Here is a 54,201-nt window from a genome sequence, read left to right as displayed (position 1 = left end):
CCACGGGGCGGATCTGCTCGTCGAAAGGCGAGAGGTAGCGCAGGCTGTAGTCGTGCTCGTTCTTGGTGCGGTCGGCAGCGGCAATGGCGCGGTCGAAGATGTTGCTGCGACGGGCAATTTCGGCGGCGGCCAGCAGCTCCCGGTCATCCATGCCGCGCAGGGCCCAGCTCCATTCCTTGGTGCCCTCGAAGCGCAGGTTGGTGCGGAACAGGGCCAGGGCGCGGCGGATGGAGAGGTTGTCGCCGACCCGGGCCAGTTCTTCCTTGCTCGGCGGGCGGGCCGTCGGCGGCAGCTTGATGGGGCGGCCCAGCTCCTCTTCCGCCAGGTTGCCGTAGAAATTGGGCTGGCCGGCGATGCGCTCGAACAACGGGTTGGCCAGGTCGGCCCGGCCGGCGGCCTTGTAGGCCCGGCCCAGCCAGTAGGTCCAGCTGGGATCGGCGGCCTGGGTCGGGCTCATGCCTTCCACCGCGTGCTTCACCAGATGCCAGTCCTGGGCCCGCAGGCCGGCCCGCACCTTCCAGGCCTGGGCTTCATCCGACAGGGTGGGCAGGTCGCCGCCGCGGCGGTACCACTCCACCGCCTCGGCGTAATGGCGCTGGGCGCCCTGCCAGCCCACCTGGCCCCAGGCCCAGGCCCGGTCGGCCGGCGGCAGCTGGCCGTCGATCTGGTCGAGGCGCTGGGCGGCCATGGCCGGGTCGTTCTTGGCCACCCGTTGCACGGCCAGCAGGGCCAGTTCCCGGCTCAGGCGCTGGCTGCTCAGGTTGCCGCTGAGCTTGAGCAGGAAAGGCAGGGGCTTGTCCGTCACCTGATCCCACTGCTTGCGTTCGGGGGTCTGGTTCACCGGCAGGTACTGGGCGCTGTTCCAGGCGCTGCCCAGCTTGTTGGCTTCGAACTGGCGGCGGATGCGGCCCCAGACATCGTCGGAATTGACCCGCTGGCCGCTGACCAGGGCGTCCAGCACCGGGCCGCAGGGTTCGGGCACGTCCAGCAGGGTCTTGAAGAGGGGCAGGGCGTCGTCCAGGGCCTTCGCGTCCTTGCGCGCCAGGCGGGCCTGCAGGGCGTAGCAGGCCAGGTCCTGCTCGGGCTGGAGAATCTTCGGGAACTCCGCCTCGAAGTCGCTCCAGCGCTGCTGCTTGGCCAGGATGCGCAGCCAGTCGCCGCGCAGCTTCTCGCCCAGGTAGTAGCGATCCTGACGGGCCAGGAAGTCGGCCAGGGGCGCCTGGATATTGGCTTCGGACTTGTCCTTCTCCAGCTGGGCGCGCAGCTTGAAGTATTCGATGTAGGGCCACAGTTCGTGGTCCTTCAGGTCGGCGGCGAGGCGGTCGAGACGGTTCAGGTCGCCGGCGCGGAAGGCATCCCGGGCGGCGACGAACTGCTCGTCGCTGCCGCTCTGGGCGGCGGCCGGGCCATGCAGGCCAAGGCCGAGCAGGAGGCTGAGGGAAAGGCTGCCGCAAAGGCGGCGGAGGGCAATCAGGGCGGGGCGGCGGGCAGAGGCTGGGGACATTGCAGTGTGATAATCTGGGTCGGCTTCGCCGCCAGGGCAGGCCTGTCGCAGAGGGCTGGTATCGGCGGGCATGGCTGCTGGTTTGGCGGCGGAAGTGTGAAACTCGGGCAGGCAGGATAGGCCGGGCGGGCGCCAAACGCGCTCAACCAGCGCCAGACAAGGCGCCACCGGCCTGCCGAGGATAGCACAGGCCCGGCTGCCGGCCGTGCTGCCGTGGCTGCAGCAGCCTTTTCCTTTTTGATCCTTTCCCACCGCGGTGGCCCTGCACCGTGATTCAGCGCCGCCATTTTATCCCTTCGCCGCCTTCTTGCTCCTGCCATGACCTCCGCCCCTCCTGCTCCCCTCGACCGCCGTGCCCTGCGCCAGCGCCTGCTGGCCGACCGTCTTGCCCTTTCCAGCGAAGCCGTCGGCCTGCTTTCCGAAGCTGTCTGCGGCCATCTGCTGGCCGGCTTTCCCGAACTGGCCGGCAAGGTGGTGGGCTTCTGCTGGCCGGTGCAGAACGAGCCGGATCTGCGGCCGGTGCTGACCCTGTGGCAGGCCCGGGGTGGCCGGGCCGCCCTGCCGGTGGTGACGGTGCCCAACGCGCCCCTGGCCTTCCGCGAGTGGACTCCCGAAACGCCCCTAGCGCCGGACCGCTATGGCATTCCCACGCCCACGGCGGGCAACTGGCTGGTGCCGGAAGTGCTGCTGCTGCCGGTGAACGGGGTGGATCGCCTGGGTTACCGCCTCGGCTACGGCGGCGGTTTTTTCGACCGCACCCTGGCCAGCCTGGACCCCCGGCCCCTGGCCATCGGTGTCGGCTACGAAATTGCCTGGGTGGCGGACATCGGCCCGGAGCCCCACGACGAACCCCTGGACGCCCTGATCACCGAGGCCGGCATCACCCGCTTCCGGCCCTAACCCTCCCGCCGGCCACCGCTCCCGCTGCCTCCTGGCCGACGCGGGCGGGATGGTCCTTTCCCCTATCCGGTCAGCCTGGCCGGGCCTTCTTTCGTCTTGTGCCTCCCCTCCGCTCGGTGGTGGCCTGGGTGCGCTTGGGGGGCGTTTTTCCGTGTGCTTCCCCGGAGAGGCAAGCAGGACGGGCATCGGCAAGGGGGGTGGCTGGCGAAGCGCAGTGGTTCTGCCTCACTGGCAATGGGGGATGGAGAATGGCTTCCTTCCTGCCTCTCCGGGGTGGTTCTGCTTTTCTGCCATTTTTCTGCCCTATCCCCGCCCGGAAGATTCACCGTGGCGGGCGTCGCGTCTCAGCTCGCCTCCGCTAACCTCAACCCACCAACTCCCGGCGCAGGGCGGCCAGATAGCGCAGGCCGGCAATGGCCCGGCTGCCGTACCAGGAGATCATTTCCCCATCCACCGCCAGCACCGGCGTGCCGCCCGTGACCGGGTCGGCGGCCAGTTCCTGGGCGTCCTTGTCGCGGAAGGGGTAGGGCTCGCTGGGCAGGAGAATGCGCCCGGCCTGGCGGGCCAGGTCCAGCGCCACTTCCGGATAGCGGGGTTCCACCGCGTCGGGCAGGCTGTCCCAGCCGGCGGCGGCGAGCATGCGGGCGATGTAGGTGTCCCGGCCGATGCTCATCCAGGGCTTTTTCCAGATCAGGTAGAGCACCGCTTCCCGGGGCAGGGCCGCGGCGGTGTCTGCCAGTTCCCGGCGGGCCGCGGCATAGTCGGCACAGAGGGCGGCGGCGGCTTCCTGGCGGCCGAACAATTCGCCCATCAGGCGGTAGAGGGCCGGGTTGTCGTCCGGCCCCAGGGGATGGGTGACGACGATGTGGGGGACGAAGGCGGCCAGGGCTTCCACTTCCTCCCGCCGGTTTTCATCCACATTGACGATGACGTGGCTGGGGGCCAGGGCGCGGATTTTTTCGGCGTCGAAGCCCTTGGTGCCGCCGACCTTGGGCACCGTTTGCAGGAATTCCCGGGGATGCACGCAAAAGCCGGTGCGGCCCACCAGCCGGTCGCCCAAGCCCAGATCCACCAGCAGCTCGGTGATGGAGGGCACCAGGGAAACGATGCGCAGGGCCGGGTCGTCGCCCTGGCCGGGGGCGCGGGCCGGGTGCGGGGTGCCGAGGGCATCGTGGCAGAGAGCGTTGGGGCTGGCAGTCATGGCGCATCCAGGGGAGGGGAGAGCGGGATGCTAGCGCAAAACCCCGGGGGAAAAACCCCGGGGCGGGCAGGGTGAAGCAGGGGAGGCAGGGTGAAGCAGCGGGTTGAAGTGGGATGGGGCCCTTGGCCGCTGCTTGGGCTGGGCTTCAGGGCGCCCCGGTGTGGCGGCCGATTGCCGCGGCGGACTGCCGCGGCTTACTGCGGCAGCTGGGCAGGCGCCGGCAGCGGTACGCCTTCCAGGCCTTCACCGCCCTTGCGCTGGCGCGGCGGCGGGGCCTCGGCGATGAACTGGCGCAGGCGCTCGGTGATCTCGGCGGCGGGCATGGCGTAGGCGAACTTGGCGATGAAAGCGCCATCCGGCCCCAGCAGGTACATGCCGGCGGAGTGGTCCATCCAGTATTGCTCGGAGCCGGGCTCCCGCACCTTCTCGAAGCGCACCTTGAAGTTTTCCGCCACCCGCTGCACCAGGGGCTGGGAACCGGTCAGGCCCTGGATGCGGGGGTGGAAGAAGGCAACGTAGTTGCCCAGCACCTTGGGCGTATCCCGCTCCGGGTCCACCGTGATGAACAGGGGTTGCAGCCGTTTGCCGGCGTCCCCCAGCTGCTCCAGGATGGCCGCCATTTCCGCCAGGGTGGTGGGGCAGACGTCGGGGCAGGAGGTGTAGCCGAAGGTGATGAGCTGGAACTGGTCCGGGAAATCCTGGTTGGTGATCACCGCGCCGTACTGGTTCTGCAGCAGGTAGCGGGGCTGCACGCCCACCTCGATGGTGTCGCCGTTGTCGGCGAGGTGCCGGTTATGCACCTGGGGCTTGGCGGTGGTATTGGCGTTGGTGGCCTGGGCCTGAACCAGGGGCGGCATGGCCAGGGTCAGGGCGCTGCCGAGCAGCAGCAGGGAGCGGCGCAGGGTCAGCATCAGCGGCCTGCCTGGACGGCGCTGGCCGGCGGCAGTTGCTCGGCCAGGGTTTCGGCTTCCCGCGCCAACTCCGGGCCGGCGGGGCATTGGCCGCCCTGGCGCGAACGGGTGAGGAAGGCTTCCTGGGTGGCGGTCTCGAAGGCCTCGCCGTACTGGCGGGTTTTCGGGGCGCGCTGGATGACCAGGCCTTTGACCCGGGCCACCACGTCCTGCTGGCCGCAGGCCAGGGCTGTGCCGTTGATGCGGCCCAGGGATTGCAGGGTCTGGAGAACGGATTCCGGCGTCAGCCCCGCCGCCTGGGCCGGCAGGGCCGAGAGCAGGATGGGCAGCAACAGGGTGGAGAGCAGGGCAGGGCGCAGGGTGCGAATGGAGGGCATGGCAGCCTCGGTCAATGAGGGCGGAATGAAGGGGCGCAGGATCGGTCGAAACGACAGGATGCAGCGACAAACGATGGGCATGATAGCCCGAGCCAGGGTGCCCCGATTTGATTTAGGCCGTATTTCGTCCCGCCTGCCGGCCAGCGCCAGTGTCTGCCCGCTTCTGGCCGTATCGACCCTTATCCACCCGTATCACCCGCATCGTCCGTATCATTTTCCTGGCCCTCTCCGTTTTTCCTTTGATTCCCTTTCCCTTGCCATGGGTAGCCCGACCCGGGGCTGCCCTGGGGCCGGCCATCCCGGGCCTTGTGGGATAATCCGCCCCATGGTTGCCCTCCCTCCCGCATCGTCGCCGCCCCCTGCCCGTACTGCTGCCGCCTCCGCCGCCCCCGATCCGGGCCTCGCCGCGGCCGTCGCCATTGCCCTCGCCGCCAGGCCGGAGGAGCGCATCCTCCGCCTCCAGCACCAGGGCCAGGCCATCGTCGTCAAGCGGGCCTCCGATCAGACTCGTCCCGCCTGGGTCACCTGGCTGGCCGCCCGCATCGCCGCCAGCCTCTCGCCCCAGCCCCTGCCGCGCCATTCCCTGGCCCTGTCGGACCAGGGCGGGCTGATTCGGGTCGAATCCCGCCGCCTGCGCAGCCTCCACGCCGCCGGCGTCAAGGTGCCCCGGGTGCTGGCCGAAGGCCCTGACTGGCTGGCCCTGGAAGCCGTCGGCAACACCTTGGAAGAGGCCGCCCGTAGCCATGACCGTCCAACCTGGGATGCCCTGCTGCGGCGGGCTGCCGCCGACCTGGCGGCCTTCCACCGGGCGGGCCACTGGCACGGTGGCGCCCAGGTGAAGAACCTCATGCTGTGGCAGGGCGATCTGTACCGCATCGACTTCGAGGAAGACATCGGCGAGCACCTGCCCCTGGCTGTCACCCAGACCCTGGACCTGGTGCTGCTGGTCAATTCCTGCCTGTTGCTCGACGAGCGGGGCGAGGATGCCTGGGCCGCCCTGGGTCTGACCCTCCTGCAGACCTATTTCGCCGCCCACCCGGCACCGGACATGCGCGCCTGCCTGCAACGGGCCATGGTCTGGCTGCGCCTGCTCACCGGGCTGGCCCGGCCCTGGCGCAACCGCCGCGGCCGCAGCCTGCGCCGCGTCTTCCTGCTGCGCCGGGTGCTGGAAACCTTCCTGGCCACGCCCGCCGCCTGAAAGCCGGGGCGAGCGCCCCGGAGCGGTGCGCCGACACCCCGGCTGCGCTCCTAGGCTGCCCCAAGCCGGGGCCGGTTGGCCGCCCGTCCCACCGGGGGCGTGATCTACTTCGTCCGCCTTCTCCCCAATTTTTCTCGATATGCCGGGCTAAATAGCCCTTTCTTCTGGCTCAGGCACGAGCTTTGCTCAGCGTTATATATTCGAAAAATAACGTAGGAAAGCCGCCATGCCTGATGCCATCCATTCACCCGCCCCCCTGTTGCCGGATCAGCGGGATGCCTGCCGTATCCAGCCCTTGTTTCCTCCCCGAGCGGCCGCCATTCCCGGCCCCTTTGCCGTGGCCCCGGGCCATGGCCGCCTGGCCTGGCTGGAGCGGGCCGCGGCCACCGAAGCCCTGGCCGTCGCCGCTGCGGATGCGGCTGAAGCGCGCCGGGCGGCCGACGAACTGAATAACCTGGCCGGCGAACCCCTGGCCGCCTGGGAAGGGGCAGCCGGCGGCATGGACGGTGACCGGAGTGCTCCGCAGGCCCAGGATGCGCCCCGGGAGGGCGGCCTGCTGCGCCTGACGCCCCGGGGACGGCGCCTGGCCATGGTGCTGGTGGCCCTGGCGGAGGAGCGGGCTTTGCTGCGCCAGCGCTGTGGCGGTCACTTCGACGCCGATCTGCAATTGCTGGAGCGGGTGGCGGTGCGCACCAGCGCCCGCAACCAGTTTTTCGGCCGGGTCGCGGTATTGGAGCGAGGGGCGCTGCTCGATAGCGTCTTTCTCGAACTCCCCGGCGGCCACAGCCTGCGGGCCAGTGTCACGCCCGAGAGCAGCTATCGTCTGGGCCTGGCGCCGGGCCAGGAACTGGTGGCGCTGGTCAAGGCTTCCGCCACCCTGGTGCTGGGGAGTGCCGAGGGGCCGGAATACGCCGACTACAACCGCCTGGGCGGAACGGTGCAGCGGGTGGCCAGCAGTGGTGGGCGGCGGGAAATCGTCATCGACCTGGGCCACGGGCTGACCGGCGTGGCCAATGCCGGGCCGGACCTGGCGGAGGTCTTTGCCGCCGGCCAGTCGGCCTGGCTGGCCTTTCGGCCTTCTGCCGTGCTGCTGGGCATTCCTGGTTAGGCGGCAGGTGCCAGGGTTCAGTGCCGGGAGGTAAGCAGGTCCTTCAGCTTGCAGAGGATCAGGGTGGGGTCGAAACGGGTATCGGGCAGCACGTCGCCGGCCAGCACCCGGGCCAGTGCCGCCGCCGGGTCGGTTTCGCCGGTGAGCAGCACCTGGGCGCCGCGCTTGGCCATGTGGCGGATGAAGCCGTCGCCGGCACTGGCGGCGATGACCACGTCCACCCCATCCAGGGGGTGGGGGCTGCGGTCGTCAAAGTGGTGGAGCACCTGCGCCTTCTCCAGTTCGATACGCTCTCCCGTGGGCAGGGCCTGGCCCGGCTGGCAGTCGTAGAGCAGCCATTGGCGGCACTGGCCGGCGTGGCTGGAAACGGCGGCGAAGTCCCTGCTGGCGATGGCGATTTTCATGGTGTCGGATGTCCTACAAAGGGAAGTGGGTGGGCGGTCAGAGCGAATTCCGTACCGCGCCGTCTTCCTTGGCAGGGGTGGCCTGGGCGGCGGCAGGGACGGCCATCCCGGCGATGGCATGCCGGAGAATGGCGTCCCTGTTGCTGTTGCGGGTAGTGCTGTCGCCGGGCCGTCGTTGGGCCGCGGCTATCGGCCTGGCAGCACTCAGGCCAGCAGGGCCACGGCCTTGATCTGGGCCCACACGCGCTTGCCCGGCTGCAATTCCAGCTGATCCCAGGAGCGGCAGGTGATGCGGGCCAGCAAGGGGGTGCCGTCGGCTTCCAGGCGTACCAGCCGGTGGGCCGGGGTGTCGGCGGCGGCCACCGAGGTGATGGTGGCGGCCACCCGGTTGAGGATGGAGCTGTCGTCCCGGGCCGAGAGGGAGAGGCTGACATCCCGGGCGCGTACCTGGAAGCGCAGGCGGGTGCCGGTGGGCGCCGGCCCATGGGCCACCTGTACCTGTCCGCCCGGGAAGTCCACCGCCAGGAGGTGGTAGGTGTCGTCGTGGCCGGCCACGGAACCTTCAATGACCACCCCGGCATCGTCGCCGGCCGCCAGGGGCAGGTCCAGGCGGGCCAGGGTCTCGCCCAGGGGGCCGCTGGCGGCCACCCGGCCGCCGTCCAGCAGCACCAGATGGTCGGCGAGTCGCGCCACCTCGTCGGGGGAGTGGGTGACGTAGAGCACCGGGATGTCCAGCTCCTGCCGCAGGCGGGTGAGGTAGGGCAGGATCTCGGCCTTGCGCTTGCCATCCAGGGCGGCCAGGGGCTCGTCCATGAGCAGCAGCCGGGGCGAGGTGAGCAGGGCCCGGGCGATGGCCACCCGCTGCCGCTCACCGCCGGAGAGCTTGTCCGGCTGGCGGTGCAGGAGAGGGCCGATGCCCAGTAGTTCCACCGCCTGCTCCAGGTTCACCCGCCGTTCGGCGGCGGGGATGCGCTTGAGACCGAAGTTGAGGTTGCGTTCGACGTTCAGGTGGGCGAACAGGCTAGCCTCCTGGAACACGTAGCCCAGGGGGCGCTGGTGGGTGGGCAGGAACTGGTCGCCGTCCTGCCAGACCTCGCCGTTCACTTCCAGGTAGGCGCCGGGGTGGCGCTCCAGGCCGGCAATGGCCCGCAGCAGGGTGGTCTTGCCCGAGCCGGAGTGGCCGAAGAGGGCGGTGACGCCCCGGCCCGGCAGGGTCAGGTCCGCTTCCAGGGAAAATTCCCCATAGGCCACATGGAAGCGGGCACGGAGGGCCGGGGTCTCCTTGTGCATGTCAGAAGCCATGGCGGCTCCTTGCCTTGCTGCCGTAGAGGGCCAGCAGCACCAGGAAGCTGAAGAGCAGCATGCCGCCAGCCAGCCAGTGGGCCTGGGTGTATTCCAGGGCTTCCACGTGGTCGTAGATTTGCACCGACACCACCCGGGTCTTGTCCGGGATGTTGCCGCCGATCATCAGCACCACGCCGAACTCGCCCACAGTGTGGGCGAAGCCGAGGATGGTGGCGGTGATGAAGCCGGGTCGGGCCAGGGGCAGCACCACCGAAAAGAAGGTGTCCCAGGGCGAGGCCCGCAGGGTGGCCGCCACTTCCAGGGGGCGCTCCCCCAGAGTGTCAAAGGCCTGCTGCAGGGGCTGTACGACGAAGGGCATGGAATAGAGCACGGAGGCCAGCACCAGACCGGGAAAGGTAAAGGGCAGGAGGCCCAGGCCGAGGGATTGGGTCAGCTGGCCCACGGGGCCGTTGGGCCCCAGGGTCACCAGCAGGTAGAAGCCCAGTACCGTGGGCGGCAGCACTAGTGGCAGGGCTACCACGGCGCCCACCGGGCCCTTCAACCAGGAGCGGGTGCGCGCCAGCCACCAGGCCAGGGGGGTGCCCAGGAGCAGCAGCAGGCAGGTGGCGGTGGCGGCGAGCTTGAGGGTCAGGCGAATGGCAGACCAGTCATCGGGGCCGAAGGGCATGGGGCTTGGCGTTCAGTGGGCAGTGGGGCGGACGGGAGGAGTATGGCCCATCCGCCGGGGAAGAAAAAAGGGATGGCCGACCTGCCGGAGTCCTGAGGGGAAAGGCTGTCCGGCCACCCAAGGGGGAAACTCACAAGGCGTAGCCGTAGCCCTTGATGACGGCCCGGGCCTTGTCGCCCTGCAGGTATTTGACCAGGGCTTCGGCGGCGGGCTTGGCCTTGCCGCTGGTGGTGCCTTTCTCGAGGATCACCGCATCCTGGCGGATGGGGCTGTAGTACTTGCTCGGCACCAGCCAGACGGAGCCGCCCTTGAGCTGGCCGTGCTCGTCCAGCACCTGGGAGTAGGCGACGAAGCCCAGCAGGGCGTTGCCGGTGGCGACGAAGTTGTAGGCCTGGGCGATGTTCTCGGCCTGCACGAACTTGGGCGCCAGGGCCTCGTAGGCCCCCAGGGCCTTCAAGGTTTCGACAGCGGCCAGGCCGTAGGGCGCCAGCTTGGGATTGGCCAGGGAGAGGTGGTCGAAACCGCCCTGCTTCAGCACTTCGCCCTGGTTGTCCACGATGGCGGGCTTGGCGCTCCACAGCACCAGCTTGCCGATGGCGTAGGTGAAGCGGCTGCCCGGCAGGGTGCCGTTTTCCTTTTCCAGCCGGGCCGGGGTCTCGTCGTCGGCGGCGAGGAAAACCTCGAAGGGGGCGCCGTTCTTGATCTGGGCGTAGAACTTGCCGGTGGCGCCGAAGGAGAGCACCGCCTTGTGGCCCGTGTCCTTCTCGAACTGGGCGGCGATTTTCTGCATGGGGGCGGTGAAGTTGGCGGCTACGGCCACCTGGACTTCATCGGCCTGGGCGGCGGTGGCGGCAAAGGTAGCGAGCAGGGCTGCGGCGAGCGTGCTGACGAGGGGGCGAGGGTGGGGCATGGCGATTCTCCGGAGGTCGTGAAAATACATTCAGGCGGTGGCGGCGAGGATTACGCTGGAGGCCTTGAATACGGCGCAGGCCTTCTTGCCCGGGGCCAGTTCCAGGGTCTCCACACTGCCGTGGGTGACCACGGCAGTGACGGTCTTGCCGCCGGGCAGGGCCAGGGTGACCTCGGCATTCACCGGGCCGTCGTGGATGTGGCTGATCTCGCCCCACAGCTGGTTGCGGGCGGTGATGCGGCCGCTGCCCTCGGTGAGCAGCAGCAGGGAAGAGGCTTTGACCAGGGCGCAGATTTCCTTGCCCAGGGTGAGGCCCAGGTTCTCCACCGATTCCCGGGTGATGATGGCCACCACCTCGGTGTCGGCATCCAGGGCGATGCGCACCTCCATGTCCACCCCACCATCCCGCAGGCCGCTGATCTTGCCAACGAACTGGTTGCGGGCGCTGGTCTTCACCGAGAGACGGCGCAGCAGGGACTGGAACTGGCGCACGTCGCCCTCGCTGACTTCGCCCATGTGGTGGGTCAGGCGGTCCAGGGCGCCCTGGTATTCCTGCTCCACGGCCCGGTAGAGGGCAACGATGCGGCGCCCATAGTCGGTGAGCCGGGTGCCGCCGCCATTGCGGCCGCCGGTGCTGCGCACCACCAGGGCCTCGTCGGCCAGGTTGTTCATGGCGTCCACCGCATCCCAGGCTGCCTTGTAGGAGAGGGGCACGGCCTTGGCCGCCTGGGAAATGGAGCCGTGGGTGTCGATGGCCTCCAGCAGGCGGATGCGGGTATCGCCGAGAAAGGGGCCGAACTCGGTTTCCAGGGCCAGCTTGCCGACCAGCTTCTGTTGATTTTGGGACATCACCGCCTCTTTCTTGTCGCGAAATATACAAAACTACATAGCCATTCTGGTGCATGGGCGGCCATCAATGCACCACCTCGGGGATTTGCAGCGCTATGGTTGAACTTATGCAACGGAACGACCTAGACTGCGTTTCATCACGCAAGAACCATGCGCGATATTATGTAGTAAATAGCGCAATTGAAAATAACCCGAATCAAAAAGGAGTTCAGCATGAAGACCAGCGCCCGTAACGTCTTTTCCGGCAAGGTGAGTGCCATTACCGCCGGTGCCATCAATACCGAGATCGAAATCACTACCGGCGGCGGCGACAAGCTGGTCGCCATCGTCACCCAGGCCAGCGTCAGGGAACTGGGCCTGGCCTTGGGCAAGGAAGCCTTCGCCCTGGTCAAGGCGCCCTGGGTCATCCTCATGGCTGACGACGGCGCGGTGAGGTTCTCCGCCCGCAACCAGTTGCCGGGCACGGTGCAGAAGATCACCCGGGGTGCCATCAATACTGACGTGGTGCTGGCCCTGGCCGGCGGCACCCAGGTGCACGCCGTGGTGACCAACGAGGCGGTGGTCGAACTGGGCCTCCAGGAAGGCAGCCGGGCCACCGCCCTGATCAAGGCCAGCCACGTGGTGCTGGGCGTCCCGGCCTGATCAGGCCGCTCTGGCAAGCTAGGGCTTGCCCCAGGGCAGGGTGGGGATGATGTCTGCGTATAATTCGCGCCATGTCTCACCCCCTGCCCAACTTGCTGCGCTGCTTGTTTCCTCTCCTACTGGGGGCCATCCTGCAGGCGCCGGCTTCGGCGGCCGAGTTGGTGGCCCAGCCGGCGGATGGCGGCATGGCGACGGGCAGTGTTGTCCTGACTGCCGAGGAGCAGGCCTATCTGGAGCGCCATCCCCGGGTGCGTCTGTGCGTTGATCCGGACTGGGCGCCTTTCGAGCGCATCAATGCCCGGGGGGAACACGAGGGTATTGGCGCCGATCTGGTGCAACTGGTGGCCCGGCGGGTGGGGCTGCGCATCGAGCTGCTGCCGGTGGCGTCCTGGGACGAAAGCCTGGCGGCCTCCAAGGCTGGCCGTTGCGAGTTGATGAGCTTCCTCAACCAGACGCCGGCGCGGGATGCCTGGCTGATCTTCACCGACCCCATTTTCAGCGACCCCAATGTCTTCATCACCCGGGAGGAGCACGGCTTCATCGCCGAGCCCCACGCCCTGAGCGGCGAAAGCATCGCCCTGCCGCGGGGCACCATGGTGGAGGAACGCATCCGCCGGGACTTCCCCAACCTGCGGGTGATCCTCACCGGCAGCGAGCCGGAGGCCATCGAACTGGTCGCCTCGCGCCGGGCCGACATGACCATGCGCTCCCTCATCGTCGCCGCCTACACCATCAAGAAGGAAGGCCACTTCAACCTGAAGATCGCCGGGCAGATTCCCGAATACGCCAACGAGCTGCGCATCGGTGTGCTGAAGAGCGAGCCCCTGTTGCGGGACATTCTCGACAAGGGGGTGCGCAGCGTCACCCTGCAGGAGCGGGAGGCGGTTTCCAACCGGCACGTGGCCATCAATGTGCACCAGGGGGTGGCCTACTCCCTTATCTGGAAGGCCCTGGGCGTGGCCGCCCTGATCGCCCTCCTGGCCTTCCTGTGGCATCGCAAGCAGCGGGAGCTGGACCAGGCCCGCACCCTGCTGGCGGAACAGCGCATGACCCAGGCGCAGGCCGCCCGCCGCGAGCAGGGCCGGCTGGTAGCCATGCTCTCTCACGAGATGCGTACGCCCCTGGCGGTGATCGATGCCGCTGCCCAGTCCCTGGCGGTCCTGACGGCAGAGCCGGGGGCGCGGCAAGGCGTGGAAGATGAGCCGGGGATACAGACCCAACGGCGCATTGAGCGCATCCGCGCTGCCGTCGGACACCTCAGCAACCTTACCCTGCAACTGCTGGCCAAGGACCGGCTGGACGATGCGGCTCTGAGCTTGAAGCCCGTATCCCTTGATGCCGCTGCGCTGTGACGCGAGTTGCTGGAGCAGGTGGATGACGAGGGCCGGGTGCGGCTGACGGTTCATGGCGAAACCGCCTTGCAAGGAGATCGGGACCTGCTGCAGGTAGCGTTGCGTAACCTGCTGGTCAATGCCCTGCGTTACTCCCCCTCAGGCACCCCGGTTCGCCTGAGTGTGGCGGGAGGTTCCGAGAGGATGTGCTTCAGTGTCTGCAACGAGGGGGAACCCATCGACCCGGCCACGCGCCCGGCGCTTTTCCAGAGCTATGTGCGAGGCACCAACGCAGCACGTGCACCGGGCACGGGGCTGGGGCTGTATCTGGTCAAGCGGGTGGTGGACCTGCATGGCGGCAGCATCCGCCTGGAGGAAAGTCGCACGGACGGCACCGAGTTCGTGGTCGAATTGCCACGGCAGTTTGCTGCCGCTACGGTGCCATCGCCGGGCTGAGGGTCGGGCACGTTGGAACGGTGGCGTGGCCACCGCTCCACCGGCCAGTTAGCGGAATTACTTGAGGGACAGCACCCAGGTGGCCAGCTTCTTGGCCTCTTCAGGGGTAACGTTGTTGGGAGGCATGGGCACTTCGCCCCAGACGCCCTTGCCGCCGGCCTTGATCTTGGCCGCCAGCTTGTCGGCTGCGCCGGCATCGCCCTTGTACTTGGCGGCCACATCCTTGTAGGCGGGGCCCAGAACCTTTACGGCCACCTGGTGGCAGGACATGCAGTTCTTGGCCTTGGCCAGGGCTTCGTCGGCCTGGGCATTGCCCAGCAGCATCAGGCTGCCGAGGGCGAGCAGGGAGAGCGTGGTACGTTTCATGGGAGTTTTCCTCCTGTGGTTGATGGGAGGCGCCACTCTCCCCCAACCGGTGGTGAAAGCCTTGATGCGCATCAAGCGCCCTCCCCGCGTGCCGTAGCGGCGTCGATCGGGCCTGCCGGGCTTGATGCCGGTCAAGGCCTGCCTATTTGCTCAGGCGCTCGTAGAGCTTCACCGTGGTGTCCACATGGCGCAGCAGGCGCTCTCCTTCGGTGAACACCACCCGGGCGTGGTGGGTACGGCGGGTGCGGCTGAGGTCCGGCGCCAGGGCGGCGAGGAAGGTTCGCCATTGGGCAGCCACTTCGTCCAGTTGCAGGGCCACCTCGGCGATGCCGTGGCTATTGCCTCGCAGGGCATCGAGATTGGCTTCGAACTCGGCCTGGCTATCGTCCATGGTGCGGGCCGCGGTCTGGTCGCAGTCCGGCCAGTCGCTGAACAGGAACAGCTTGCCCATGCGCTGGGAGATCATGCGGTTGCGGCCGGCCAGGTTGACGTAGCGGGCTTCCGGATTGTCGGCGGACTCCACGGCTGTCCGGGTCAGCTGTTCCGTCGCCGCGAGCAGCACCTCGCTGTGCCGCAGGAGGGCCGGGGCCTTGGCAGGGGTAGCGTCCGGGTCGGCCAGCAGGGCCTGGTAGGCTGGCCAGGCATCCTCGACCCCGGCCAATCGTTCGGCCAGGGGCGCCTCAAGAGTTAGGCCCTCCAGGCGTTTCAGGACCCGCTCGAATTCGCTCCCAAGCTGGCGCAGGCGGACCAGATATTTGGCAGGCGGCAGGCCGGTGCAGAGCAGCCCCCAGGCGACGGCTAGACGCTGGGACAGGAACCGCAGGCGGCCACACAGATTGACCAGGGCGCCTGCGGAGAGGCGCTTCCTGGGGCGGATGATTTCAGCCCGGGCGCGTCGGGAAAAACTGATGCGCTGGCCCAGGGTGCCGGGTTCGATGTCGAGCAGGGCGGCGTTCTGGATGTAGAGGGTGCGGCCATCCACCACGATCAGGCCGCAATCCGTCAATTCCCGCAGGCAGCGGGAGAAGGATTCGGGGGTGATGCCGATGCGGGCGGCAATCATCTTCTTGCTGGGTTGCAGCGTCACCGGCGTTTCACCGGCGGATTTCACCGCCTCGCCGGCCTGGCCCAGCAGGTAGTCGAGGACCCGCTGGGTGGCGGAGAGGCCGTAGTGGTAGCTGGTGACGTCGCATTCGGTGGCCCGCAGGCGCTGGGCCAGGAGCTGGATCACCCGGCTGCTGAGGGTCAGATCCTGACGGATGATGGCGCGCAGACGCCAGGTGTCCACCACCAGGACAATGCAGGGGCCCAGGCTTTCGCAATCGGAGAGATAGCGTTCGGCGCCCAGGACCTCGCCCGGTGCCAGCAGTTGGGGGGACTGGATCAGTTCCAGGGTTTTCACCGCTTCGCCGGCCAGCCGGGTGGTGCGCCGCAGGGTGCCCCGGATCAGGATGAAGGCTTCCTTGACCGGCCCGTCGATGTTGAACAGGTACTCATGGGCCTTCAGGCTCACCACGCGGCTGGCGGCCAGTAATTCAGCAATGACGGGCTCGGCCAGCCCGCTGAGCAGGGGAATGTCCGACAGCAGTTCGCGGCTGCAGCGTCTGCTTTCCTTGTATGCGGCCATGGTGTGATCGTTGTGGGGTGGAGCAATAAAAAAACGGGAGAGGGTAGCCCCTCTCCCGTCCCGCTGGGTGTGTGCTTCGGGAGAAGCTAATGCCCCATTAGTACACGTCGTGCTGGGTGTTGTAAACGTTGAACTTGCCGGTGGGCGTTACCAGCTTGGGGTCCTTGATGACGGCCTTCAACTTGCGGGTCTTGTCATCCACCACCACGATGGCGGAGGGCTGGTCCTTGCCGTTCCACACCGAGAACCACACTTCGTCGCCGGCCTTGTTGTACTCGGGCTGGACGATGCGCTTGGGGCCTTCCTTGATGCCGGACCAGTCGCCGATGGGCAGCAGCTCATAACCCTTGTCCAGGTTGTTCACGTCCCACACCGCCACGGACTGGCTGATGTTGGCTTCCGGATTGAGGGTGGTGTCCACCCACAGGTTCTTGGACTTGGGATGGGTCTTGAGGAACAGGGAACCGCCGCCCAGGCCCTTCAGGGTGCGCACCACCTTCCAGGCGTTGTCGCCATGCTTCACCGGGTCGGTGCCGATGAGGGAGATGGAATCGTCGCCCAGGTGGCCGGTGGCCCACACGGGACCGAACTTGGGATCGACGAAGTTGGCGCCCCGGCCCGGGTGGGGCGTTTTGCCCACGTCCACCAGCTTGGCCAGCTTGCCGTCCTTGGTGTCGATGACGGCGATCTTGTTGGAGGCGTTGGCCGCATCCATGAAGTAGCGGTGGGTGGATTCGAAACCGCCGTCATGGAGGAAGGGGGCCGCCTCGATCATCTTGATCTTCAGGTTGCTGAGATCGCGGTAATCCACGGAATAGACCATCCCGGTTTCCTTCACGTTCACGAAGAATTCAGGATTGAAGTGGGAGGAGACGATGGCCGCCACCCGGGGTTCCGGATGGTAGTCCTGGGTGCCTACGCTCATGCCCCGGGTGGAGACGATCTTGCGCGGCTTGAGGGTGTCGCCGTCCATGATGACGAACTGGGGCGGCCAGTAGGTGCCGGCGATGGCGTACTTGTCCTCGAAACCCTTGGCCTTGGAGCTTTCCACCGAGCGGGCTTCCATGCCCACCTTGATCTCGGCCACGGTGTCGGGTTTTTCCATCCACAGGTCGATCAGGTTGATCTTGGCGTCGCGGCCGATGACGAAGAGGTAGCGGCCGGAGGCGGACATGCGGGAGATGTGCACCGCATAGCCGGTGTTGAGGATGCTGACGATCTTCTTGCTGTCGCCGTCGATCAGGGCGATCTCGCCGGCGTCCCGCAGGGTGACGGAGAAGAGGTTGTCCAGGTTGAGGTTGTTGAGCTTCTTCTTCGGCCGCTTTTCCACCGGCACGATCACCTTCCAGCTGGCTTCCATTTCCTTCAGGCCGTACTCGGGCGGAGCGGGGGGCGTCTGCTGAATGTAGCGGGCCATGAGGTCCACCTCGTCGTCGCTGAGGACGCCGGAAGTGCCCCAGTTGGGCATGCCGCCGGCAGAGCCGTACTTGATGAAGACCTTGAGGTATTCCAGGCCCTTGGCGATGGTCAGGTCCGGCGTCAGGGCCTTGCCGGTGGCGCCCTTGCGCAGCACGCCGTGGCAGCCGGCGCAGCGCTCGAAGAAGATGCGCTTGGCCTTCTCGAACTCGGCCTCGGTCATCTTCGGTGCCAGGGGGTTGATGTCCTGGTGCATGGGCACGGTGGCCAGGGGCGAGCCGCCGCCGGCCTGGTAGTCCCGCATGGTGGCGTCGCCGTGGGATTCCGGCGTGCCGGCAAAGGCGAACTGCACGGCAAAGGCCAGGGCCGGAATGGCCGCCAGCCTGAGTAGGTTGAAACGCTTGGTTTTCATGGCTCCCTGTTCCTGAAAAAATTGAGTGAGGAGGCCCCAATTTCTGCGCCATGAAAAAAACCACTTTGATCAGGGTCAATATATTCCGGCAGGCCGCTGGCAGCGGCTTTTCAGCCCATTCCGGACTTGACCGGCGTCAAGTCTCCCCGCCCTGCATGCCCGGTATTGCCCGGACGGACGCCCCGGTGGATGGGGTAAAATCCCGCCCCTGTTAACTGGAGATTCCCATGTCCAACCCGATTGCCTGCCCCCAATGCACCCTGGAAAACACCTACCCGGATGGTGCCAACTTCGTTTGCGCCGACTGCGGCTATGAATGGCCCCAGGCGGCTGCCGCGGTGGAAGAAGAAGCCGATGCGGTGATCAGGGATGCCAACGGCACGGTCCTTAACGACGGCGACGCCGTGGTGCTGATCAAAGACCTCAAGGTGAAGGGTTCCTCCATCGTCCTCAAGCAGGGCTCCAAGGTGAAGAGCATCCGCCTGGTGAGCGGCGGCGACCACGAGGTGGATTGCAAGCTCGACCAGGGCAACTTCATGCTCAAGGCCTGCTTCCTGAAAAAGGTCTGAGCCGGCGGCCGGGGCGCCGTCTTTACCTTTGCTTACCGTCTGCTGCCCCAACTTAACCATTCGCCTGCGTAGAGTGGTCGCCGTCGTCGATTCCGGCAGCGGCCGGCCCTCCTTGCGCCATGGCGATCCTCATCCAGCCCCCGGCTGCCGACCCCCGGGCGGCCGCCGAATCCCTCTTTGCCGAAGGCTGCGCCCGCCAGGCGGCGGGTGACGCCGCAGCGGCAGCCCGGCTTTTCCGCGAAGCCCTCTTCCTGCACCCCACCCTGGCCGAAGCCTGGGCCAACCTGGCCCTGCTGGCGGAGGCCGGCAGTGACTGGCCGGAGGCGGAAGCCTGCCATCACCGGGCTGTCACCTACGCCCCCGAGCTGCACCAGCAATGGCTCAACCTGGGGGCTTTCCTGCTTGACCGGGCCCGCCCCGAGGAAGGGCGGCAAGCCTGCGAGCAAGCGGCGGCCCTGGCCCCCGATGCCCCCGAGGTCTGGCTTAACCTGGGCGTAGCCCACCTTTGCGGCGGCAGCCCGGATGCGGCGGAGCGCTGCCTGCGCCTGGCGCTTGCCCTGCGCCCCGACTACGCCGCCGCCCGTTTCAACCTGGCCTATCTGCTGCTCGGCCAGGGCCGCTGGCAGGAGGGCTGGGCCTGTTATGAGTCCCGTCCCTGGCTGCGCGGCCTGGCGGCCCATTTCGCCCAGCCCCGCTGGCAGGGCGAACCCCTGGCCGGGCGCCATGTGCTGGTGGTGGCGGAAGGTGGGCTGGGAGATGCCATCCATTTCGTCCGCTTTGCTGGCCGCCTGAAAGCGGCGGGCGCCGGGCGGGTCAGCCTGCTCTGCCATCCGCCCCTGCTGCGCCTCTTCCAGGGGCTGCCCAATGTGGATGCCGTGGCCTCCCTGGGGGAGGCCCAGGGGCGTACTGAGGGCCAGCTCTGGGTGCCCCTGATGAGCCTGCCCGGCCTGCTGGACTGCCGCCCCGATCAGGCCCCCTCCCCATTTTCCTATCTATCGGCCGACCCGGTGGCCGGCGACCGCTGGCAGGCCCGCCTGCCCCAGGTCGGTAGGCGGGTGGGCCTGGCCTGGCAAGGTAATCCGGCGTTCGAGAACGACAGCCAGCGCTCCCTGGCCGACCTGGCGGTGCTGGCCCCCTTGGGGGGGTATTCCCGGGCTGACCTGGGTGGGCGTGCAGAAAGGTCCCGGCGCCGATCGACCGGCGCCGCCAGCCCTGGCCCTGACCAATGTGGGGCCCTGGCTGGAAGACATGGCGGAAACGGCGGCCCTGCTCTGTCAACTGGACCTGCTGATCACCGTGGATACCGCCGTGGCCCATCTGGCGGGGGCCCTGGGGCTGCCCTGCTGGCTGCTGCTGCCCCATTACCGCGTGGACTGGCGCTGGGGCGGCGGTAGCGGGGATGGTAATGGCGGGGGTCAGGAAACTTCCTTCTGGTATCCGTCACTGCGCCTGTTTCGCCAGGCCGCTCCCGGTGACTGGCCCGAGGTGGTGGCGCGCCTGGCCCCGGCCCTGGCGGCCTGGGCGGCGGGGAAGGCGCCGCACCACGAAGGGGAGGGAGGCGGCACCGCGGTCATCGGGCCGGCGGCGTAATCGCCCTTTCACCGGCCCGGGCAGGCTACAGCGCAGCCGCCTGGCTGGCCGTTCCCAGGGATCGCAGCGGTTGCCCGGCTTCATCGCCGAAGCATTCGTCCTGATGGGCGCAGACGCCGCAGGAGGGCGCACGGCAGGCGCGGATTTCGGCCTGCTCGCAGAGTTGCAGATAGAAAAATTTCTTCCAGCGCATATTGCCGGTGTTGCGCGCGAAGAGCCGGGGGAAGTGCTCCTGCATCAAGCAGGAAAGCGCCTGCCGGTCGGGCAGACCCAGGTCCTGCCAGAGGTGGTTGTGGCCCAGGCAGCCCTTGGCGACGGCCGCCGCCAGGGGCGCCGCCTCCGGGCTGGCCGCGTGGTCCAGCAGCAGGGTCAGCAGTTCGCCGTGCTCGTCGTCCCGGCATTGGGGAATCCGCGCCAGGTGGCCCAGATCCATGAGCTTCAGGTAGTGGGCGGGCTGCATGGGGCGGCTCCGGCGCTGTCGCTCAGCGGAGGCTCAGGCCTTGGCCGGAGCGTGGCTGATGCATTTCTTGGAACAATTGCGGGCACAGGCCTCACAGCCGACGCAATTTTCGGGATGGGCCACGGTCATGACCTTCTTTTCGTACTCGTCGTCATCGCCGTCGTCGATGGCGATCAGCTCGCCCTCGTCGTCCATGGCCATGAGGGAGAGCACGTCCCGGCCGCAGGTCTTGAAGCAGCGGCCGCAGCCGATGCACTTTTCGTCGTCGATGCTTTGCACGAAATTGGGGATCCACTCCACACCGGAGGGCAGGGTGACGCTGAAGACAGACATGATGGCTCCTTATAGAAAAATGGGTCAGCGCGGCGGGGTGGCGGCCAGGGCGTAGTGGCGCCGTTCCGGGCGGCAGGCGCCGGCGGCGCCGTGTTCCCGGGTGCACACCAGCCAGTTGCCGGAGAGGCGCCAGGCGAAGACCGACTGGCCGTAGCTGCGGGCTTCCTGGAAGGCCCCTTCCTCGTCGTCCGCGATGGGGGCGGGCACTTCATAGAGGTGGTGGTAGAAGCAGTTCTCGCCCCAGCGGTCGAAGCCCATGACCCGCACGCCGCCGGCCTGGAGGTCCGCCTCCCGCTCGAAGCGGATGGGCACCGCGGTGCGCCGCCGATAATCCGCCGGCAGGTAGCGCTGCCATTCGCGGCGCCAGGAGGTCTCGTCCCGGGTCAGGTCGGGCAGGTGTTCCACGATTCCTCCTAGCCCAGTTCGGCCAGGCGCTGCCGCGCCGCGGTGAGGGCGGCGTAGGCGTCGTGGGTCTTCTGGGCCGTCTCCAGGATGGTTTCCCAGTTCACCGGCAGCTCCTCCGAGAGGTCGTGCAGGTTCATCTTCCAGGTCATGGCCTGGGCCGAGAGCTTCTTGATCTGGGCCTTCAGTTCTTCGGGGTTGTCGCTCATGGGGGGATTCCTTAAATCGTGGCCACAGAGGGCACAGAGATCACAGAGGAACTAAGGGCAGAAACGGGGGCGATACGGACTGCCAAAACCACCTGCGTTACTGCTGCGATGTCTTTCCCTCTGTGCTCTCTGTGTCCTCTGTGGCTAAAGCCTTTCAACCGTAATTCGCCACCTCGCCAAAGCGGGCGATCATGGCCACCGCTTCGTTGACGATCTTGTCGCCCTGTTCGGCCAGGGCTTCCAGGGAGTCGAAGCCGAAGCGGTGCACGTCCCGGTGGTACTTGTTGAAGACCACCAGGCGGCCGGCGATGAGCACCACGCGGCCGAAGCCCTCGTGGCTCATCTTGATCATGGGGGCGCACATCACCTTGCTCTGGCGCTCGATGGCCAGGCCGATGGCGTTGTAGTACAGCTCCAGGCGCCACAGCACGTCCGGGTCCGGGTCATCGATGATGGGGATGGCCTTGCGGGCTTCCTTGTCCACCACATAGGGGCCCACCACTTCCACGTCGCTCTTGCCGTCCCAGTGGCCGTAGCTGTCCTGGGAGCGCATCTGCTTGACCAGTTCGGAGAGGAAGGGGGAGTCGCTGATGGCGAAGGTGGCGGTGTCAGACATGGGATTTTTCCTCTTCCAGGGCGTCGTCGAAATTGCGTTCCTGATCCTTCATCAGGGCCTTGCGCAGCCAGGGCGGCGGGGTGCCCTTGAGTACGGCCTGCAGCTTGCCGATGATGGTGTTGATGGGTTCGGGATTGGGCACCTTCACCGGGTGGATCTTCATGTTCACCACCCGGGCCGCCGCCGAGCCGCCAATGGCGGCCACGTACACGATGGCGCAGTCCTGGATGGCTTCCAGCTTGGCTCCCAGCTTGTCCTCGGTGCCGTCCTCCTTCAGGTCTCCCTCGAAGCGGACCACGGTGGCCAGGGTCGAGCTGTCGGCAGTGATGTCGTAGATGGCGATGTTGCGGGCCCAGCCGAAGTGGGCGTCCACCTGTTGCAGGTCCTCGGTGGCGAATGCGACTTTCAGCGGTTTGCTCATGGCGGCACCTTCCTTGGTTGATTCAGTGACAAGCGACAGCCGCCGCACCGTGCGCGCAGCCGGTGCCGCAGCTGGCGGCGGGTTCGGCGGTCGGCCGGAAATCGTCGGGGACGGCTTCGTGCAGGTTTTCAATGAAGACATTGCCCACCTCGAAAATCAGGTTCCGGGTGCCCCGGTAGCCCACGCTCACCTTGTGGGCCGCGCCGAGGCGGTCGAAGGTGGGCAGGCCGGAGCGCCAGAAGGGGATGCCCAGCCGCGCCGCCGCCTGGCGGCCGTGGGCATGGGTGATGAGCAGGTCGGCGCCGACGGCGCCCTGCTCGAAGTCTTCCAGGTCGCCGATCAGCACTTCGTCTGCCGGTACCCGGTTGAGGAGCGGGGATTCGGTGCTGGTGACGGCCACCTGGATTTCCGCCCCCATTTCCGTGAGGAAGGTGGTGAGGGCGTACAGCAGGTCCGGCTCGGCGGCCACCGCCACCTTCTTCTTGCCGAAGTGGAAGTGGCCGTCCAGCATGGCGTCCAGCAGCTGGCTGCGCTGGCGCTTGAAGCGGGGCGGCACCTCGGTGTTGGCGATGCGGGAGAGCAGGGCCAGGAAGTCGTCGCAGGGCTTCAGACCGGTGAGCCGGTCGAAAACGGTGTAGGGCACGCCGGCGATGTCCTTCAGCTTTGCCGCCGCCGCCCGGCCCTGTTCGCCGATCACCAGGGTGTAGGCCGACTCGCCCATGCTGCGCAGTTCGTCGAGCCGGGTGCCGCCCAGGGTGGTGGGCAGGAAGGTCTCGGGAATGTGGCCATCCATGGAACCGGAGAGGTCGGGCAGCACCACCGGGGTGAGGCCGAAGGCCTCCACCATCTCCTTCACCTCCTCGATGTCGCCGGGGGTGAGGTGGCAGCCGGGCAGGATATTCACCTGCCAGGGGCGGCGCACATTCGATGGTTTGGCGATGGTCTCCACCATGCGCAGCACCGCCTTGCCCCAGCCATCCTGGAAGGCGCCGGCGAAGTCTGGAGTGGAGACGAACACCACCTCCATGTCCGCCAGTTCCGGGTGCTTCTGCCGGATCAGCTGGAGGAAGCCGTCCACGTCGTCGCCCTTGGCTTCGGTGATGCCGGTGGAGATGAGACCCACCAGGGCCGGGGCAGCCCGCTTGTGGATATTCACCAGGGCCTGCTCCACGTTCTCCAGACCGCCGAGGATGGTGGTGACCTCGTTCATGGCGGTGGTCTGCAGGGGGATGGTCTCGCGGAAGTGCTTGACGAAGAGCACCAGGCCGAAGGCGGTGCAGCCCTGGGAACCGTGCAGCAGGGGCAGGGCCTGGTCCATGCCGAGGAAGGCCAGGGCGGCGCCGATGGGCTGGCTCATCTTCAGCGGATTGACGGCGCAGGCCTTCTTGCTGTGCTTGACCTCAGCCATGGCACACCTCGCCTGCGCATTCTTCCTGATTACAGGACTGCCATCCTTCAAGGTCCTGCTCCCAGTCGGGCCGCTCCCAGGGGGCCGGCTGGCGCACCTGCTGCCACACCGGGTTGGTGAGGGCCTTGTCGATCTCATCCACCAGATTGACGATGCCGTCGTAGCCGGCCAGGGCGTGGTGCCGTTCCTGGTTGATCTCCACCCAGGGGGTCTTGGCCTTCAGGGCGACGAACTGGGAGCGGCCGCCGGAGAGCATCACGTCGGCCTGGGAATCCTTGAGCATCCGGTACATCTCCCGGGGCGGCAGCTCGTCGAACATGTGGGCGTCGGTGCCCATGATCTCCTTCACCTTCTCCCGGTCGTTGGCGGTGGTCTTGCGCATGGAGGTACCGACGATTTCCATGCCCACTTCCTGCAAGGCCGAGACCACGGACCAGGACTTCACCCCGCCGGTGAACAGCAGCACCCGCTTGCCCTTCAGCCGGGCCTTGTAGGGCTCCAGGCGGGCCCAGGCCTTGGCCTCCTCCCGGGCGATGAGGGCCTCGGCCCGCGCCGGCAGGTCGGTGGGGCCGCCCTGGCGCACCAGCAGGGCGCAGATCTTCCTCAGGGCGTCGGACATGTCGGTGACGCCGTAGAAGCTGCCCTCGAAGAAGGGGATGCCGTAGCGCTCCTCCATCTTGCGGGCCACGTTGATGAGGGCCTGGGAGCACAGCATGATGGCCGCCCTCGCCTTGTGGGCGGTGGCGATGTCAGCGTAGCGGCCGTCGCCGGAAATGGTGGCGAGGATGCGGATGCCCAGCTCGTCGAAGAGGGGCTTCACCTGCCACAGTTCCCCCACCACGTTGTATTCGCCGATCAGGTTGATGTCGCAGGGCGTCGTGTATTCAGGTTCCCGGGTGCCGATGACGTAGTCCAGCAGGGCTTCGCCGCCCAGCTTGTTGCCCAGGTTCTTGCTGCCGACGAAGCCGGGGGCATTCACCGGGATCACCGGCTTGCCGAACTTGGCGGCGGCGGCCTTGCACACCGCCTCGATGTCGTCGCCGATCATGGCCGGCAGGCAGGTCTGGTAGACGAAGACGGCGGGCGGGTCGTATTTGTCGATGATTTCCTTGATGGCCCGGTAGAGCTTCTTTTCGCCGCCGTACACCACGTCCATCTCGTTCATGTCGGTGGTGAAGCCGGTGCGGTAGATATGGGAGCCGGAGGAGAGGGTATGGCGCGAATCCCAGGAATTGCCTTCGCAGGCGATGGGGCCGTGCACCAGATGGGCCACGTCCACGATGGGCTGCAGGGCGATCTTGGCCCCGTCGAAGGCACAGCCGCCGGCAGCGGCGCCCGGAGTGAGCTTCTTCTTGCAGCCCGCCTTGCGTTCCTTCTCGCCCTTGGCCTGGTTGGTGGCGCAACCCGGTTCTTCCAGGACGCTGGCCACCTTCTGTTTCAACGCGCTCATGTCGGCTCTCCTACAAATTATTTTTCTGTAGGCCTTAAGTAGCAGGTTTGGTGCCAGGGGGCGGTGCGCGGGAAAAGTCGCGTTTATTCAGTGGGGTGGCGAAATCCTGCAGCCGGAAAAGTAGCTCTCGTGTCGGAGCGTGGCCGACGGTGAGCGGAATGTCGGGCCCCATTGTCGGATTGGCGACAGGCGTGTCGGATGGGGCTGCCGATGGTGGTGCAGCCATGAAAAAGGCCGGACTGTGCCGGCCTACGGGGGGCGTGATCCTGCGGGTTGGGCTACTTGCCGCCTTCCACCAGGGCCTTGTAGCGCTTGCGTGACTCCAGGTCCCGCTTCACCCGGGCGGCGGCCTCGTTGCCGGGCTGGAAGATGGCGCGGCGGCCGGGGCCATCGGCCACTTCCTTGTAGACCTTACTGCGCACCGATTCGCTGACGGCCTGGATGAGGGCGTCCACAATGGGCTTGGGGGTCTTGGCCGGGGCGAAGAGGCCGTCCCAGATGGTCAGGTCCGGGTCCGTAATGCCCAACTCCTTGCGGGTGGGCACGTTGGGTAGTTCCGGCAGGCGCTCGTTGCCGATGACCAGCAGGGGAATGAGCCGGCCCTCCTTGTAATGGCCGAGGCTGAGGGCCAGGTTGGCAGTGCCGATCTGGGTGTGGCCGGCCAGCAGGTCTGCCACCTGGGGCGCCGAGCCCTTGTAGGGCACCTTCAGCAGGTCCACCTTGTAATGGCGCGCCAGCTGCTCCACGGAAAGCTCGGAAAGGGCGCCCGTGCCGGTAATGCCGAAGGCCAGCTGGGGTTTGCTCTTGTCCCGGGCCCGGGCCAGCAGTTCCTCAAAGGTCTTCACCCCCAGGGAGGGGTGGGCCCACAGCACGAAGGTGGATTCCACGGTGATGGCCACCGGGGTGAAGTCCGTCACCGGGTCGAATTGCACCGGCTCGACGGAGGAAACCACGTTGCCCACCAGAGCGGTGGTGTTGGCGAAGAGCAGGGTGTAGCCGTCGGGCTTGCTGCGGGCCACGTGGCGGATGCCGATGGCCCCGGTGGCTCCGGGCCGGTTGTCGATGATGACCGGCTGCTTGAGGCGCTGGCCCAGGTCCTGGGCCAGGCCCCGGGCGAAGGTATCGGTCTCGCCGCCGGCGGGCCAGGGCACGACGATATGGATTTCCTTGGCGGGCCAGGGCTCTTCCGCAGCCGTCGCCGGGGCGGCCAGGAAGGTGGTGCCGGCCAAAGGCAGCAGGCCGGCCAAGAGGAAGGCGGCGTGGCGCAGCCAGGTGCGCCGGGGGGAAAGGGACATGGAGTTCTCCGTGGGGAATTGAAAGTTGGGAAAGAGGAAAAGGAGGCGGGCTCAGTAAGGCGCGGCCGGGTACTGGGTCTTGAAGCGTTGCCGTTCCACCAGATCCTTGTGCAGCCGGGCGGCAGCCTTGTCGGCCGGGATGAAGACCGCGCTGCTGCCGTTCTTCTGGGCAAAGTCCTTGAAGGCGGCCCCTTGGACAGCCTTGTGTACTGCCGCTGTGAGGGCAGCCACCACAGCGGGCGGGGTGCCGGCGGGAGCGAAGAGGCCGTCCCACACGGTGAGGTCCGGCTCGTTGAGGCCGAACTCGGTCACTGCGGGTACCTCGGGTAGTTCCGGTAGGCGGTTCTTGCCTACTACCACCAGAGGCGTGAGCTTGCCCTCCTTGTACTGTGCGGCAGCCAGGGAGAGGCCCGCCGTGCCCACCGGCAGGTGGCCGGCGATGAGGTCCGCCACCAGGGGGCCGGTACCCTTGAAGGCCACCTTGGTCAGATTGGCCTGGTGCTTGTGGATCAGCCAGTCGTAGAGGATGTCGCTGGTAGCCCCATTGCCGGTGGAGCCCACGGCCAGGGGTGGCTGGTTGCGATCCTTGATGCGGGCAAGGAAGTCCTGGTAGCGCTTGAGGCCGGTGGAGGGGTGGGCCGAGAGGATGTAGGCCGTCTCCGCCACCAGGGCCACGGGAGTGAAGTCTTTCACCGGATCGAACTGCACCGGCTCGTTGGAAGAGACGACGGAGCCTACCAGGGAGACGGTGTTGCCAAACAGCAGGGTGTGGCCGTCGGCCTTGCTGCGGGCCACGTGGCGCACCCCGATGACGCCGGTGGCGCCGGGCTTGTTCTCCACCAGCACCGGCTTGCCCAGGGTGGCTTCCAGCTCCCGGGAGAGAATGCGGGCGAAGGCGTCGGAAGGGCCGCCGGCGGCCCAGGGCACCACCAGGTGGATTTCCTTGCTGGGCCAGGGCTCCTCAGCCTGGGCGGCGGGAGTGCCGAGGAGGCCGCTGGCCAGCAGCAGGGGGCCGAGGAGGAGGGCGGCGCGGCGCTGGAGGTGGTGGGTAATGACGGTCATGGCGGGGTGGGAAGGGTGGAAAGAGGGGGAAAGGTCCCCACCATAAGGGCCCGTTGTGCCGCTGCCGAACGACTTAAAGCGCATATCAATATGGGATGCCCGGCGCATAAGAAAAGCATCATTCCTTCTAATGGGGCGGTGCAATGCCGGGGGTAGAGTGGCCGCCTCTTCACGCTTCCACGGGAACAGCAGCCATGTCGGAACAAATTGCGCCGGTACCCCCGGCCTTCACCCGCTTCCAGGGAACGCCCTACACCCCCAACATCGGCCTGGAGATCAGCGGCCTCGACCTGGCAGCGCCCATCGACGCTGCCACGGCGGCGGAGCTGCGCCTGGCCCTGGCCCACCACGACGTGCTCTTCCTGCGCGACCAGTCCCTCACCTCCGCCCAGCAGGTGGCGGTGGCCCAGGTCTTCGGCAACCCCTCCCGGGAGAAGACCTACTTCCCCGCCAGCGCCGAGCACGAGCTGGTGGAATTGGTGGAGACCAAGGCCGGCGGCCCCCGCTACACCACGGACCAGTGGCACAACGACACCAGCTACCTGGCCGAGACCCCGGCCGGGGCGGTGCTGGTGGCGCGGGTGCTGCCCGAATCCGGTGGCGACACCCTGTGGGCCAGCGGCCGCCGGGTGTACCAGTCCCTGGCGCCGGAGCTGGCCCAGTGGCTGGAGCGCCTCACCGCCCTCCACTCTATCGACCACAGCGGCTGGCCCGAGATCATCCGGGCCAAGGGTGAGGAGGCCTATCGGGAAGCCAGGGCCCGCCACCTGCCGGTGTCCCACCCCATCATTCGCAGTCATCCGGTGACCGGGGAGAAGTACGTCTTCGTCAATCCCAAGTACACCGAGCGCATCAACGGCCTGCCCCGGCACCAGAGCGACACCCTGCTGCAATTCCTCTTCGCCCAGTTCGAGCGCCCCGAGTTCCAGGCCCGCCTGCGCTGGGCCCCGGGGACCGTGGCCATCTGGGACAACCTGACCACCACCCACTACGCGGTGCCCGACTATCTGCCGGCCTACCGGCTGATGCACCGGGTGACTTTCTAAATTTGAAGGGGCGGAGCCGGTGAGCCGCAGTGCGGATTTCCTGGTGGTGGGGGCCGGCATCATCGGCCTCTCCATTGCCCGGGAGCTGAAGCGCCGCCACCCGGACCAGTCCGTGCTGGTGCTGGAGAAGGAAGACCGGCTGGGGCGCCACTCCAGCGGCCGCAACAGCGGCGTGCTGCACAGCGGCCTGTACTACGCCCCCGGTTCCCTCAAGGCCCGGCTGTGCCGCCAGGGGGCGGCGGAACTGGCCCGCTTCCACGAACAACATGGCCTGCCCCTGCGCCGCTGCGGCAAGCTGCTGGTGCCGACCCACCCAGAACGGGCCGAGGCCATGACGGTGCTGGAGGAGCGGGCGTGGCAGAACGGCGTGCAGGTCGAGCGCCTGGACGAAGGAGAGCTACGGCGCCTGGAGCCGGAAACCCGCTCCGCTACCGGCGAGGCCCTGTGGGTGCCGGAGACAGCGGTGGGTACTCCCGCCGCGGTGTTGCCGGCCCTGCTGGGAGAGGTGGAAGCCCTGGGCGCCACCTTACAGCGGGGCGCCGAACTGCGGAATGTGGATGTTGCACGGCGCCAGGCCATCCTCAGCAGTGGTGAGCGCCTTTCCTTCGGCCTGGCCATCAACGCCGCCGGACTCCAGGCCGACCGGGTGGCCCACCGCTTCGGCGTCGGAACGCGCTACGCGCTGCTGCCCTTCAAGGGCCTTTACTGGCGACTGGACCCGGCCTCCGGCATCCACCTCAACCATCTCGTTTACCCCGTGCCCGAACTGGGCATCCTCTACCTGGGCGTGCACACCACCACCGCCAGCGACGGCACGGTCTATCTCGGCCCCACGGCGGTGCCGGCCTGGGGGCGGGAAAACTACCGCGGCCTGGCCGGCATCGATCCCCGGGAGCTGCCGCGCATCGCCGGTCAGCTAATCAGCATGGGGTGGCGGGATACGGACGGCTTCCGCCAGCAGGCCTGGCAGGAAGGGCGGCGCTGCTTCAAGCCCTGGTTTTTCGAGGCGGCGCGCCAGTTGCTGCCCCGGCTGCGGCCGGAGCATTTGCAGCCCGCTGCCAAGGTGGGCCTTCACCCCCGCCTCTACGACCGGGAGCGGGGCAGGTTAGTGAAAGACTTCGTGCTCGAGGAAGGCCGCCACTCCCTACACATCCTCGGCGCCACCTCGCCGGCCTGGACCAGCGCCTTTCCCTTTGCCCGCCACGTCTGCGACTGGCTGGCGGCGTCGTCTTCCCCTGTTTCCGCTTCCCCATCCCCTGAACCGATCGAAGGACTTTCTGCATGAGCCAAAGCCTCACCCACAGCGACGCCGCCTGGAATGCCCGCGTCGAACTCGCCGCTGCCTGCCGCCTGACCCATCTCTTCGGCTGGACGGACCTGCTGGCCACCCACATTTCCATTCGCGTGCCGGGGCGCCATGACCGCTACTACGTCAATCCCCTGGGCCTGCTATTCGATGAAGTGACGGCCTCCAGCATCCTCGAGGTGGATGTGGACGGCAGCGTCATCGTCGAACCGGGTCGCGGCCAGGGCGACCTCAATCCCGCCGGTACCGTCATCCACGGCGCTATCCACGCCACCGGCTCGCCCCAGGCCGAGGCTGTGGTGCATCTGCACTCCCGGGAGGGGGTGGCCGTTTCCTGCCAGCGGGACGGTCTGCTGCCCCTCAACCAGATGGCCCTGATGATCTACGCCGACGTCGCCTATCACGACTTCCAGGGCGTGGTGCTGGACAACGAGGAGCGGGATGGGCTGCTCCGGGACCTGGGGGACAAGCACAACCTCATCCTGCGCAACCACGGCACCCTTTCCATCGGCCGCACCATGGCCGAAGCCTTTGGCCGCATCTGGCGCCTGGAACGGGCCTGCCGTTTCCAGCTGGCGGCCCAGTCCGCCGGGGTGCCGCTGCAGGAACTGCCGCCGGAGGTGATTGCCCGCACCGTGGCCCAGGCCAAGCAGATCACCGGTGACCAGTCCGGTTTCTTCCCTGCTGGCAAGCGGGAATGGGCGGCCCACCTGCGGCGCCTGGACCGGGAGTTGCCCGGCTACAGGGACTGATTTCCTGCCTTGGTGGCCTGGGCAATTTCCCGCTACAGGCCAGCCCAAAGAAAAAGGCGCGAGCATTGCTCGCGCCTTTTGTGCTTGGAGAAGGACCGATTCCTTACAGCAGCACCCGCTCGATGCCGCCGTTGTTGGCCTGCTGCACGTATTTGGCCATCCAGTCCTCGCCCAGCAGGGTTTTGGCCATTTCGACGACGATGTAGTCGGCCTGCAGGTCGGCATCCGGCTCGTAGCGGGAGAGGCCCTGGAGGCAGGACGGGCAGGAGGTGAGGATCTTCACCTGATCCTGGACGCCACCGGGTTGGCCCGTTTCCTGGCGCAGCTTGGCGGCGCCCTTCTCGATCTCCTGCTGCTTGCGGAAGCGCACCTGGGTAGAGATGTCGGGACGGGACAGGGCGAAGGAGCCGGACTCGCCGCAGCAGCGGTCGTTGAGGTCCACGCGCTGGCCCATCAGGTCGTTCACCACCTTGATGCCCGAGTAGGTCTTCATCGGCGTGTGGCAGGGCTCGTGGTACATGTACTGGGTGCCCTTGACGCCTTCCAGCTTGACGCCCTTCTCCAGCAGGTACTCGTGGATGTCCAGCAGGCGGCAGCCGGGGAAGATTTTCTCGAATTCGTACTTCTGCAGCTGGTCCATGCAGGTGCCGCAGGACACGATCACCGTCTTGATGTCCAGGTAGTTGAGGGTGGTGGCCACCCGGTGGAACAGTACCCGGTTGTCGGTGATGATCTTCTGCCCCTTGTCTTCCTGGCCGGCGGCATTCTGCGGGTAGCCGCAGCACAGGTAGCCCGGGGGCAGCACGGTGACGGCGCCGGTTTCGTAGAGCATGGCTTGCGTTGCCAGGCCCACCTGGGAGAAGAGGCGCTCGGAACCGCAGCCGGGGAAGTAGAAGACCGCATCCGAATCCTCGGTGGTCTTCTTCGGGTCCCGGATCACCGGCACCACGTGGTCGTCCTCGATATCCAGCAGGGCCCGGGAAGTGCGCTTGGGCAGGTTGCCCGGCATGGGCTTGTTGATGAAGTGGATGACCTGGGCTTTCACCGACGGACGGCCCAGGGTGGCGGGCGGGTGCTGCAGAATGTCCTTGGTCAGGCCGAAGGTCTTGGCCAGCTTCACGCCCAGGCGCTGGGCCTTGTAGCCCCAGCCGATCATCATGGTGCGGGCCAGCTTGATGGTGGCCGGGTCCTTCATGGTGAGGAACCACATGGTGGCGGCCTTGCCCGGGTCCAGCTTCTTCTTACCCTGCTTGCGCAGGAAGTTGCGCATGGCTACCGAGACGTCGCCGAAGTCGATATCCACCGGGCAGGGTTTGACGCAGCGGTGGCAGACCGTGCAGTGGTCGGCCACGTCGTTGAACTCGTCGAAGTGCTGCAGGGAAATACCGCGGCGGGTCTGCTCCTCGTAGAGGAAGGCCTCGATCAGCAGGGAGGTGCCGAGGATCTTGTTGCGCGGGCTGTAGAGCAGGTTGGCCCGGGGCACGTGGGTGGAGCACACCGGTTTGCACTTGCCGCAGCGCAGGCAATCCTTGATGGACTCGGAAATCTTGCCGATCTCGGATTGCTCCATGATCAGGGACTCAGCCCCGAGCAGGGAGAAGGAAGGTGTATAGGCGTTGTGCAGGTCACCGCCGGGCATCAGCTTGCCCTTGTTGAAGCGGCCTTCCGGGTCCACCTTCTGCTTGTAGGCGCGGAAGGGGCCGATTTCCTCTTCGGTGAGGAATTCCAGCTTGGTGATGCCGATGCCGTGCTCACCGGAGATGACGCCATCCAGGGAGCGGGCCAGGTGCATGATGCGCTCCACCGCCTTGTTGGCGGTCTGCAGCATTTCGTAGTGGTCCGAGTTCACCGGGATATTGGTGTGTACATTGCCGTCGCCGGCGTGCATGTGCAGGGCCACGAAGACCCGGCCGCGCAGCACTTCCTTCTGCACGGTGGCCATCTTCTCAGAGAGGGGCCGGTAGGTGGCGCCGTTGAAGATGTTGTCCAGGGGCTCCTTCAGCTCCTTCTTCCAGGAGGCGCGCACGGAGTAGTCCTGCAGGCGGTGGAAGAGGGTCGGGTTGGCGGCCCGGTTGGTCAGCTCGCCAGCCACCACGCCGAATTCGGCGAAGCGCTGCTCGGCCTCGGCCAGGGGCAGGTCCAGGTTGTCCAGCAGCCACTGCCAGCGGGCGCGCACGTCGCTGATGTGTTCCAGGGCCCGCTCGCGGCGGTCCTCGATGAGCACGTCCTTGTCCAGCTTGGTGTCGGCGCTGTTGACCGGCAGGTCGCCCTTGAAGAATTCGGTCAGGGCATCGCACAGGTCCAGCTTGTTCTGCAGGGACAGTTCGATATTGATGCGCTCGATGCCGTCGCAGTAGTCGCCCATGCGCGGCAGGGGGATCACCACGTCCTCGTTCACCTTGAAGGCGTTGGTGTGCTTGGAGATGGCGGCAGTGCGGGAGCGGTCCAGCCAAAATTTCTTGCGGGTTTCCGGGGTGATGGCGATGAAGCCTTCGGCGCCGCGCACATTGGTCATCTTGACCACGTCGGAGGCGGCCTGCATTACGGCATTCTCGTCGTGGCCGACGATGTCGCCGATCAGCACCATCTTCGGCCGGCCGTGGCGCTTGGCCTTGGTGGCGTAGCCGACGGCCTTCACATAGCGTTCGTCCAGGTGCTCCAGGCCGGCCAGCTGTACACCGGCCTTGTGGCCTTCGCCACCCGGCTTGAAGTAGTCGGTGATCTCAACGATGGAGGGCACGGCCTCCCGCACCTGGCCGAAAAACTCCAGGCAGACGGTGCGGGTGACCGGGGGCATCTTGTGCAGCACCCAGCGGGCGGCGACGATGATGCCGTCGGTGCCTTCCTTCTGCACCCCGGGCACGCCGCCGAGGAACTTGTCGGTGACGTCCTTGCCCAGGCCGGTCTTGCGGCAGGCAGCGCCGGGCAGGGCCAGCACTTCTTCGGAGAGCAGCTTGTAGTTCTTGGCGTCGAAGCGCTTCAAGCGGAATTCCACCTTCTCCTGCTCGTGAATCTTGCCGAAGTTGTGGTTGAGGCGTTCCACCTCCAGCCAGTTGCCGTCCGGCGTCACCATCTTCCACCAGGCCAGGTTGTCCAGGGCGGTGCCCCACAGCACGGCCTTCTTGCCGCCGGCGTTCATGGCGATGTTGCCGCCGATGCAGGAGGCGCTGGCGGAGGTGGGGTCCACGGCGAAGACGCGGCCAGCGGCCGAGGCAGCTTCGGAGACGCGATCGGTAACCACGCCGACGCTGGTGCGGATGGTGGCGTAGGGCTTGTCGTGGCCGGGCAGCACGGTCTCTTCCACCGGGCCGATGTCGATCAGCTTCTCGGTGTTGATGACCACGGAGAGGGGCGACAGGGGCACGGCGCCGCCGGTGTAACCGGTGCCACCCCCCCGCGGGATGATGGTTAGGCCCAGCTCGATGCAGCTCTTCACCAGGGGGCCGATTTCCTCTTCGGTATCGGGGTAGAGGACGACGAAGGGGTACTCGACGCGCCAGTCGGTGGCATCGGTGACATGGGAGACCCGGGCCAGGCCGTCGAAGGCCACATTGTCCTTGCGGGTGTGGCGGGTCAGGGCCTTGAGCGCCTTCTTGCGCAGCATCAGGGTGTCGACAAAGCGCTGCTCGAAGCGGTCCACGGCCTTGTGGGCGGCTTCCACCAGCTGGGCCACCTTGCGGCTGCGCTCCGGGTCTTCGCCGGCGGATTCGCTGCGACGCTTTTCCACTTCCGTCAGGCGATGACGCAGGGCCTGCACCAGGGCGTCGCGACGGCTGGGCGTGGCCAGCAGGTCGTCTTCCAGGTAGGGGTTGCGCTGCACCACCCAGATATCCCCCAGCACCTCGTAGAGCATGCGGGCGGAACGGCCGGTGACCCGCTCGGTGCGGAGTTCATCCAGCACGTGCCACATGTCTTCGCCCAGCAGGCGGATGACGATCTCCCGGTCGGAGAAGGAGGTGTAGTTGTAGGGGATTTCGCGCAGACGTGCAGTCATCGGAAGGGGGCGGCGTGGGCCGAGTCTTTCAAAAGGTGAATTTTAACGTATTGCGGTGCATCAGGCAGGGGCGGAAACGCGCGCCTTGCCAGGGTCATGGCGCCAGCAGGGCCGTCCCTTGGGCGACCACCCAGTAACGGGCCAACTTGCCGGCGGCCATGAACAGGGTGCAGGGCAACCAGTGCAGGCGCAGCCAGCCGGCCGCCACGCACAGGGCGTCGCCCACCAGGGGCGCCCAGGCCAGGAGCAGGCTGGCACTACCGAAGCGGCGCACCTGTTCGAGGTGGGCCAGGCGCTCCAGGGAGCGGGCAGGCAACAGCCGGCCGGCCCCATAAGACGTCAATCCGCCCAAAGTGTTCCCCAGGGTGGCCCAGAAAAGTGCGGCCGGGGCATCGCCCGGGTGGGCCACGAGAAAGGCGACGAGGGCCGCCTCCGAGCCGCCGGGCAGCAGGGTGGCGGCCAGCAGGCTGGCAAGGAAGAGGGCGCCGAGGCCGGCGGCGGGGTCGGCAAACCAGTCGAGCATGGCGATTGGGGCAGGTGGTGGAAGATGGCGAAAGGCGGGTGGCTGGTGGGGCTGGGGCCGGTGCGGAAGATATGAGGACGATGCCCTTGGGCACGGCCTTCCCATTATCCCCCATGTTCGTTGGCAGGCACCGCCCGGCGGCGCCCCCTTCATGGACTTGGCCCCACCCGGGGGGTACACTGACGTGCTTTACGCTCCCGGCATCCCTACCGTCCATGCAGCACGATTATCTGACCAAGATCCTCAACGCCCGGGTCTATGAGGCCGCCGTCGAAACGCCCCTCGAACTGGCACCCAATCTCTCCCAGCGCCTGGGCAACCGTTTCTACTTCAAGCGCGAGGACATGCAGCCCGTGTTCTCCTTCAAGCTGCGCGGCGCCTACAACAAGATTGCCCACCTGACCCCGGCCCAGCTGCAGCGCGGCGTCATCTGCGCTTCCGCCGGCAATCACGCCCAGGGCGTGGCCCTTTCCGCCGCCAAGATCGGCTGCCGGGCGGTCATCGTTATGCCCACCACCACACCCCAGATCAAGGTCCAGGCCGTGGCCTCCCGGGGGGGCGAGGTGGTGCTGGCCGGCGAGTCCTACGACGAGGCCTATGCCCATGCGGTGGAACTGGAGAAGGCCGAGAAGCTGACCTTCGTGCACCCCTTCGATGATCCCTATGTGATCGCCGGCCAGGGCACCATCGGCATGGAAATCCTGCGCCAGCACGGCAAGCCCATCCACGCCGTGTTCGTCGCCATCGGCGGCGGCGGCCTGGCGGCCGGCGTGGCCGCCTACATCAAGGCGGTGCGGCCGGAGATCAAGGTCATCGGCGTGGAAACCTTCGACGCCGACGCCATGAAGCAGTCCATTGCTGCCGGCAAGCGGGTGCGCCTGGACAACGTGGGTCTCTTCGCCGATGGCACTGCCGTGAAGTTTGTCGGTGAGGAAACCTTCCGGGTCTGCCGCGAATTCCTGGACGACATCATTCTGGTAGATACGGATGCCATCTGCGCCGCCATCAAGGACGTCTTCGAGGACACCCGCTCCATCCTGGAGCCCTCTGGTGCTCTGGCCATTGCCGGCGCCAAGGAATACGCCAAGCAGCACAAGCTCAAGGACAAGTCCCTGGTGGCCGTGGCCTCCGGCGCCAACACCAATTTCGACCGTCTGCGCTTCGTTGCAGAGCGGGCCGAGGTGGGTGAGCAGCGGGAGGCCGTGCTGGCTGTGACCCTGCCGGAGAAGCCCGGAGCCTATAAGAAGTTCGTTGCCCTCATCGGCAGCCGCAACATCACCGAATTCAACTACCGCTTCCATGACGCGGGGGAAGCCCATGTCTTCGTCGGCGTGCAGGTGGCCAACCGGGCCGAATCCACCAAGCTGGTGGAGAGCCTGAAAAAGCACGGCTACGCGACGCTGGACCTGACCGACGACGAAATGGGCAAATTGCATGTCCGCCACATGGTCGGCGGCCATGCACCCCAAGTGCAGAACGAGCTGCTCTACCGCTTTGAGTTCCCCGAGCGGCCCGGCGCCCTGATGAACTTCCTCAACCGCATGAGTTCGGGCTGGAACATCAGCCTCTTCCACTATCGCAACCACGGTGCCGATTACGGCCGGGTGCTGGTGGGCATGCAGGTGCCGCCGGCGGAGATGAACGAGTTCCAGGGCTTCCTCGATGACCTGGGCTATCACTATTGGGACGAGACGGCCAACCCGGCCTACCGCCTCTTCCTCGGTTAAGGGGCAGGGCGGTCGCCGGACGCTGTCCACGCCGCCCAGTTCCAGCGACTTGCGCCATGTCTCCGCGTTCCGGCACCGTCCTCGCCCGCTACCTGGCCCTGGCCTACACCCTGCTGGTGATCTACGCCAGCCTGCATCCCTTCGCCGGCTGGCGGGACCTGGGTCTCTCTCCTTTGGCCTTCCTCGAGGCCGGCTGGCCTCGCTACTGGACCGTTTTCGATCTGGCGGTGAATGTCGGGGTGTATCTGCCCCTCGGCTTTCTCCTCGCCCTGGCCCTGCCCACGCCCTGGCTACCCAGGCTATTGCCCAGCCTGTTCGCAGTGCTGCTGGGGGGCGGCCTCTCCTTCTCTCTCGAAGCCATCCAGACCTGGCTGCCCAGCCGGGTGCCCTCGAACCTGGATCTGGCCTGCAACACCCTGGGCGCCGTGCTGGGCGCCGGTATTGCCTTCTTCCACGGTGAGCGTCTGTTCCAGCGCCTCACGCACTGGCAAGGCCGCCTGGTGGCGGAGCTGCCCCATGCCGAGTTGGGGGTGGTGCTGCTGGGCCTCTGGCTGGTGACCCAGCTGTCGCCGGAGACCTTGCTCTTTGGCAGCGGCGACCTGCGCAGCCTGCTGGGACTGCCCCTGGCGGTGCCTTTCGCACCGCCCCTGTTTCAGGTGGTGGAAGCCCTCATCGTTGGCGCCAAGGTGGTGGCGGTCGGCCTTTTTGCCCGGACCCTGCTGGCACCCCGCTGGCCGGCCTGGATCGGGCCGCCCCTGCTCATTCTGGCGGCCCTGGGGGTGAAGTCCCTGGCCCTGGCCGTGCTGGTCAGCCCCGGTGACGCCTTTGCCTGGTGGAGCGAAGGGGCCCGCCTGGGCCTGCTCTGGGGTGGCGTCGCCCTGGCGGCCCTGGTCTGGTTGCCGGCCAACTGGCGCATTGCCCTGGCCGGGCTGGCCCTCATGGCAGCGACGGTGCTGGTGAACCTGGCACCGGAAAATCCCTATTCCGCTGCCGCCCTGGCCGTCTGGCGGCAGGGCCATTTCTTTAATTTCAATGGCCTGACCCGGCTGACCGCCGTGCTTTGGCCTTTTGCTGCCCTGCCGTACCTGATGCTGCTGGGACGACGGCTATAATTTGCCCCGGTGATTTCTTCACCTATCCTCGTTCCACCCTTACCGGATTGCCCTCATGAGCTACTACCAACACCACGCCTTCATCTGCTGCAACCAGCGCGCCGAAGGGGAAACCTGCTGCAACGCCCTGGGGGCCAGTGAACTGATGGCCTACGCCAAAGACAAGGTGGCCGCCGCCAAGCGCAACGGCCCCGGCCAGGTGCGTATCAACAAGGCCGGCTGCCTGGGCCGCTGCGACAACGGCCCGGTGATGGTGGTGTACCCGGAAGAGACCTGGTACACCTTCCTCGACAAATCCGACATCGACGAGATCGTGGAAGAGCACCTGATCCACGGCCGCATCGTCGAGCGCCTGAAGATCTGACCATGCGCGTCGAACCCGAACTGCTGCTCCTCGACGGCCCCGCTGGCAAGATCGAGGTGATTCTGGAGAATCCGGGCGCCCCCAAGGGAATCGCCCTGATCGGCCATCCCCATCCGCTGTTCGGCGGCGCCAATACCAACAAGGTGGCCCAGACCCTGGCCCGCACCCTGGTGCAGCTGGGCTATGCCGCCCTGCGCCCCAACTTCCGCGGCGTCGGTCAGAGCGAAGGCAGCCACGACGAAGGCCAGGGCGAGAGCGATGACATGCTGGCGGTGCTGGAATATGCCAAGGAGCGCTTTGGCCACCTGCCCGTGGTGTTGGCCGGTTTCTCCTTCGGCGCCTACGTGCAGGCCAAGGTGGCGGCCCATCTGGCCGAAGCCGGCCATCCTGCCCAGCGTCTGGTGCTGGTGGGTACCGCCTCCGGCCACGTCGAGGGCGCACGCCAGTACAACACCAGCGCGGTGGCACCGGACACCATCGTCATCCATGGTTCGAAGGATGAAACCGTGCCTTTGGAAAACGTGTTGGCCTGGGCCGAGCCGATGGACCTGCCGGTGGTGGTGGTGGCCGGGGCGGACCATTTCTTCCACCGCCGCTTGCATGTCCTGAAAGACATCATCACCCGCGCCTGGCGCCATTAGTTCTTTCCCGCTTGCGCCAGCGTCGTTGCAACCGCCTTGCCGTAGTCGGGCTACTGTCCCACAGGGACTTCCGTTGGTCGTCTGCGGCGGTTGCGCCTAGCTGGCGCTGCGCCTAACCGTTTTTGGGGACTTCCCTCTCGTGCAACCTCTGGTCGTTGACTCTCTCGTTAAGCGCTACGGCGATTTCACGGCCGTGGACGGGGTTTCCTTCGCCGTCGAGCCGGGCACTTGTTTCGGCCTGCTGGGGCCCAACGGGGCCGGCAAGACCACGACGTTGCGCTGTTGTCTCGGGCTGACGGCGCCGGCGTCTGGCACGGTACGTCTGAACGGTCTGCCGGTGCCGGAATCAGCCCGCGAGGCCCGTCTTCAGGCCGGGGTGGTGCCCCAGTTCGACAACCTGGACCCGGATTTCACCGTGGCCGAGAACCTGCTGGTGTACGGCCGCTACTTCGGCCTGGCCGATGCTGCCATCCGTGCCCGTATTCCCGAACTGCTGGATTTCGCCGGCCTGGCGGGCAAGGAGAAGGCGCCCCTGCGCAGCCTCTCCGGCGGCATGAAGCGGCGCCTGACCCTGGCCCGGGCCCTGGTGAACGACCCGGATATTGTCTTTCTCGACGAGCCTACCACCGGCCTCGATCCCCAGGCCCGGCACCTCATCTGGGAACGCCTCAAGGCCCTCACCGCCCGGGGCAAAACCCTCATCCTCACCACCCACTTCATGGACGAGGCGGAACGCCTCTGCCACCAGTTGGCGGTGATCGACCACGGCAAGCTCATCACCCAGGGTAGCCCCCAGGAACTCATCGTCACCCACATCGAACCCCAGGTGGTGGAAGTCTTCGGCGAGGATGCGCCGCGCTGGGCCGAGACCCACGGCCCGCTGGCTGACCGCTGTGAGGTGTCGGGTGAAACCGCTTTCTTCTATTGCCGGGAACCGGCCCCATTGCTGGCCGCCCTGTCCAGTGCTCCGGGCCTGCGCTACATCCACCGCGCCGCCAATCTGGAAGATGTCTTCATCAAGCTGACCGGCCGCGAACTGCGGGATTGACCATGATCGTTAGCCTCTACGCCCCGCCCCGTCTTTCCTCACGCTGGTTTGCCGTCTGGCAGCGCAATTTCCTGGTGTGGCGGAAGATGGCCTTGCCCTCCATTCTTGGCAATCTGGCTGACCCGCTGATCTACATGCTCGGCCTGGGCTATGGCCTGGGCAGCTTGCTGCCGGAGGTGGCGGGTTCGTCCTACGTGGCCTTTCTTGCGGCGGGTACGGTGTGCGCCAGCACCATGAATGCGGCGACTTTCGAGGCCCTCTATTCCGCCTTTTCCCGCATGCATGTGCAGAAGACCTGGGAGGCCATGCTCAATGCACCCCTGGAGCTGGAGGACGTGATGCTGGGCGAACTGATCTGGGCCGCCACCAAGAGCCTGCTTTCCGGCTGTGCCATCCTGGTGGTGATCTTTGGCCTGGGTTTGGCGACATCGCCCCTGGCCCTCGGGGTGTTGCCGGTGATCCTGCTGACGGGTCTGGCCTTTGCGGCCCTGGGGCTGATCATCAACGCCCTGGCACCTTCCTACGATTTCTTCATGTACTACTTCACCCTGTTCATTACCCCCACCACCCTGCTCTCGGGCGTTTTCTTCCCCCGGGAGCAGCTGCCAGAGGCGGTGCAGGGGGTGACCCAGATTCTGCCCTTGATCCATGCCGTGCAGCTGGTGCGGCCCCTCTTGCGCGGTGAGGTGCCGGCCCAGGCCGGGTTGCACGTGGCGGTGTTGCTGGCCATTACGGTTGCCGCTTTCCTGGTGGCCCTGGTGCTGACCCGACGCCGTCTGTTGCGCTGAGATGGCGGCAGGTGCAGGTAGATCAAAACGCGAAACGCCGCTCTCGGCTAAGATGGCCCCATGACGACCTCCAAAAACGCTTCCCAGGTGCTGCTGGTGCAGACCAATTGTCCGGACGGTGAAACCGCCGCCCGAATTGCCGCTGCCCTGGTGGACGAGCGCCTCGTCGCCTGTGCCAGCGTCCAGGCCCCGTGCGCCTCCATCTACCGCTGGGAGGGCAAGGTGGAAATGGCCACCGAAACCCCCTTGCTGCTGAAGATTGCCGCGGACCGCTACCCGGAGGTTCAGGCGCGCCTGCTGGAAATGCACCCTTACGACGTGCCGGAAATCGTTGCCTGGCCCGTGAGCCAGGGGCTGCCCGATTATCTTGACTGGGTTGTGACCGAAACCCGCCCCGAGTGATGCCGTGACTGCTTCCGTTTTTACCTGCCTGTGGCGCCAGCTGCTGCCGTTTCTGATCGTACTGGGCCTGGCGCTGCCGGCTGCCGCTCAGGAATTCCTCGACCCCCTGGTGGCCTTCAAGCCCGAGGCCAAGGCCCTGGACGACAAGACCGTGGAGGTGCGCTACAGCATCGCCAAGGGCTACTACCTGTATCGGGACAAATTCAAGTTTGCCGCCGAGGGCGCCACGGTGGGCACCCCCGTCTTCCCTGCCGGCAAGAAGAAGCATGACGACAACTTCGGCGACGTGGAGGTCTACTACAAGGAAGTGGCTATCCGCCTGCCGTTGGAGACCGCACAGTCCGGCCCCGTCAGCCTCAAGGTGACGGCCCAGGGCTGTGCCGATGCGGGGGTTTGCTACCCGCCTCAGGAGCAACAGCTGAGCGTTACCCTGCCGGCGCCGGGCAGTGTGTCTGCCGCCCCGGCTGCGGCAGAAGGCGATGCCCTTGGGGACGAGAGCGGCCATATCGCCGGCCTGCTGAAGAACGCCGGCTTCTGGCTGGCCGTTTCCTCCTTCTTCGGCTTCGGCCTGCTGCTGGCCCTGACGCCCTGCGTCTTCCCCATGATCCCCATCCTCTCCGGCATCATCGTCGGCCAGGGGCATCACGTCTCCCGCAGCAAGAGCTTCCTCCTTTCCCTGGCCTACGTGCTGGGCATGGCGGTGACCTACGCCGCCCTGGGCGTGGTGGCCGGTCTCACCGGTACCCTGCTTTCCGCCGCCCTGCAGAATCCCTGGGTGCTGGGGGGCTTCGCCGGGGTCTTCGTGGTGCTGTCCTTCTCCATGTTCGGTTTCTACGAACTGCAATTGCCCAGCTTTCTGCAGAGCAAACTGTCGGAAGAGGCCAGCCACCTGCACGGCGGCCATCTGGCGGCGGTGTTCGCCATGGGGGCGCTGTCGGCGGTGATCGTCGGTCCCTGCGTCGCCGCGCCCCTGGCCGGTGCTCTGCTCTACATCGGCCAGACCGGCGATGCGGTGCTGGGCGGCGTGGCCCTCTTCGCCATGGCCCTGGGCATGGGCGTGCCTTTGTTGCTGGTGGGGTTCTCCGCCAATACCCTGCTGCCCAAGTCCGGCCCGTGGATGGAGGCGGTGAAGCAGGCTTTCGGCGTCATCCTTCTCGGCACCGCCCTGTGGCTGGTGGCCCCGGTGTTGCCGGCGGCGTTGGTGATGGCCGGCTGGGCTCTGCTGCTGATCGTTCCTGCCGTGTATATGCATGCCCTGGATCCCCTGCCGCCCCGGGCCTCGGGCTGGCAGCGCTTCTGGAAGGGCATCGGCATCGTCATGCTGCTGGCCGGTGCCGCCCTGGTGGTGGGCCTGGCTGCCGGCTCCCGGGACCCCCTGCAACCCCTCAAGGCCCTGGCGGGGAGCCCCAGCGGCGGCAGCGCCGTTGCAGCGGCCCCCGCCGTGCCCTTTACCCGGGTAAAATCCGTGGCCGACCTGGATGCCCGGGTGCAGGCTGCAGGCAAGCCGGTGATGCTGGATTTCTATGCCGACTGGTGCGTCTCCTGCAAGGAGATGGAACGTTTCACCTTCAGCGACGCCAAAGTGCAGGCCAAGCTGGCCGGCTTTACCCTGCTGCAGGCCGATGTGACCGCCAACAGCGCCGACGACAAGGCCCTGTTGCAGCGTTTCAACCTGTTCGGCCCGCCGGGCATTATCTTCTTCGATGCCAAGGGCAAGGAAATTCCTGGCCTGCGGGTGGTCGGCTTCCAGGATGCGCCCACCTTCCTGCAGGTGTTGCAGCGGGCGGCTCCCGGCACCTGATCGGTGATTGTTTTTGATGTTTTAGGCCGATATTTTTCGCTTTTTTCCCGGGGTTGCCCGGCATAGTATTGAAGCCCCAATAGCGGCGCGCGCCTTGAAGTAAGCGTTGCCGGAAAAACAGATCAATAAAATTCAACAGATCCTACGTTCATGGAATCCACTCCCCGCCTGCCGGCCGTGACCCTGGTGGCCAGTTGCGAACTGCCCACCCCCTGGGCCACCTTTCGCCTCCACGGCTTCCAGGAAACCGCCTCCGGCAAGGAGCATCTGGCCCTGACCCTGGGCGAAGTTGCCGACGGCCAGCCGGTGCTGACCCGGCTACACTCCGAGTGCCTGACTGGCGACGGCCTCTTTTCCCTGCGCTGCGATTGCGGCCCCCAGCTGGAAGCCGCCCTCGCCGCCATCGCCAAGGAAGGCCGCGGCGTGCTGCTCTACCTGCGCCAGGAAGGCCGGGGCATCGGCCTGCTCGACAAGCTGCGGGCCTACGCCCTGCAGGATAAGGGGCTGGATACGGTGGACGCCAACCGGGCCCTGGGCCTGCCCGACGACGCCCGGGATTACGGCGTCGCCGCCGCCATGCTGAAAACCCTGGAGATTTGCGCCCTGCGCCTGATGACCAACAACCCGGCCAAGGTCAGCGCCCTGGAAAGCCGGGGCGTCAGCATCGCCGAGCGGGTGCCCCACGTGGCCGGCCGCGGCCCCCGCAACCAGGCCTATCTGGATACCAAGGCGGCTCGCATGGGCCACCTGCTGCCCTGGCTCGAGCAGGACTAGGAACATCGATTCGACATGGCCCGGCGCCGCTGCGCCTGACCGCTGGTGCAGCATCTCCCGTGAGCCATTTCCAGCCCGTTTCCCCGCTTCCGGAAGCCCCCGGGGCGGCGTGATAAAATCCCCTCCCTCAACCCCCATTTCCCGAGATAAATCCATGTTTTCCGGTATCGTCGCGGCCGTCGGTCGCATCACCCATCTGACCGCCCGGGAGGCCGGCTTCCGGCTCACCGTGGAACCTGGCGGCCTGGACATGGCGGACGTAGCCCTGGGTGACTCCATCGCCCACAACGGCGTCTGTCTCACCGTGGTCGAGAAGACCCCCAGCCACTACTGCGTGGATGTCTCCCCCGAGACTCTCTCCTGCACCGTGGGTCTGGCCGAGCCCGGCCCGGTGAACCTGGAAAAGGCCCTGTGCCTGGCGGACCGCCTGGGCGGCCACTTGGTTTCCGGCCACGTGGATGGCTTGGGTACGGTGACCCGTTTCGATCTCATCGGCCAGGGCAAGGAAGCCAACCGCCTGCTGGAGATCGAAGCCCCGGCAGATCTGGCCAAATACCTGGCGCGCAAGGGCTCGGTCACCGTGGACGGGGTCAGCCTCACCACCAACACGGTCAGTGGCAGCACCTTCACCATCAACCTCATCGCCCACACCCTGGAAGTCACCACCCTGAACCGCCTGCATGTGGGCGCCAAGGTGAACCTGGAAGTGGATTTGATTGCCCGCTACGTCGAGCGCATGCTCAATCCGGAAGCCTGAACACCATGAACGCTGCAACCGTTAGTGCCCTGTCCTCCGTCCAGGAGATCGTTGCCGACATGCGTGCCGGCAAGATGGTCATCCTGGTGGATGAAGAGGATCGGGAAAACGAAGGGGACCTGGTCCTCGCCGCCGAACACGTCACCCCGGAAGCCATCAATTTCATGGCCAAGTTCGGCCGTGGCCTCATCTGCCTCACCATCACCGAGGCCCGCGCGCGCCAATTGGGCCTCTCCCAGATGGCCCGGGACAACAAGACCCCCTACGGTACCGCCTTCACTGTCTCCATTGAGGCAGCAGAAGGGGTCACCACCGGTATTTCCGCCCATGACCGGGCCAAGACCATCCAGGTGGCGGTGGCCAAGAACGCCCGTCCCGACGATATCGTCCAGCCGGGCCACGTGTTCCCCATTACGGCCCGGGAAGGTGGCGTGCTGGTCCGTGCCGGCCATACCGAGGCCGGTTGCGACCTGGCTGGCATGGCCGGCTTGGAGCCTTCTTCCGTCATCTGCGAGATTCTCAAGGAAGACGGCAGCATGGCCCGCCTGCCGGACCTGATCGAATTTGCCAAGGAACATGGCTTGAAGATTGGCGCCATTGCCGACCTGATCCACTATCGCAGCCAGAACGAAACGCTGGTGGAAGCCCTGCGGGTCAAGACCGTGCAGACGCCCCACGGCGAGTTCCAGCTGCATGCCTTCCACGACCGGGTGGCCGACGAGGTGCACCTGGCCCTGGTCAAGGGCGAGATCAAGGCCGAACAGGAAACCCTGGTGCGGGTGCATGAACCCGTCTCCGTCCTCGACTTTCTCGACCCGGCCGGTGGTGCACATACCGTCTCCATCGACAAGGCCCAACAGGCCCTGGCTAAGCACGGCAGCGGTGTCATCGTGCTGCTGCACCGGCCCCAGAGCGGCAGCGATCTGCGCGCCGCCCTGTGCCCGGAAAAGGCGGCTGCCCCGGCGCCGAAGAAGTGGGATCCGCGCATCTACGGCATCGGCGCCCAGATCCTGCGCCAGCTTGGCGTGCGCAAGATGAAGCTGCTCTCCAGCCCGCGCCGCATGCCTTCCATGACCGGTTTCGACCTTGAAGTCACCGGTTTCGTCACCGATATCGAAAGCCTGTAAACCATGGCCCGTTACGACAACATTCCCGAACACGACATCAACCTCAACGGTACCGGCCTCAAGGTCGGCATCGTCATGGCCCGCTTCACCCTGGATGTCTGCGAAGGCCTGCTCTCCGCCTGTACCGCCGAACTGCAACGCCTGGGCGTGGCAGCCGGCGACATCGCCATTGCCACAGTGCCCGGCGCCCTGGAAATTCCCCTGGTGCTGCAGACCATGGCCCAGACCGGCAAGTACGATGCCCTGGTGGCCCTGGGGGCAGTGATCCGCGGCGAGACCTACCATTTCGAGGTGGTTTCCAACGACTCCTGCCGCGGCGTCCTGGAAGTGCAGCTGAAGACCGGGGTGCCCATCGCTAACGGCATTCTCACCACCGAAAACGACGACCAGGCCCTGGTCCGTATGCAGGTCAAGGGCGCCGACTGCGCCCAGGCCGCTGTGGAAATGGCCAATCTGCTGAAGGCCGTCGGCAAGTAATTTATCCGCCGGGAGCGCCCCACCGGGGCTTCTCGGCCAACCTGAAGTGAAGGCAACACCATGACCGAAGCCAAGAAGCCCGCCGGCAAGCCCGCCGCCGCCAAATCCCCCCGCCGCCGCTCCCGGGAGTTCGCCCTCCAGGGCCTGTACCAGTGGCGCATCGGCGGCCAGGATGAGGCCACCATCGAGGCCCACATGGCCGACGTGGCCGGCTTTGAGAAGGCCGACCGGGAGTTCTTCGTCGGCCTGGTGCGCGGCGTCCTGGCTCAGCGCGAGGCCCTGGTGGCCGATCTGGCGCCTTTCCTCGACCGGGGCTTTGATGAGATGTCTCCCATCGAGGCCTGCATCCTGCTGATCGGTGCCCTGGAGCTGACCCATCACCCGGAGACCCCTTACAAGGTCATCATCAACGAGTGCATCGAACTGGCCAAGGGCTACGGCGGCACCGACGGCCACAAGTACGTGAACGGCGTGCTCGACAAGCTGGCCGGCAAGCTGCGTCCCGTGGAAGTGGAAGCCAAGCGCAGGCAGCAGCGCGGCTGAGTTTCGTCCCTTCCCTCGGGGCACAGCGGCCACGGAGTTTGCTCTGTGATCCCTGTGCCCCTTGTCTTTCCGCCGCCATTGCCCCATTGCTGAGCCTGCCATGCCCTCCGAATTTGAACTGATCGCCCGCCACTTCGCCGGCCCGACGCCGGGGGCCGTGCTCGGTCCCGGCGACGACTGCGCCCTGCTGCAGCCCTCGCCCGGCATGGAGCTGGCGGTGACCACCGACATGCTGGTGGCCGGCGTGCATTTTCTCCCCGACACCGACCCGGAGGGCTTGGGCTGGAAGACCCTGGCGGTGAATCTTTCCGACCTCGCCGCGATGGGAGCCAAGCCCCGCTGGGTGCTGCTCGCCGGCAGCCTGCCGGAGGCCGACGAGGCCTGGCTGGCCGCCTTCGCCAAGGGCTTCTTCACCCTGGCCAAGGCCAGCAAGGTGGACGTGGTGGGGGGCGACACCACCCGGGGACCGCTCAACCTGTGCGTCACCGCCATGGGCGAAGTGGCGCCGGGCCAGGCCCTGCGCCGTGATGGCGCCCAGCCTGGGAACGATCTGTGGGTTTCCGGCCAGCCCGGCCTGGCAGCCCTGGGTCTGGCCCAGTTGCAGGGAAGGATTCAACTGCCCGAGGCGCTGGTGCAGCGTTGTGTCACCGCCCTGCAGCGGCCCCGGCCCCGCGTCGCGCTTGGCCTGGCGCTGGTGCAGCGGCAGCTGGCTACAGCGGCCATCGATATTTCCGACGGCCTGTTGGCCGACGTCGCCCACATTGCCGAACGTTCCGGGGTGGAGTTGCGCATCAACGTGGGCCAGCTGCCCCTGCTGCCCAAGGGCGTGGACCCGGTGCTGGCCCAGCGTTGCCAGCTGGCCGGTGGCGACGATTACGAACTGGCCTTCACCGCACCCGTGGCGCAGCGCATGGCCTTGGCCGCCCTGGCCGCCGACCTGGAGCTCCCCCTGTGGCGCATCGGCTATGTGGCCGAGGGGGGCGAGGGAACCGATAAGGCCCAGAAGGCCGGCCAAGTGAGCCTGTATGATGGCGACGGGGCGCCACTGCCCCCCGAATTCATGGACCAATTCAAGGGATACGATCATTTCCGTGCGACCTGACCTGCGCTTCCTCTTCTCCCACCCGGCCCACTTCGTTGCCTGCGGCATGGGCAGCGGTCTGTCCCGCTTTGCGCCGGGCACTGCCGGCACCCTGTTCTCCTGGGCGGTCTATAACCTGATCCGCCCCAATTTCAACGAAATGGGCTTCCTGGTGTTCCTCCTCGTCTGCTTCGTCGGTGGCGTGCTGGCTTGCCATCGGACCGGGCAGGACCTGGGGGTGGTGGACCACGGTTCCATCGTCTGGGACGAGATCGTGCCCTTCTGGCTGGTGCTGTTCTTCTGCCCGGCGGGTGGCCCCCTGTGGCAGATGCTGTTGTGGCAGACGGTGGCCTTCTTCCTCTTCCGTTTCTACGACATCGTCAAACCCTATCCGGCCAATTATTTCGATGAGCAGGTGAAGAACGGCTTCGGTGTGATGATGGACGACGTCTTTGCCGCCCTGTACACCATCCTCAGCATTGCCGTGCTGTATTACCTGCTGCGGGGCTGGCTGTGAGCGCCGCGCCGCAGCAGTCTGAGCTGGAGGCCCTGGCGGCCCGCCTGGGCGCGGCCCTGTTGACCCGGGGCGAGCGTCTGGCCACGGCGGAATCCTGCACCGGTGGCTGGATCGGCCAGTGCGTTACCGCCATCGCCGGCAGTTCCGAATGGTTCGATCGGGGGTTCGTCACCTACAGCAACGACGCCAAGCAGGAGATGCTCGGCGTGCCGCACCAGACCTTGCGCCGCGAAGGGGCTGTTTCGGAAGCCACGGCAGCCGCCATGGTGGAAGGCACCATCGGCCGCAGCCGCGCCCAATGGGCGGTTGCGGTGAGCGGTATTGCCGGGCCCAGCGGCGGCAGCCCGGCCAAGCCGGTGGGCACCGTGTGCTTTGCCTGGGCCGGGCCGGAGGGTTGGCGCCTGGTGGAAACCTGCCACTTCGAAGGTGACCGGGAAGCCGTGCGGGCCCGCACCGTGGCCCATGCCCTGGCCGTCCTCCTGGCTCGGGCCGCAACACCCTTGCTGGCCTGAAGCCGCCGGCTGGATTACCATCGAAACCTATATTTCTTTGTCCGGAGCCCGCCATGAAAGGCAATAGCGAAGTCATCAAGCTGCTCAACGATCTGCTGGCCGGGGAGCTGATGGCTCGGGACCAGTATTTCATCCACGCCCGCATGTACGAAAACTGGGGCCTGAAGAAGCTCAACGAGCGCATCTGGCACGAAATGCAGGACGAGACGGAACATGCCGACTGGCTGATCAAGCGCATCCTCTTCCTCGAAGGCACCCCGGGCATGACCCCGGCCAAGTCGATGAAGATCGGCAAGAACGTGCTGGAGATGCTGAAGAGCGACCTGGCCGTGGAGCTTTCCGTGGTCAAGGAACTGCGGGCCGCCATGGCCGTCTGCGAGACCCACAAAGATTACGTTACCCGCGACATGCTGCTGAAAATGCTGGATGACACCGAGGAAGACCACACCCACTGGCTGGAGCAGCAGCTGAAGTTGATCGAACTGCTGGGCCTGGAGAACTACCTGCAGTCCCAGATGGGAGAGGCCAGCGCCAGCTAAGCTGCTGTCGCCTGTCCGCTTGCCTATTACTAGCAAGGCCGCCTGTGGGGCGGCCTTTGCCGTTTACCGGTGCCGGCTCCGGGGGCGGCAGGGAGTGGCAGAGGAGAAATCAGGGCGGCGGATTGAGGGGGCTGCGCCGGGGTGACCAGAGCCCCGGGGCTTCCTGTAGCTCCGAGAGATCCTGGCTGATGCTGACGAAATGGGTGGTACGGCCGTTGCCATCGCGGATCGGTGCGATGGTCTGCAGGCAGACGTAGATGCTGCCGTCCCGCCGCCGGTTGAGCAGGCGGCCGCGCCAGGTCTGGCCGGCGCAGATGGTGCGCCACAGCTCGCTGTAGGTAGCCCGCTCGTTGAGGCCGGACTTGAGCAGCCGGGGGGTCTGGCCGAGGATGTCTTCCAGGGCGTAGCCGGTGACTTCGCTGAAGGCCTGGTTGCAGTACTCGAACTGCCCTTGGTCGTCGGTGATGAAGACCACCGAGGGATTCTGTTCCACCGCCATGGAGAGCTTTTCCAGCTCGCCTTCCACCTGCCTGCGCTCATGGATGTCGCGGAAGGTACCGGCGAGGCGTAGGGCACGCCCTGCGGCGTCGCTTTCCACGACCTGGCCTTCGCCGCGGTACCAGCGCCAGTGACCCTGGCGGGTGCGCATGCGGTATTCGCAATGAAAGCGGGGGCTGCGGCCTTCCCGGCAATCGGTGAGGGCCTTCAAGGCCCGCTCCCGGTCTTCCTGGTGCAGGCTGGCTTCCCATTCGGCCAGGCTGAGGCAATGCTCCTCCAGGCCGTATTGCTGGCCGGCAGGCACGGCGAGGACGAAATTCAGGGCCCCGGCCGCCACTTCCCAGTCCCAGACGCCTACCTCGGAAGCCCCCAGGGCCCGCCGCAGGCGTTCCTCGCTGGCGGCCAGTTGGCTGGTTGCCTGGTGCAGGGAGGTGATGTCCTGGGTGATGCCATCGATACGCAGCAGGCGGCCTTCACCGTCCCGCACGGGGCGGCCCCGGGCCCGCATCCAGCGAATTTGGCCGTTGCCGTCAGTGATGCGGAAGCTGTGTTCCACCTCATGCTCGAACACCTGCCGGAAGGCTGCCAGGGTGGTGGGCCGGTCTTCCTCGACGACTTGCCGTAGCCAGAGTTCGGGGTCGTCGTAGAAATCCTGGATGGGGCGGCGAAAGAGACGGCCGATGGCACCGCTCAGGTAGGTATAGCGGCCACTGGCCGGGTCCAGGGTCCACACCACGTCGTCGAGGGAATCCAGCACCTCGTCGAGTTGCGAAACAACCCGGGAGAGGTCTTCCTCCGCCGTTCGCCGTTGCCGGTTGGCGGCGGCCAGGGCGAGGGTCATGGTGCTGATGGCGGCAATGAGGATCTGCAGGCGGATCTGGATGTCCGTCAGGTTGAGGTCGCTGAAGGGGCCGCGCCGGGCGGCTGCGAAAAAGGCAGCGATCAGGGCGATACCCACCAGGGCCAGGGTCACCAGACGCAGGTCGCAGTTGAAGGCCAGCCAGATCAGGGCCAGCAGCAGCAACAGACGGCTGTAGGTAAAGACTTCCGGCTGTTCCGGGGTGTACAGGTCAAGGCTGGCGATGGTCAGCAGCAGCACCGCGGCCAAGGCCAGGTAGTCGCGCCAGCCGTTGCGACCGAAAGCTTCCCGGGGCTGCAGCCAGGCCAGGATGAAAGGGGCCATGAGCTGGGCGCCGGCGATGTCGCCGACCCACCAGCTGCGCCAGGCGGTGGCCAGCTCACTAGCGGCCACCTGGCCCGAGGCGTAGAGGGTGACCATGCCCACCAAGGCACTGAGGGCGCCGCTGAGGGCCGGGGCGCTGAAACAGAGGTGCATCACATCCCGGGGGCGGTCCAGGGTGGGGGAAAACGCCAGGAGCTTGCGCAGCAGGTGGCAGGCGGCCCAGGCGCCCAGGGCGTTGCCCAGCCCCATGCAAAGGCCGGCGGCGAAGGAAAAGCCAGAAAGCAGGGCACTGGCCAGGGTGGCCAGGAGGACGGCCGGCCACAGTTGGCGGCCGCCCAGCAGCATGGCGGCCAGGGCGATGCCGGCCGGCGGCCAGAAGGGCACCAGCAGGCCGAAGCCGGTGGTGCCGATGGCGGAGGTGAGGCGGGCGGCCGCAAGGTAGGTGAGGAAGGTCAGCAGCAGCCGCAAGCCCAGGGGCTGCCGGCCGAAGCGGGAGAGGGGATCAGGGGCGCCGGCCGCGAGAAATTTCTTCAGCATAATCGGCGGCATTTTCGCCTGTTTCCCGGGGATATTCCATTCCTTTCTCCCGCCGGGCCGGGGCCAGGGGCAGGCTTGGTTGCGCCCGGGCGGTTTGTGCCATAATCGGGCGCTTGTTTTAAGGGAATTCAGTCATGGACGACAACAAGGCCAAGGCACTCGCTGCCGCGCTGGCACAGATCGAAAAGCAGTTCGGCAAGGGCTCCATCATGAAGATGGGCGAGACCGAAGTGGACAAGGGTATTGATGTGGTTTCCACCGGTTCCCTGGGCCTGGATGTGGCCCTCGGCATTGGCGGCCTGCCCCGGGGCCGGGTGGTGGAAATCTACGGTCCGGAATCCTCCGGCAAGACCACCCTGACCCTCCAGGTGGTGGCCGAGATGCAGAAGCTGGGCGGCACCGCCGCTTTCATTGACGCGGAACACGCGCTGGACCCCCAGTATGCCCAGAAGCTGGGCGTCAATATTGGCGACCTGCTCATCTCCCAGCCGGATACCGGCGAACAGGCCCTGGAAATCGCCGACATGCTGGTGCGTTCCGGCGGTGTGGATGTGATCGTCATCGACTCCGTGGCGGCCCTCACGCCCAAGGCGGAAATCGAAGGCGAGATGGGCGACCAGATGGTGGGCCTGCACGCCCGCCTGATGAGCCAGGCCCTGCGCAAGCTCACTGCCAATATCAAGAAGACCAATACCCTGGTCATCTTCATCAACCAGATCCGCATGAAGATCGGGGTGATGTTCGGTTCCCCCGAGACCACCACCGGCGGCAATGCCCTGAAGTTCTACGCTTCCGTGCGTCTGGACATCCGCCGCATCGGCGGCATCAAGAAGGGTGACGAGGTGATCGGCAACGAAACCCGCGTCAAGGTGGTGAAGAACAAGGTGTCGCCGCCCTTCCGCGAGGCCCTCTTCGACATCCTCTACGGCGAAGGCATTTCCCGTGAGGGCGAGATCATCGAGCTGGGCGTCGCCCACAAGCTGATCGAGAAGTCTGGTGCTTGGTATTCCTACAAGGGCGAGAAGATCGGCCAGGGCAAGGACAACGCCCGGGAATTCCTCAAGGCCAACCCGGCCGTGGCCCAGGAAGTCGAAGGCAAGGTCCGGGAAATCCTGGGCGTGGCCAATCCGGCTGCCCCTGTCGCCGCTGAATGAGCCTGACCCTGCGCCAGCGGGCCCTGGGGCTGCTGGCGCGGCGTGAGCACAGTCGCGCCGAACTGGCGCGCAAGCTGGCGGCCCACGCCGAAAGCGAAGAAGAGCTGGTGGCCCTGCTGGATGATCTGGCGGCCCGCCGCCAGCTTTCCGATGCCCGGTACGCCGCCGAGCGCGTCGCCTTCCGTTCCCGTCGCTATGGCAATGCCCGTCTGGCCCAGGAATTGCGTCAGGCCGGAGTGGCCAGCGATACTGCTGAAGCCGCCCTGGCCGAGACCGCAAGCGAATTGGAGCGGGCGCGTCAGGTCTGGCAGAAGAAATTCGACCAATTGCCCGTTGATCTGCCGGAACGAGCGCGTCAGACGCGCTTCCTGGCCGGCCGGGGTTTCTCCAGCGCCACCATCCGCCAGGTCCTGAAGGGCGGTGCGGATGAAGACGAGGGCGCATTCTAGGGGCCTGACCCCGCCGCTCTGGCACAATAGGCGCATAGACGTCAGACATCAGCCGGGCACCAGCCCTTGCTTGTCGCCACCTTCCGATTGCCTTTCCGTTATCCCATGTCCGAACAGATTCCCGATCTCACTGCCAAGCTGTCTGCCCACAACCTGAAAAAGCGCTACAAGTCGCGCACGGTGGTGCATGACGTGTCCTTCGATGTGGGCAGTGGCGAAGTGGTGGGCCTGCTGGGCCCCAACGGTGCGGGCAAGACGACCTGCTTCTACATGATCGTCGGCCTGGTACCCTCCGATGGCGGCGAAATCTGGTTGCAGGACCAGAACGTCACCCACTACCCCATCCACAAGCGGGCTCGCCTGGGCATTTCCTATCTGCCCCAGGAGGCCTCCGTCTTCCGCAAGCTCAATGTGGAAGAGAACATCCGTGCCGTGCTCGAGTTGCAGAAGCTCCCCGCCGAGGAAACCCAGCGGCGCCTTGAGGAATTGCTGGAAGAGCTGCACATCGGCCACATCCGCCATGCCAGCGCAGCCGCCCTGTCCGGCGGCGAACGTCGCCGGGTGGAAATCGCCCGGGCCCTGGCCACCTCGCCCCGCTTCATCCTGCTGGACGAGCCGTTCGCCGGGGTTGATCCCATCGCCGTGCTGGAAATCCAGAAGATCATCCGCTTCCTCAAGGATCGCAGCATCGGCGTGCTGATTACCGACCACAACGTACGGGAAACCCTGGGTATCTGCGACCGGGCCTACATCATCAACGAAGGCACGGTGCTGGCGTCTGGCCGCCCAGATGAGATCGTTTATAATGAAGACGTCAGAAAAGTGTATCTGGGCGAGAGTTTCCGCCTCTGAAAATACACGGCGCCACGTCGATTCCGTAACCCGCTCTCCGCCGTCGGCCACTACGGCCCCAGGCTCATGAAACCAACCCTCCAACTTAAACTCTCGCAGCACCTGGCCCTGACGCCGCAGTTGCAGCAGTCGATCCGGCTGTTGCAGTTGTCGACGCTCGAACTGGAGCAGGAGCTGGAGAAGTACCTGCTGGAAAATCCCCTGCTGGAGCGGGAGGACGAGGACTATGCCGGTAGCGCGCCCTCAGGCAGTGAAGGCGAATACGCCAGCGGCAGCAGCGAGGGGCCGGCCGAGCATG

At 66.6% G+C, this 54,201-nt stretch carries 58 protein-coding genes (2 of these 58 cut by a window edge); 33 read left to right on the top strand and 25 right to left on the bottom strand.

The window, feature by feature from the left end:
- Window positions 1-1,504, bottom strand: partial view of a lytic transglycosylase domain-containing protein gene (locus tag AZSI13_RS07615; protein WP_109040575.1) — the 5' portion only. Its footprint begins 515 nt before the window's first position; the window shows 1,504 of its 2,019 coding nt (coding positions 1-1,504); its start codon is at window positions 1,502-1,504; its stop codon lies off the left edge, out of view.
- A 318-nt stretch (window positions 1,505-1,822) separates the two neighbouring features.
- On the opposite strand from AZSI13_RS07615, the gene AZSI13_RS07610 reads away from it, so the two are divergent.
- On the top strand, window positions 1,823-2,404 hold the full coding sequence (locus tag AZSI13_RS07610) for a 5-formyltetrahydrofolate cyclo-ligase (protein ID WP_109040574.1): 582 nt from the start codon (window positions 1,823-1,825) through the stop codon (window positions 2,402-2,404).
- A gap of 364 nt (window positions 2,405-2,768) precedes the next feature.
- Here the strand turns inward: AZSI13_RS07610 and AZSI13_RS07605 are convergent, their stop codons facing one another.
- The 3 genes from AZSI13_RS07605 to AZSI13_RS07595 all read right to left on the bottom strand — a co-directional run bounded on the left by AZSI13_RS07605 (window position 2,769) and on the right by AZSI13_RS07595 (window position 4,974).
- Window positions 2,769-3,605, bottom strand: coding sequence for a helical backbone metal receptor (locus AZSI13_RS07605; RefSeq protein ID WP_109040573.1), 837 nt, complete (start codon window positions 3,603-3,605; stop codon window positions 2,769-2,771).
- A gap of 194 nt (window positions 3,606-3,799) precedes the next feature.
- Window positions 3,800-4,516, bottom strand: coding sequence for an SCO family protein (locus tag AZSI13_RS07600; protein WP_235609706.1), 717 nt, complete (start codon window positions 4,514-4,516; stop codon window positions 3,800-3,802).
- Entirely contained in the window at window positions 4,516-4,974 is a 459-nt protein-coding gene (locus tag AZSI13_RS07595; RefSeq protein ID WP_133247282.1) for a hypothetical protein, read from the bottom strand. Before AZSI13_RS07595 ends, AZSI13_RS07600 begins: the two co-directional genes overlap by 1 nt.
- A 244-nt stretch (window positions 4,975-5,218) precedes the next feature.
- Here AZSI13_RS07595 and AZSI13_RS07590 point away from each other — a divergent pair, with 244 nt between their 5' ends.
- Complete coding sequence (locus AZSI13_RS07590; protein ID WP_109040571.1) at window positions 5,219-6,091, top strand: hypothetical protein; 873 nt, start codon at window positions 5,219-5,221, stop codon at window positions 6,089-6,091.
- Between the two features lie 226 nt (window positions 6,092-6,317).
- The gene (locus tag AZSI13_RS07585) at window positions 6,318-7,199 is read left to right on the top strand and encodes a TOBE domain-containing protein (RefSeq protein WP_109040570.1); all 882 of its coding nucleotides are present in this window, start codon (window positions 6,318-6,320) and stop codon (window positions 7,197-7,199) included.
- A 17-nt stretch (window positions 7,200-7,216) separates the two neighbouring features.
- On the opposite strand, the gene AZSI13_RS07580 is transcribed toward AZSI13_RS07585, so the two are convergent.
- From AZSI13_RS07580 to AZSI13_RS07560, 5 genes are all read right to left on the bottom strand, one after another.
- Complete coding sequence (locus tag AZSI13_RS07580) at window positions 7,217-7,603, bottom strand: NifB/NifX family molybdenum-iron cluster-binding protein (protein WP_109040569.1); 387 nt, start codon at window positions 7,601-7,603, stop codon at window positions 7,217-7,219.
- Between the two features lie 204 nt (window positions 7,604-7,807).
- The gene (gene modC, locus AZSI13_RS07575; RefSeq protein WP_109040568.1) at window positions 7,808-8,905 is read right to left on the bottom strand and encodes a molybdenum ABC transporter ATP-binding protein; all 1,098 of its coding nucleotides are present in this window, start codon (window positions 8,903-8,905) and stop codon (window positions 7,808-7,810) included.
- On the bottom strand, window positions 8,895-9,575 hold the full coding sequence (gene modB / locus AZSI13_RS07570; protein ID WP_109040567.1) for a molybdate ABC transporter permease subunit: 681 nt from the start codon (window positions 9,573-9,575) through the stop codon (window positions 8,895-8,897). The genes modC and modB overlap by 11 nt, the downstream gene beginning before the upstream one ends.
- Window positions 9,576-9,705: 130 nt before the next feature.
- On the bottom strand, window positions 9,706-10,485 hold the full coding sequence (modA, locus tag AZSI13_RS07565) for a molybdate ABC transporter substrate-binding protein (RefSeq protein WP_109040566.1): 780 nt from the start codon (window positions 10,483-10,485) through the stop codon (window positions 9,706-9,708).
- Window positions 10,486-10,515: 30 nt separating this feature from the next.
- Entirely contained in the window at window positions 10,516-11,334 is an 819-nt protein-coding gene (locus AZSI13_RS07560; protein WP_109040565.1) for a TOBE domain-containing protein, read from the bottom strand.
- Window positions 11,335-11,547: 213 nt separating this feature from the next.
- On the opposite strand from AZSI13_RS07560, the gene AZSI13_RS07555 reads away from it, so the two are divergent.
- The 3 genes from AZSI13_RS07555 to AZSI13_RS07545 all read left to right on the top strand — a co-directional run bounded on the left by AZSI13_RS07555 (window position 11,548) and on the right by AZSI13_RS07545 (window position 13,763).
- Window positions 11,548-11,976 carry a molybdopterin-binding protein gene (locus tag AZSI13_RS07555; protein ID WP_109040564.1) on the top strand — a complete coding sequence of 143 codons (429 nt, stop codon included), beginning with the start codon at window positions 11,548-11,550 and terminating at the stop codon, window positions 11,974-11,976.
- A gap of 71 nt (window positions 11,977-12,047) precedes the next feature.
- Entirely contained in the window at window positions 12,048-13,328 is a 1,281-nt protein-coding gene (locus AZSI13_RS07550; protein ID WP_109040563.1) for a transporter substrate-binding domain-containing protein, read from the top strand.
- A gap of 18 nt (window positions 13,329-13,346) precedes the next feature.
- On the top strand, window positions 13,347-13,763 hold the full coding sequence (locus AZSI13_RS07545; RefSeq protein ID WP_165833385.1) for a sensor histidine kinase KdpD: 417 nt from the start codon (window positions 13,347-13,349) through the stop codon (window positions 13,761-13,763).
- A 57-nt stretch (window positions 13,764-13,820) separates the two neighbouring features.
- Here AZSI13_RS07545 and AZSI13_RS07540 read toward each other — a convergent pair whose 3' ends face one another.
- The 3 genes from AZSI13_RS07540 to AZSI13_RS07530 form a co-directional block, all read right to left on the bottom strand.
- Window positions 13,821-14,129 carry a c-type cytochrome gene (locus tag AZSI13_RS07540; protein ID WP_109040561.1) on the bottom strand — a complete coding sequence of 103 codons (309 nt, stop codon included), beginning with the start codon at window positions 14,127-14,129 and terminating at the stop codon, window positions 13,821-13,823.
- Window positions 14,130-14,271: 142 nt separating this feature from the next.
- Window positions 14,272-15,756 (bottom strand): type IV pili methyl-accepting chemotaxis transducer N-terminal domain-containing protein, encoded by a 1,485-nt coding sequence (locus AZSI13_RS07535; RefSeq protein ID WP_109040560.1) that lies wholly within the window; start codon window positions 15,754-15,756, stop codon window positions 14,272-14,274.
- A 97-nt stretch (window positions 15,757-15,853) separates the two neighbouring features.
- A complete protein-coding gene (locus AZSI13_RS07530) occupies window positions 15,854-17,584 on the bottom strand; it encodes a nitrite reductase (protein WP_109040559.1) in 1,731 nt (576 codons plus the stop codon).
- Between the two features lie 227 nt (window positions 17,585-17,811).
- Between AZSI13_RS07530 and AZSI13_RS07525 the strand changes: the two genes are divergently transcribed.
- From AZSI13_RS07525 to AZSI13_RS17500, 3 genes are all read left to right on the top strand, one after another.
- Window positions 17,812-18,153, top strand: a complete 342-nt coding sequence (locus tag AZSI13_RS07525; protein WP_109040558.1) for a zinc ribbon domain-containing protein YjdM — start codon at window positions 17,812-17,814, stop codon at window positions 18,151-18,153.
- Between the two features lie 119 nt (window positions 18,154-18,272).
- Window positions 18,273-19,547 carry a tetratricopeptide repeat protein gene (locus tag AZSI13_RS07520; RefSeq protein WP_109040557.1) on the top strand — a complete coding sequence of 425 codons (1,275 nt, stop codon included), beginning with the start codon at window positions 18,273-18,275 and terminating at the stop codon, window positions 19,545-19,547.
- Window positions 19,462-19,743, top strand: coding sequence for a hypothetical protein (locus AZSI13_RS17500; RefSeq protein WP_109040556.1), 282 nt, complete (start codon window positions 19,462-19,464; stop codon window positions 19,741-19,743). The genes AZSI13_RS07520 and AZSI13_RS17500 overlap by 86 nt, the downstream gene beginning before the upstream one ends.
- A 25-nt stretch (window positions 19,744-19,768) precedes the next feature.
- Here the strand turns inward: AZSI13_RS17500 and AZSI13_RS07510 are convergent, their stop codons facing one another.
- From AZSI13_RS07510 to AZSI13_RS07465, 10 genes are all read right to left on the bottom strand, one after another.
- The gene (locus tag AZSI13_RS07510; protein WP_109040555.1) at window positions 19,769-20,203 is read right to left on the bottom strand and encodes a nitrogen fixation protein NifQ; all 435 of its coding nucleotides are present in this window, start codon (window positions 20,201-20,203) and stop codon (window positions 19,769-19,771) included.
- A gap of 33 nt (window positions 20,204-20,236) precedes the next feature.
- On the bottom strand, window positions 20,237-20,536 hold the full coding sequence (fdxB, locus tag AZSI13_RS07505) for a ferredoxin III, nif-specific (RefSeq protein WP_014235667.1): 300 nt from the start codon (window positions 20,534-20,536) through the stop codon (window positions 20,237-20,239).
- Between the two features lie 24 nt (window positions 20,537-20,560).
- Window positions 20,561-20,941 carry a hypothetical protein gene (locus AZSI13_RS07500; RefSeq protein WP_109040554.1) on the bottom strand — a complete coding sequence of 127 codons (381 nt, stop codon included), beginning with the start codon at window positions 20,939-20,941 and terminating at the stop codon, window positions 20,561-20,563.
- 8 nt (window positions 20,942-20,949) lie between these two features.
- A complete protein-coding gene (locus AZSI13_RS07495) occupies window positions 20,950-21,147 on the bottom strand; it encodes a CCE_0567 family metalloprotein (protein ID WP_109040553.1) in 198 nt (65 codons plus the stop codon).
- Window positions 21,148-21,301: 154 nt separating this feature from the next.
- Window positions 21,302-21,763, bottom strand: a complete 462-nt coding sequence (locus AZSI13_RS07490; RefSeq protein WP_109040552.1) for a NifX-associated nitrogen fixation protein — start codon at window positions 21,761-21,763, stop codon at window positions 21,302-21,304.
- Window positions 21,756-22,184, bottom strand: a complete 429-nt coding sequence (nifX, locus tag AZSI13_RS07485) for a nitrogen fixation protein NifX (RefSeq protein ID WP_109040551.1) — start codon at window positions 22,182-22,184, stop codon at window positions 21,756-21,758. Before nifX ends, AZSI13_RS07490 begins: the two co-directional genes overlap by 8 nt.
- A 22-nt stretch (window positions 22,185-22,206) precedes the next feature.
- Window positions 22,207-23,592: a nitrogenase iron-molybdenum cofactor biosynthesis protein NifN gene (nifN, locus tag AZSI13_RS07480; protein WP_109040550.1), complete on the bottom strand. Its 1,386-nt coding sequence runs from the start codon at window positions 23,590-23,592 to the stop codon at window positions 22,207-22,209.
- Window positions 23,585-25,042, bottom strand: coding sequence for a nitrogenase iron-molybdenum cofactor biosynthesis protein NifE (gene nifE / locus AZSI13_RS07475; RefSeq protein ID WP_109040549.1), 1,458 nt, complete (start codon window positions 25,040-25,042; stop codon window positions 23,585-23,587). The genes nifN and nifE overlap by 8 nt, the downstream gene beginning before the upstream one ends.
- A gap of 278 nt (window positions 25,043-25,320) precedes the next feature.
- The gene (locus AZSI13_RS07470; protein ID WP_109040548.1) at window positions 25,321-26,337 is read right to left on the bottom strand and encodes a tripartite tricarboxylate transporter substrate binding protein; all 1,017 of its coding nucleotides are present in this window, start codon (window positions 26,335-26,337) and stop codon (window positions 25,321-25,323) included.
- 51 nt (window positions 26,338-26,388) lie between these two features.
- The gene (locus tag AZSI13_RS07465; RefSeq protein WP_109040547.1) at window positions 26,389-27,399 is read right to left on the bottom strand and encodes a tripartite tricarboxylate transporter substrate binding protein; all 1,011 of its coding nucleotides are present in this window, start codon (window positions 27,397-27,399) and stop codon (window positions 26,389-26,391) included.
- Window positions 27,400-27,593: 194 nt separating this feature from the next.
- On the opposite strand from AZSI13_RS07465, the gene AZSI13_RS07460 reads away from it, so the two are divergent.
- Genes AZSI13_RS07460 through AZSI13_RS07450 form a run of 3 tightly spaced genes read left to right on the top strand, consistent with a single transcriptional unit; the run spans window position 27,594 to window position 30,503 of the window.
- Complete coding sequence (locus tag AZSI13_RS07460; protein WP_109040546.1) at window positions 27,594-28,445, top strand: TauD/TfdA family dioxygenase; 852 nt, start codon at window positions 27,594-27,596, stop codon at window positions 28,443-28,445.
- A gap of 19 nt (window positions 28,446-28,464) precedes the next feature.
- Window positions 28,465-29,730, top strand: a complete 1,266-nt coding sequence (lhgO, locus tag AZSI13_RS07455; RefSeq protein WP_109040545.1) for an L-2-hydroxyglutarate oxidase — start codon at window positions 28,465-28,467, stop codon at window positions 29,728-29,730.
- Entirely contained in the window at window positions 29,727-30,503 is a 777-nt protein-coding gene (locus tag AZSI13_RS07450; RefSeq protein ID WP_109040544.1) for a class II aldolase/adducin family protein, read from the top strand. Before lhgO ends, AZSI13_RS07450 begins: the two co-directional genes overlap by 4 nt.
- 103 nt (window positions 30,504-30,606) lie before the next feature.
- Here AZSI13_RS07450 and AZSI13_RS07445 read toward each other — a convergent pair whose 3' ends face one another.
- Both AZSI13_RS07445 and AZSI13_RS07440 read right to left on the bottom strand, forming a co-directional pair.
- Entirely contained in the window at window positions 30,607-34,497 is a 3,891-nt protein-coding gene (locus tag AZSI13_RS07445; RefSeq protein ID WP_109040543.1) for a DUF3683 domain-containing protein, read from the bottom strand.
- A 94-nt stretch (window positions 34,498-34,591) separates the two neighbouring features.
- Window positions 34,592-35,020 (bottom strand): YqaA family protein, encoded by a 429-nt coding sequence (locus AZSI13_RS07440; protein ID WP_109040542.1) that lies wholly within the window; start codon window positions 35,018-35,020, stop codon window positions 34,592-34,594.
- Between the two features lie 215 nt (window positions 35,021-35,235).
- Here AZSI13_RS07440 and ilvA point away from each other — a divergent pair, with 215 nt between their 5' ends.
- The 17 genes from ilvA (at window position 35,236) to bfr (ending at window position 49,230) form a co-directional block, all read left to right on the top strand.
- Window positions 35,236-36,747: a threonine ammonia-lyase, biosynthetic gene (gene ilvA / locus AZSI13_RS07435; protein ID WP_109040541.1), complete on the top strand. Its 1,512-nt coding sequence runs from the start codon at window positions 35,236-35,238 to the stop codon at window positions 36,745-36,747.
- A gap of 56 nt (window positions 36,748-36,803) precedes the next feature.
- On the top strand, window positions 36,804-37,859 hold the full coding sequence (locus AZSI13_RS07430) for a VanZ family protein (protein ID WP_109040540.1): 1,056 nt from the start codon (window positions 36,804-36,806) through the stop codon (window positions 37,857-37,859).
- Window positions 37,860-37,914: 55 nt separating this feature from the next.
- A complete protein-coding gene (locus AZSI13_RS07425; RefSeq protein ID WP_109040539.1) occupies window positions 37,915-38,223 on the top strand; it encodes a ferredoxin in 309 nt (102 codons plus the stop codon).
- A gap of 2 nt (window positions 38,224-38,225) precedes the next feature.
- Entirely contained in the window at window positions 38,226-38,864 is a 639-nt protein-coding gene (locus AZSI13_RS07420; protein ID WP_109040538.1) for an alpha/beta hydrolase, read from the top strand.
- Window positions 38,865-39,003: 139 nt separating this feature from the next.
- Complete coding sequence (locus AZSI13_RS07415; RefSeq protein ID WP_109040537.1) at window positions 39,004-39,912, top strand: ATP-binding cassette domain-containing protein; 909 nt, start codon at window positions 39,004-39,006, stop codon at window positions 39,910-39,912.
- Window positions 39,913-39,914: 2 nt separating this feature from the next.
- Entirely contained in the window at window positions 39,915-40,700 is a 786-nt protein-coding gene (locus AZSI13_RS07410; RefSeq protein WP_109040536.1) for an ABC transporter permease, read from the top strand.
- A 60-nt stretch (window positions 40,701-40,760) separates the two neighbouring features.
- Window positions 40,761-41,102 carry a divalent-cation tolerance protein CutA gene (gene cutA, locus AZSI13_RS07405; protein WP_109040535.1) on the top strand — a complete coding sequence of 114 codons (342 nt, stop codon included), beginning with the start codon at window positions 40,761-40,763 and terminating at the stop codon, window positions 41,100-41,102.
- 4 nt (window positions 41,103-41,106) lie between these two features.
- The gene (locus AZSI13_RS07400) at window positions 41,107-42,903 is read left to right on the top strand and encodes a protein-disulfide reductase DsbD (RefSeq protein ID WP_109040534.1); all 1,797 of its coding nucleotides are present in this window, start codon (window positions 41,107-41,109) and stop codon (window positions 42,901-42,903) included.
- A gap of 168 nt (window positions 42,904-43,071) precedes the next feature.
- Entirely contained in the window at window positions 43,072-43,677 is a 606-nt protein-coding gene (ribA, locus tag AZSI13_RS07395) for a GTP cyclohydrolase II (protein ID WP_369406658.1), read from the top strand.
- Window positions 43,678-43,831: 154 nt separating this feature from the next.
- A complete protein-coding gene (locus tag AZSI13_RS07390) occupies window positions 43,832-44,434 on the top strand; it encodes a riboflavin synthase (protein WP_109040532.1) in 603 nt (200 codons plus the stop codon).
- Window positions 44,435-44,439: 5 nt separating this feature from the next.
- Window positions 44,440-45,561 (top strand): bifunctional 3,4-dihydroxy-2-butanone-4-phosphate synthase/GTP cyclohydrolase II, encoded by a 1,122-nt coding sequence (ribBA, locus tag AZSI13_RS07385; protein ID WP_109040531.1) that lies wholly within the window; start codon window positions 44,440-44,442, stop codon window positions 45,559-45,561.
- A gap of 3 nt (window positions 45,562-45,564) precedes the next feature.
- On the top strand, window positions 45,565-46,038 hold the full coding sequence (gene ribH, locus AZSI13_RS07380) for a 6,7-dimethyl-8-ribityllumazine synthase (RefSeq protein ID WP_109040530.1): 474 nt from the start codon (window positions 45,565-45,567) through the stop codon (window positions 46,036-46,038).
- A gap of 60 nt (window positions 46,039-46,098) precedes the next feature.
- Window positions 46,099-46,581, top strand: a complete 483-nt coding sequence (gene nusB / locus AZSI13_RS07375) for a transcription antitermination factor NusB (protein WP_109040529.1) — start codon at window positions 46,099-46,101, stop codon at window positions 46,579-46,581.
- A 100-nt stretch (window positions 46,582-46,681) separates the two neighbouring features.
- The gene (gene thiL / locus AZSI13_RS07370; protein WP_109040528.1) at window positions 46,682-47,683 is read left to right on the top strand and encodes a thiamine-phosphate kinase; all 1,002 of its coding nucleotides are present in this window, start codon (window positions 46,682-46,684) and stop codon (window positions 47,681-47,683) included.
- A complete protein-coding gene (locus tag AZSI13_RS07365; RefSeq protein WP_109040527.1) occupies window positions 47,673-48,179 on the top strand; it encodes a phosphatidylglycerophosphatase A in 507 nt (168 codons plus the stop codon). Before thiL ends, AZSI13_RS07365 begins: the two co-directional genes overlap by 11 nt.
- Complete coding sequence (locus AZSI13_RS07360; RefSeq protein ID WP_109040526.1) at window positions 48,176-48,691, top strand: CinA family protein; 516 nt, start codon at window positions 48,176-48,178, stop codon at window positions 48,689-48,691. Before AZSI13_RS07365 ends, AZSI13_RS07360 begins: the two co-directional genes overlap by 4 nt.
- A gap of 53 nt (window positions 48,692-48,744) precedes the next feature.
- On the top strand, window positions 48,745-49,230 hold the full coding sequence (gene bfr, locus AZSI13_RS07355; protein ID WP_109040525.1) for a bacterioferritin: 486 nt from the start codon (window positions 48,745-48,747) through the stop codon (window positions 49,228-49,230).
- A gap of 109 nt (window positions 49,231-49,339) precedes the next feature.
- Here the strand turns inward: bfr and AZSI13_RS07350 are convergent, their stop codons facing one another.
- Entirely contained in the window at window positions 49,340-51,460 is a 2,121-nt protein-coding gene (locus AZSI13_RS07350) for a PAS domain-containing protein (RefSeq protein ID WP_109040524.1), read from the bottom strand.
- Window positions 51,461-51,582: 122 nt separating this feature from the next.
- On the opposite strand from AZSI13_RS07350, the gene recA reads away from it, so the two are divergent.
- From recA to AZSI13_RS07330, 4 genes are all read left to right on the top strand, one after another.
- Entirely contained in the window at window positions 51,583-52,602 is a 1,020-nt protein-coding gene (gene recA, locus AZSI13_RS07345) for a recombinase RecA (protein WP_109040523.1), read from the top strand.
- Window positions 52,599-53,051, top strand: coding sequence for a recombination regulator RecX (gene recX / locus AZSI13_RS07340; protein WP_109040522.1), 453 nt, complete (start codon window positions 52,599-52,601; stop codon window positions 53,049-53,051). The genes recA and recX overlap by 4 nt, the downstream gene beginning before the upstream one ends.
- Window positions 53,052-53,156: 105 nt before the next feature.
- The gene (lptB, locus tag AZSI13_RS07335; protein WP_109040521.1) at window positions 53,157-53,903 is read left to right on the top strand and encodes an LPS export ABC transporter ATP-binding protein; all 747 of its coding nucleotides are present in this window, start codon (window positions 53,157-53,159) and stop codon (window positions 53,901-53,903) included.
- 66 nt (window positions 53,904-53,969) lie between these two features.
- Window positions 53,970-54,201 carry the start of an RNA polymerase factor sigma-54 gene (locus tag AZSI13_RS07330; protein WP_109040520.1) on the top strand. Its footprint extends 1,247 nt past the window's final position, so 232 of the gene's 1,479 nt are visible here — the first part of the coding sequence; its start codon is at window positions 53,970-53,972; its stop codon lies beyond the right edge, outside the window.

The sequence above is a fragment of the Azospira sp. I13 genome (genome assembly GCF_003112695.1).
Classification (GTDB): domain Bacteria; phylum Pseudomonadota; class Gammaproteobacteria; order Burkholderiales; family Rhodocyclaceae; genus Azospira.
This window is presented reverse-complemented; position numbering and strand designations above follow the sequence as displayed.

What these genes read in the sequence shown, in the direction of transcription:
- AZSI13_RS07610 (WP_109040574.1), top strand. Translation starts at nt 1,823, where the DNA reads ATGACCTCCGCCCCTCCTGCTCCCCTCGACCGCCGTGCCCTGCGCCAG.
- AZSI13_RS07605 (WP_109040573.1), bottom strand. Translation starts at nt 3,605, where the DNA reads ATGACTGCCAGCCCCAACGCTCTCTGCCACGATGCCCTCGGCACCCCG.
- AZSI13_RS07600 (WP_235609706.1), bottom strand. Translation starts at nt 4,516, where the DNA reads ATGCTGACCCTGCGCCGCTCCCTGCTGCTGCTCGGCAGCGCCCTGACC.
- AZSI13_RS07595 (WP_133247282.1), bottom strand. Translation starts at nt 4,974, where the DNA reads ATGCCCATCGTTTGTCGCTGCATCCTGTCGTTTCGACCGATCCTGCGC.
- AZSI13_RS07590 (WP_109040571.1), top strand. Translation starts at nt 5,219, where the DNA reads ATGGTTGCCCTCCCTCCCGCATCGTCGCCGCCCCCTGCCCGTACTGCT.
- AZSI13_RS07585 (WP_109040570.1), top strand. Translation starts at nt 6,318, where the DNA reads ATGCCTGATGCCATCCATTCACCCGCCCCCCTGTTGCCGGATCAGCGG.
- AZSI13_RS07580 (WP_109040569.1), bottom strand. Translation starts at nt 7,603, where the DNA reads ATGAAAATCGCCATCGCCAGCAGGGACTTCGCCGCCGTTTCCAGCCAC.
- modC (WP_109040568.1), bottom strand. Translation starts at nt 8,905, where the DNA reads ATGGCTTCTGACATGCACAAGGAGACCCCGGCCCTCCGTGCCCGCTTC.
- modB (WP_109040567.1), bottom strand. Translation starts at nt 9,575, where the DNA reads ATGCCCTTCGGCCCCGATGACTGGTCTGCCATTCGCCTGACCCTCAAG.
- modA (WP_109040566.1), bottom strand. Translation starts at nt 10,485, where the DNA reads ATGCCCCACCCTCGCCCCCTCGTCAGCACGCTCGCCGCAGCCCTGCTC.
- AZSI13_RS07560 (WP_109040565.1), bottom strand. Translation starts at nt 11,334, where the DNA reads ATGTCCCAAAATCAACAGAAGCTGGTCGGCAAGCTGGCCCTGGAAACC.
- AZSI13_RS07555 (WP_109040564.1), top strand. Translation starts at nt 11,548, where the DNA reads ATGAAGACCAGCGCCCGTAACGTCTTTTCCGGCAAGGTGAGTGCCATT.
- AZSI13_RS07550 (WP_109040563.1), top strand. Translation starts at nt 12,048, where the DNA reads ATGTCTCACCCCCTGCCCAACTTGCTGCGCTGCTTGTTTCCTCTCCTA.
- AZSI13_RS07540 (WP_109040561.1), bottom strand. Translation starts at nt 14,129, where the DNA reads ATGAAACGTACCACGCTCTCCCTGCTCGCCCTCGGCAGCCTGATGCTG.
- AZSI13_RS07535 (WP_109040560.1), bottom strand. Translation starts at nt 15,756, where the DNA reads ATGGCCGCATACAAGGAAAGCAGACGCTGCAGCCGCGAACTGCTGTCG.
- AZSI13_RS07530 (WP_109040559.1), bottom strand. Translation starts at nt 17,584, where the DNA reads ATGAAAACCAAGCGTTTCAACCTACTCAGGCTGGCGGCCATTCCGGCC.
- AZSI13_RS07525 (WP_109040558.1), top strand. Translation starts at nt 17,812, where the DNA reads ATGTCCAACCCGATTGCCTGCCCCCAATGCACCCTGGAAAACACCTAC.
- AZSI13_RS07520 (WP_109040557.1), top strand. Translation starts at nt 18,273, where the DNA reads ATGGCGATCCTCATCCAGCCCCCGGCTGCCGACCCCCGGGCGGCCGCC.
- AZSI13_RS07510 (WP_109040555.1), bottom strand. Translation starts at nt 20,203, where the DNA reads ATGCAGCCCGCCCACTACCTGAAGCTCATGGATCTGGGCCACCTGGCG.
- fdxB (WP_014235667.1), bottom strand. Translation starts at nt 20,536, where the DNA reads ATGTCTGTCTTCAGCGTCACCCTGCCCTCCGGTGTGGAGTGGATCCCC.
- AZSI13_RS07495 (WP_109040553.1), bottom strand. Translation starts at nt 21,147, where the DNA reads ATGAGCGACAACCCCGAAGAACTGAAGGCCCAGATCAAGAAGCTCTCG.
- AZSI13_RS07490 (WP_109040552.1), bottom strand. Translation starts at nt 21,763, where the DNA reads ATGTCTGACACCGCCACCTTCGCCATCAGCGACTCCCCCTTCCTCTCC.
- nifX (WP_109040551.1), bottom strand. Translation starts at nt 22,184, where the DNA reads ATGAGCAAACCGCTGAAAGTCGCATTCGCCACCGAGGACCTGCAACAG.
- nifN (WP_109040550.1), bottom strand. Translation starts at nt 23,592, where the DNA reads ATGGCTGAGGTCAAGCACAGCAAGAAGGCCTGCGCCGTCAATCCGCTG.
- nifE (WP_109040549.1), bottom strand. Translation starts at nt 25,042, where the DNA reads ATGAGCGCGTTGAAACAGAAGGTGGCCAGCGTCCTGGAAGAACCGGGT.
- AZSI13_RS07470 (WP_109040548.1), bottom strand. Translation starts at nt 26,337, where the DNA reads ATGTCCCTTTCCCCCCGGCGCACCTGGCTGCGCCACGCCGCCTTCCTC.
- AZSI13_RS07465 (WP_109040547.1), bottom strand. Translation starts at nt 27,399, where the DNA reads ATGACCGTCATTACCCACCACCTCCAGCGCCGCGCCGCCCTCCTCCTC.
- AZSI13_RS07460 (WP_109040546.1), top strand. Translation starts at nt 27,594, where the DNA reads ATGTCGGAACAAATTGCGCCGGTACCCCCGGCCTTCACCCGCTTCCAG.
- AZSI13_RS07450 (WP_109040544.1), top strand. Translation starts at nt 29,727, where the DNA reads ATGAGCCAAAGCCTCACCCACAGCGACGCCGCCTGGAATGCCCGCGTC.
- AZSI13_RS07445 (WP_109040543.1), bottom strand. Translation starts at nt 34,497, where the DNA reads ATGACTGCACGTCTGCGCGAAATCCCCTACAACTACACCTCCTTCTCC.
- AZSI13_RS07440 (WP_109040542.1), bottom strand. Translation starts at nt 35,020, where the DNA reads ATGCTCGACTGGTTTGCCGACCCCGCCGCCGGCCTCGGCGCCCTCTTC.
- ilvA (WP_109040541.1), top strand. Translation starts at nt 35,236, where the DNA reads ATGCAGCACGATTATCTGACCAAGATCCTCAACGCCCGGGTCTATGAG.
- AZSI13_RS07430 (WP_109040540.1), top strand. Translation starts at nt 36,804, where the DNA reads ATGTCTCCGCGTTCCGGCACCGTCCTCGCCCGCTACCTGGCCCTGGCC.
- AZSI13_RS07425 (WP_109040539.1), top strand. Translation starts at nt 37,915, where the DNA reads ATGAGCTACTACCAACACCACGCCTTCATCTGCTGCAACCAGCGCGCC.
- AZSI13_RS07420 (WP_109040538.1), top strand. Translation starts at nt 38,226, where the DNA reads ATGCGCGTCGAACCCGAACTGCTGCTCCTCGACGGCCCCGCTGGCAAG.
- AZSI13_RS07410 (WP_109040536.1), top strand. Translation starts at nt 39,915, where the DNA reads ATGATCGTTAGCCTCTACGCCCCGCCCCGTCTTTCCTCACGCTGGTTT.
- cutA (WP_109040535.1), top strand. Translation starts at nt 40,761, where the DNA reads ATGACGACCTCCAAAAACGCTTCCCAGGTGCTGCTGGTGCAGACCAAT.
- AZSI13_RS07390 (WP_109040532.1), top strand. Translation starts at nt 43,832, where the DNA reads ATGTTTTCCGGTATCGTCGCGGCCGTCGGTCGCATCACCCATCTGACC.
- ribBA (WP_109040531.1), top strand. Translation starts at nt 44,440, where the DNA reads ATGAACGCTGCAACCGTTAGTGCCCTGTCCTCCGTCCAGGAGATCGTT.
- ribH (WP_109040530.1), top strand. Translation starts at nt 45,565, where the DNA reads ATGGCCCGTTACGACAACATTCCCGAACACGACATCAACCTCAACGGT.
- nusB (WP_109040529.1), top strand. Translation starts at nt 46,099, where the DNA reads ATGACCGAAGCCAAGAAGCCCGCCGGCAAGCCCGCCGCCGCCAAATCC.
- thiL (WP_109040528.1), top strand. Translation starts at nt 46,682, where the DNA reads ATGCCCTCCGAATTTGAACTGATCGCCCGCCACTTCGCCGGCCCGACG.
- bfr (WP_109040525.1), top strand. Translation starts at nt 48,745, where the DNA reads ATGAAAGGCAATAGCGAAGTCATCAAGCTGCTCAACGATCTGCTGGCC.
- AZSI13_RS07350 (WP_109040524.1), bottom strand. Translation starts at nt 51,460, where the DNA reads ATGCCGCCGATTATGCTGAAGAAATTTCTCGCGGCCGGCGCCCCTGAT.
- recA (WP_109040523.1), top strand. Translation starts at nt 51,583, where the DNA reads ATGGACGACAACAAGGCCAAGGCACTCGCTGCCGCGCTGGCACAGATC.
- recX (WP_109040522.1), top strand. Translation starts at nt 52,599, where the DNA reads ATGAGCCTGACCCTGCGCCAGCGGGCCCTGGGGCTGCTGGCGCGGCGT.
- lptB (WP_109040521.1), top strand. Translation starts at nt 53,157, where the DNA reads ATGTCCGAACAGATTCCCGATCTCACTGCCAAGCTGTCTGCCCACAAC.